This window comes from Deinococcus fonticola (genome assembly GCF_004634215.1).
GTDB lineage: Bacteria > Deinococcota > Deinococci > Deinococcales > Deinococcaceae > Deinococcus > Deinococcus fonticola.
The window spans coordinates 55998-111891 of sequence record NZ_SMMH01000003.1 but is presented as its reverse complement, the minus strand read 5'-3'; the positions used below and the strand labels follow the sequence as shown (position 1 = coordinate 111891).

Sequence of the window (55894 nt, the reverse complement as noted above, 5' to 3'; positions counted from 1 at the left end):
TCGGCGCGTTTTTGCAGGGCCTCTACCGACTCGGTGCGGTTCAGCAGCGCCTGAAGGGGCTGGGTGGGGCTCAATTCCGGGTACGGCCCGGTGATGTCCAGCACCACCCAGGTGGGATGCGACACGCCGTCCGGCAGGTTCAACTTGTCCAGAAAAGGAATATTCATACCCGCTAAAGTACGCGCTTTCCCATGAGGAAGTTCCGTCACGCGGCACGTTTCCTGAACGGCGGGTGTTCGGCGCTGCGGGGGTGAAGCGGCGCGGTACGCTGTGGGCCATGACGGCAAACAACAGCAAAGGCGACCTGATCGCGCGGGCCGTGACCCTGGGCCTGGACACGCCCACCTTCGACGCCGAGGCGTCCGGGCCGCCCCACAACCGCAGTTTTCACGCGGTGGTGCGCATCGGCCACCAGGTGCTGGGGCAGGGTGAGGGCCGCACCAAACGCGAGGCGGAACGCGCCGCCGCCGAGCAGGCGCTCCAGGCGTTGCAGGAGCCATCCGCCTCCGCGCCGTCAGAAACCTCGCCCTCGCCGGCGGCCACCTGGCCCATCTATGCGCCGGTGCTGGCGCAGTCGGTCGAGGCCGCGCTGGAGTTTGCCGAGGAGGACGACACCCTGGAAGACGTGCAGGTGGCAGCGGCGCGGTTTTACCGTGACCTGCTGAGCGACCTCGGCCACAGCCCCGAGTGAGGCGAAGGCCTGGGTTCCGGCCGGCTGGGAGGCTGGCATGAACGGCGTGCTGGCCGTACCGCACTTCGCGGGCGGGCGCTGTTGGCTGGGCGCATGAAAGGCGCGGACGCCGAGCAGCGGGCCGCCGACCACCTGCAAGGCCTGGGCCGCCGCATTCTGGTGCGAAATTACCGCATCCCCGGCGGAGAAATCGACATTGTCAGTCAGGACGGCGCAGGCACGCTGTATTTCACGGAGGTGCGCCAGCGGCGGCAGGCCCGCTTCGGCTCGGCGCTGGAGAGCGTTACGCCGCGCAAACTGGCGCTGATGCAGCGGGCCGCCCTGACGTACCTGGTGCGCGAACGGGGCCGCGACGACCTGCCGTGCCGCCTGGAGGTGCTGACCATCGACGGCCTGGCCGGGCAGGGCGCCCTGAACATCGTTCCCATCGACTTCTAATGCCTGTCACATTTGACTTAGACGTGTGCGTGAGTACGATGACATCGACATGAAACCCGGCCTGATGTTCCTCACGCTGCTGACTGCCCATCTAGGTAGCGCCAGTCTCGGCAGCGCCACTGCCCAGCAATCCGTGCCGGCAGGCACCCCCCTTCTGGTGCAGATGCCGCAAACGCAGGCGCCCCCCGCAGTGACCTTCGTGCTGGCCTACCCGCTGCTGGCCATGCCGGAAACGTCGTCCATGCCCTCGCGCGTCAGAATGACCCTCTCGCGGCCCGCCGACACGCTGGAAATCACCGGGCAACCCAGAGGAATGTTCGTCAGCATCACGCAGGACACCATCACGGTGGAGACGAAGGGCGTGCCGGTCGGCCAGTACCCCCTGCGCGTCAAGGGCCGCTGGGGCAACGAGGTGAAGGCGGTGGAACTGCTGGTGTCGGTGTACGCCATGAACGGCACCGTCGCTCCCATTACCGGCCCCGCCGCGCCCGGGCCGAGCGTCCCTGGCGCGCCCACGCCGGCCACCAACCCGGTCAGACCGCCAGCGGCGGCTTCCCCTAACCAGGCCCAGGCTGCGCCGCTGCCCAGTGTTCCCCCGATTCCGGTGGAGACGGCCGCCACACCTGCTGCCCCAGCGGCCCAGGTGTCCAGTTCTCCCGTCGCCAGCCCGACTCCCGCACCCGTCACGCCGCCGGAGCTGAGCCCCAGTCGGCCCACGCCGACCACCGTCGCGCCTGCCCTGACGCCCCTGCCCGCCCCCGCGCCAGCCTTCACGCCTGCGCCCAGCGCCGCGCAGCCAGTCCCTTCACAGGCGGCTCCCGTCACCGCAGCCCCCAGTGTGCCGTCCTCCAGTGGGCTGAGCGCACCTGCCAACGACGCCATTCCTTACCAGGCCGCGCCTGCCCGCCCCGCCAGCCCTGCCGCAACCAACTCCGCCGCCAGTATCTCGGCCGCCCAGCCCACCGAACGCTTTACTGTGTGGGGCGGCATGGGCACCGAGCGCGGCGTGCTGGGCGGCCTGAACCTGGCCTTCAGTTCCCGTGTGGGTCAATTCAGCGCTTTCCAGGCGTCTGTGCGCGGCACCGCCGAACTGTACCCCAACACCGGGGCCTCGGGGCTGGGCCTGCCGGTACTGGGCGCGGATCTGCTGCTGAGCCGCTCCGGCAGCCGCCTGTACTACGGCCCTTCCACCGCCCTGGCCTTCGGCAACGGCAACAGCTGGGCCATCGGGGGCCTGCTGGGGTACACCAGTGCCCTGAACAGCACCCTGGGCTACTACGTGGAAGGCCGCGCCCGCTACGCGCACCTGGGCGGGCAGAACACCTTCTCGCCCGGCTTCAGAATGGGGGTCACCTACAAACTCGGGCGCTAAAGGCATCTAAGTAACCCTGACTCTGCCGCCTGGCCCCGCGGCTACCCTGGGGAGATGACCGGCCCCTTCCGATTGTCGGACAAGTCCCGCAGCCTGAAACCGTCCGCGACGGTGGCGGTGGCTTCACGCGCCCTGGAGTTGCAGCGCCAGGGCCTCGACATCATTTCTATGAGCGTTGGCGAGCCGGACTTCGGCACGCCCGCGCACATCAAGGAAGCGGGCATGCGGGCCATCCGGGACGGCCGGACCAAGTACACGCCGGTCAGCGGCCTGCCTGAACTGCGCGAGGCGATCAGCGAGAAATTCCGGCGCGAGAACGGGCTGACCTACGCGCCGGACAGCGTGACTGTGACCAGCGGTGGCAAACAGGCCCTGTTCAACGCCTTCTTTGCTCTCTTGAACCCTGGCGATGAAGTCCTGATTCCCGCGCCGTACTGGGTCAGTTACCCGGAGATGGTGGCCCTGACCGGCGCGGTGCCGGTGCCGGTACCCACCACGCCGGAAAGCGGCTTCATGCTGGACATGGACGTGCTGGCTTCCAGAGTGACCCCGCGTACCCGCATGATCGTCCTGAACAGCCCCGGTAACCCCACGGGGGCCGTGTTTACCCCGGAAATCCTGCAAGCCGTGGCGGAGCTGGCGCAGCGGCACGACCTCATGATCGTCACCGACGAGATGTACGAGCACCTGGTGTACGACGCGGCGCAGGTCAGCATCGGCACATTCGCGCCCGAGCACACCCTGACCGTCAACGGGGCCAGCAAGGCCTACGCCATGACCGGCTGGCGCATCGGGTACGCGGGTGGGCCAAAGAGTGTCATTGCCGCCATGAACGCCCTGCAAAGCCAGAGCACCAGCAACGCCAGCAGCATCAGCCAGCACGCCGCCCTGGCCGCCCTCGTGCAGCACCAGGAAACCAGCCAGTTCATCGACATGGCCCGCCGCGCCTACCGCCAGCGCCGCGACACCATCGTGCGCGGCCTCAATGACATGGGGCTAAAAACTCCCACTCCGCAGGGGGCCTTCTACGTCATGGCCGACACCACCCCCATCCACCACAACGAGCTGGAAGCCGCCCGCATCATCCTCGACGATGCCCAGGTCGCCGTCGTTCCCGGCACCGACTTCGCCGCGCCGGAGCAAGTGCGCCTCAGCTACGCCACCAGCATGGAAAACATTCAGGAAGTGCTGAGCAGGTTAAGGAAATTACTGACGACGCTTTGACTGATACAGCCAGATAGCCTTATCCAGTTGAGTCGCAGAGCGACCCAGTAAAGAGGCGGTTCGTGCAACAGCATCCCTTACCTGAGCGTACTCGCCTTTTACCCCGGCCTGCGCGGCGAATCTCATCAGGTGAACATCTACGGCGACAGCGTCAAGTGAGCAGAGCAACCAGAGGTAATCGTAAGTTTTTGGGCCTACGCCAGAGATGGCGTAAAGCGTCCCACGTCTGTCTTGATCTTGCAGCCATTGGGCCAATTGCGTTTCTGTTTCGATGCCCTCAGCCCTCAGCAATTCAGCGAGGGCGAGAAGGGTTTTTATTTTCTTTTCGCCTTGCCAGTTGAGGACGTAACCAGGCCCCTTCTCTCGAAGGAGGTTCAGAAATTTCGAGGTTGTGCGAGCATCAGGATACTTTTCCAAAATTTCTTTAATCCTGGGCCTCACGACGTTGTCGTAGTGAATGCCAGCCTGTAAAGCGGCATCCGTTAGGGTGGCTCCCATGTGCGCGTAGGTTTCAGTGTCACGCTCCTGAATTTGGAAATCATCTAAACCAGCGATAAATTCCCTGAGTTTCTCAGCGTTCAGGTTACCTTGGTGTGCTGACATAGGAAGAGTTTAACGGCCTTACTCGTGTCCACGTCGAGCATTAACGTCATTCGGGAACCTTCCTGACTTTGGCCCCGTACACTCGGTGTATGACGAATATGCAACCGGGCAGTGATGGCACTTACTCTCTTCGTGATTTTATTTCTCAGACGGCGGAGCGCGACCAGCCGGGCGAGGTGTTCGAGCTGGAGTCCAGCAAGATGCTGGAAGTGAAGGTGAACGGGCGCATCTGGAGCAAGCTGGGCGCAATGGTGGCGTACAAGGGCCAGTTGGCGTTCAAGCGCGAGGGGACGCTGGAGGGCGGTCTGATGAAGGCCCTGAAGCGTGCGGTGACGCAGGAGATGTCGCCCCTGGCGAAAATCGAGGGGCGCGGCGTGGCCTACCTGGCCGACCAGGGTAAGGAGATTCAGATTCTGCGCCTGGCCGGGGATTCTCTCAACGTGAACGGTAACGACCTGCTGGCCTTCGAGGACAGCGTGCAGTACGACATCACCATGATGCGCCGCATGGCCGGCATGGCCGCCGGGGGGCTCTTCAGCGTGCGCGTGCAGGGGCACGGCCTGGTCGCCATCCTCAGCCACGGCAAACCCCTGACCCTGCGCGTCACGCCGCACGAACCGATTTTTACCGACCCGAACGCCACGATTGCCTGGAGCGGCAACCTGCAACCGCAACTGAGCATGGACACCAGTTTCAAGAGCATGCTGGGGCGCGGCGGCGGCGAGACGTACCAGATGGTCTTTCAGGGCGACGGCTTCGTGGTGGTGCAACCCTACGAGGAGTTCGACGCCGGCATGCTGGGCGGCGACAGCCACAGCAGCGGCGGTATAGGCCGCAGCCTGGGCGACCTGTTCGACTGAGAGAAGTTTGCTGACCTGAGCAACCTGCCTCAGAGACATGCCCCCGCCTTTGCGGGGGTTTTTCGTTGGGACATTTTTTACCGGGTGGGCGCTATGCTGCTGGGCATCGTCAAGTTGAGGTCTGGAGAGTCGGTATGCCCGTCAGGATTCGCATTTACGGTAAAGAAGCCATCTTCACCCAGGGCTGCTGGGTATGTGAGGACGAGTCGTTGCAGGCCATGTTGCAGGCACTGGCCGACCCGCGTGCAGTCACGCCCGAGCAGGAGCACCAGCACGCGCTGTACGCGGCGGGGCGCTACGGCGGGTTGATCGCCCTGCCGCACGGCTGGGAGGCCGCGCCGCTGCCTGCGCCGGAAATTCGTATGGAAGACCTGCTGCCGCCCAAAGAAAAAGGCGGGGGCCTCCTGGGGTTGCTCCGCCGGAAAAAATGAACGTGCCTTTTTAAAGCATTTGACAAAAGAACGCCGTGATTTTGTCCGAGCAGCGCGAGTGAATTGAGACAAGCAGGACGAAGAATGGAGCGCTCTGGGTGGCCTTCCACGGAGCGCTCCATTCGGAGAACTGCTCTAGCGCCCGGTCTGGGGCCTGCTTTTTTTCTTGCCGCCGGTCAGGCCCAGGACGCGCAGCACGAGCACGGCGGGAATGGCCAGTAGGGCGCTCACGGCGTTCCACAGGGTGCCGCGCACGGTGGGGAGGGTGCGGCCCTCGGCGCGGGTGGGCGCGACGGGCAGAACGCGCGGCAGGTTGGGCAGGTCGATGACGCGCCCACGCGAATCTCGCACCGGGCCGCCCGCGGCCGCCGCCGCTTGCTGCTCCTGGCGGCTGGGTTCGGTGCTGATGTTCGCGCCTTTCTGGGCCAGCGCCTGTTTTTTGGCAGTGTTGCCCGCGCCGCCGGCATTTGAGCCGAACTTCTGCGAGTACACCCAGGTGACTTCCGCGCCGAAAAAGAAAATCATGGCGCTGTAGTAGATCCAGGCCAGCAGCGCCACCAGCGTGCCCGCCGCACCGAAGGCACTGCCGGGAGCGGCCCGACCGAAGTAGATGCTGATCAGGATTTGCCCGATAGAGAACAGGATGGCGGTGATGGCCCCGCCCACCATCACTTCGCGCCACTGGAGTTTCACGGCCGGCAGCAACTTGAAAATGGCCGCGAACACGAAGGTCAGCAAAAAAGCCGACAGCGCGAAGGTGCCCAGGCGCACCAGCACGGCCCCCACGCCGATACGGTCGCCGAGCTGGTGGGCCAGCGCCGAGAGCCAGGTGTTCAGCCCCAGGAACACCAGCAGGATCAGCCCGATGCCCAGAATCAGCACGAACGAGATCAGGCGGGTCTTGATGAGGTTTTTCAGCCCCTGCGGCGGCACCGGGTCGGCCCCCCACATCGAGTTCAGGGCGTCCTGAAGCTGCACGAAGAGGCCGGTGGCCCCCATGAACGTGATCACGAACGCCACGATGGTCGCCACGATGGAGCCGCGCCTTATGCCTTCCTGGTTGCTCACGAGTTTACGCAGGAAGTCGGCGGTGTCCTGCCCGATGGACTGCGCCACGCTGCCTTCCGGGCCGAACAGCCGATCGACCACCGTACTGTCCGAGAGGAAGAACCCGGCCACCGCCACCGCGAACAGCAGCAATGGGGCCAGGCTGGACATGGCGTAGTACGACAGCGCGGCGGCCAAGCGGGGGGCTTTGTCCTGCCCGAAGGCCAGGGCGGCCTCCTTGATCAAGGTGAACAGCTCGGCCGGTTTCATTTTCAGTGCGGCGGAAGTCATTACCGGCAGTGTAGGCGCGCCCGGAACGCCAGGAATGAAGGCTGGATTCAGCAAAGCCCCATGCACAAAGCCCTATTCACAAAGTCCTGGGCCGTCCACTCCACACGGGGCCGGGCGTCTCGGGCGGCGGCCAGGGGATGGGCGTGGGCCAGGGCCGCGTGGGGACTTTGGGTTTGGTGTTGTACTTCAGCCGCAGCTCTCGCCTCGCCTGGTTGACAGGGATCGGTGACGGGTCATCGAAGAAAAGCCGACGGGCAGGCGTGCCTCGCCGCGGTGTTCCTCGGCTTGTACTGGCCGCCGACAGCCATAGTGTGTGATGGACGCTTATTCTCTGGGTATGCCCAAGTCTCCGCCGGTGTCCCGTTACTACGATGTGCAGCGCGACGAGCGCGGAGAACGCTTTATCGCCGTGAACGTCAGTGGGCTGTCCCTGCTGCAAAACCCGCTGCTGAACAAGACCACCGCCTTCACGCCCGAGGAGCGCCAGCAACTGGGCCTGGAGGGCCTGATTCCGCCGCATGTCAGCACCTTCGACGACCAGAAGACCCGCACCTACCTGCGTTACCTCAAGTGCGGCACCGACCTGGAGAAACACGAGTACCTGCGCGCCCTGCAAGACCGCAACGAGGTGCTGTTCTACGCGGTGCTGGAAGACCACCTGGAGGAGATGCTGCCCATCATCTACACGCCCACGGTGGGCGAGGCGGTGAAGAGCTACTCCAGCAATTACCGTTACCCGCGCGGCTTCACGGTCAGCGCGCACGACATCGGGCGGGTAGAGGAGATGCTGGAGAACGTGTCCGTCAATGACGTGCGCATGATCGTGGCGACCGATTCAAGCGCCATTCTGGGCATCGGGGATCAGGGGTTCGGGGGCATGGCCATTTCGATCGGCAAACTCTCGCTGTACACGGCGGCGGGCGGCGTGGGGCCGGACAAGACCCTGCCGGTCGAGCTGGATGTGGGCACCAACCGCCAGGACCTCATCGACGATCCGCTGTACCTGGGTCTGCACGAGAAGCGCATGAGTGGCGCGCAGTACGACGAATTTCTGGACGCTTTCGTCGAGGCGGTGGCGTACCGTTACCCCAAGGCCATCATCCAGTGGGAGGACTTCTCGCGCGGCACGGCCTTTCACGTGCTGGAACGCTTTCGTAAAGTTATTCCCAGCTTCAACGACGACATTCAGGGCACCGGGGCCATGGCGCTGGCGGGCTTGATGCGGGCGGCCAGCATCAAAGGCGAACGCCTGGCCGATCAGGTGTTCGTGGTGGTGGGCGCGGGCGCGGCCGGCATCGGCGTGGCGCTGGCCATCCGCCAGGGGCTGGAGCTGGAAGGCCTGTCCTTCGAGGAAGCCGGCGCCCGCGTATTCGTGGTGGACCGATACGGCCTCCTGATGGAAGGGCAAAGTGACCTGGAGGTGCAGCAACTCAGTTTCGTGCGCCGCAAAGCTGACCTGGAGGGCTGGCAGTACGCCGGCGAGTACCCGACCCTGCACGAGGTGATCGTGAACGCCCGCGCCACCGCCCTGCTGGGGTTCACGGGCGTGCCGGGCCTGTTCAAGCAGGCCGACATCGAGGCCATGCTGCGGCACACGCCGCGCCCCATCGTGTTTCCGCTGAGTAACCCCAGCAGTCATGTGGAAGCGCAGCCCGAAGACCTGATCCGCTGGACGGACGGCGGGGCCATCGTGGCCTCAGGCAGTCCCTTTCCAGACATCGAGTACGGCGGAAAACGCTACCCGGTCGGGCAGGGCAACAACGCCTTTATTTTTCCGGGGCTGGGCTTCGGTGCCATCACCGCCCGCGCCCGCGAGATCACCGACGGCATGATCCTGGCCGCCGCCCTGACCCTGGCCGAATTCACGGCGCAGTGTGCGACTCAGGGTGCAGCAACCCAGGGGGCCGACCAGCCGCAGCCAGAGCCGGTGTATCCCCCTATCAGCGAACTGCGTGAACTGAGCGTGCGGATTGCCGTGCGGGTGGTCAGGCAGGCCATTGTCGACGGTGTGTGCGCCGAACGCCGCATGCGCAACCTGACCGATGACCAGCTTGAGGCGGCCATTCGGGCCCGCGCCTGGCTGCCCCAGTACCTGCCGCTGCGTCAGGCCCCCGCCCGCCCCTGAGCACGGGCTCTGCCTACGGAGAAGACACACTGGCCCCCGCCGCGCGAACCTCCGACGGGGCGGCTGCCCGACGGCGTGAAGGCGATCAGCACAACGTTTAACCCAACGGGTCTGGGCGGAAGTCCCCCACTGAAACGGTGTAGTTCCGTTCAGTGGGGGATGGATAGCCCAGCCGCCCGTCAGGGCGGGATGCTCATGCTTATGTCTCTAGCTAAAGCCGCGCCATGTGGTATGCTGGAACAGCAAAAGCCCAGCGGTGCGCTAACACCCTGAGCCGTGGCAATCACCTAGAAGGAGGTGACGCAAATCCAGACTACCACGCACCACAAAGCGTTCAAGTTTCGTCTTTACCCAACGAAGGCGCAAGAACTCGTTTTGAACGAACAACTCAGGCTGTGCCGCAACCTGTACAACTGCGCCCTACAGGAACGCCGGGACGCATACAAGAAAGCGGGTGTAACACGCACTTACTACGATCAGCAGAATCTCTTGCCTGAAATAAAAGAGGCTTTGCCAGAGTACAAAGAGGTCTACTCCCAAGTCCTTCAGGACGTACTCAAGCGGCTGGACAAGGCATTCAAAGCGTTCTTCCGGCGCATCAAGGAAGGCAGTAAGCCCGGATACCCGCGCTTCCAAGGGCATGACCGCTGCGACTCGATTTGCTACCCCCAATCTGGTTTCAGCGTGTCAGACAAGACCGCCTATTTCAGCAAGATTGGGAACATCAAGATCAAGCTGCACAGGCCACTGGAAGGCAAAATCAAGACCGCTACGATCATTCGGGACTGTGGTGAATGGTACGTCAGCTATGTGTGCGAGGTGGAAGCACAGCCCCTTCCCACAACGGGGAATGCTGTGGGGGTGGACGTGGGAACAACATGGTTCTATGTCACCTCCGATGGGGAATACGAACCGAACCCGCAGTATCAGAAACGCACCTTGAAAAAGTTGCGCGTAGCACAGCGTTCGGTGTCCCGCAAGCCAAACAAGCGCAGTCGCAGACGCAAGAAAGCAGTGCAGCGGGTAGCGAAGCTACACCGCAAGGTTGCCCGTCAACGGCTGGACTTCCACCACAAAGCCGCAAGGAGACTTGTCCATGAAAATGACGTAATCGCCCATGAAGACCTCAACGTCAGTGGAATGGGACGCGGGAATCTGGCCCGCAGTATCCATGACGTTGGGTGGAGTCAGTTCTTCCAGATACTTGCTTCCAAGGCAGAGTGCGCCGGGAAGAAAGTCATTCGCGTAGACCCCAAATTCACTTCCCAACGGTGTTCCAAGTGTGGACACACCTGTAAGGAAAACCGGGTGTCACAAGCGAAATTCGTGTGCTTGGCGTGCGGGCATAGTGAAAATGCCGATCACAACGCCGCTAAGAACATTCTGGCAAGGGCATTGCCATCAGGGGCCAAGGTAAGCGGTTGCGCTATGCCTTCCCTGAGAAGCCCCGACCATACCGCGTTAGCGGTTGGTCAGGGGTAAGTCACGTTTGGTCAGTGCCTGCGGCGTTCATTTGTGACATAACTGATGATTAGTAGGATCGACCCTGAATGCTGACTGCTGGCTGCGCCTGACCGGGCCAGGCCACGGGGCCGGGGCGCAAGGGCTGGCCGTCTTCTTTACGCTGTTCCATTCAGCTTCCTGATCCCGGTGTTTGCCGGGTATTCCTGCTGCCCGCCCTCTGTCGTCGTCCTTCTGCACGAGCGTGAAACACTTCCCATGACGGAATCCCTGAATACCCTGGACAATCTGGAGCAGTTGCGTGAGCGGGTCAGTTGGTCGATGTCGGCCATTTACCTCACCTATTTCGTGTTCTGGGTGAGCAGCCGCGCCCTCCCACTGGACGCGCGCCTGCTCGACGCCCGCACCTGGCTGGCCGGCCTGGCCGTGCTGGTTCTGGGAACCGTGCTGCTGCCCAGCGACGCGCCCCTGCGCTCCCGCAAGGCCATGCGCGCCGTCGTCCTGGTGGCCGCCCTGGCCCTGATCTTGCTGATGCGCCAGAGTCTGGCCGGTGCGGAGCATCTGGGCGGCGTACTGGTGTGGTGCAATGTCGTGATTCTGCTGGCTTTTCTGGCCTTCAATTCGCTCTCGGGCCTGACGGTGGCCGGGATACTTCTGCTGGCGCTGGTTTCGCTGTTCCTGACCGGGCAGCGCCCCTCGCCGGCAGACATGCAGGTGCTGCTGGCGGGGCTGTTCAGCGCCGTAAGCGTCACCGCGCTGGGTTTTCTGACCATGCGCTTTATCGAGCAGCACCTGATGCTGCACGAGGAGACCACCGACCAGCTGGCCGCCGCCCGCAAGGACGCCCTGACCGGCGTGCTGGGCCGCGCCGCGCTGGAAGAAGAGCTGCGGCGCACCATTCAGCACGCCCGCAAGACCGCCACTCCCCTGAGCGTCATTGTGACCGACATCGACCATTTCAAGCGCGTGAACGACGGGTTCGGACACGGGGCCGGGGACGACGTGCTGCGCTCTTTCGCCAAACGCCTGCGCCGCAACGTGGGCGGCAGTGGCGGCGTGGTGGGCCGCTGGGGCGGCGAGGAATTCGTGGTGGTGCTGCCTGGCCTGGCGCGGCCCGACGCCCTGGTGATGGCCGAGCGCCTGCGCCAGGAGGTCTCCCACGCGCCGGTGGCGAGCCACCAGATCACCGCCAGTTTTGGCGTAGCCTCTTTCCGCAGCGCCGCCGATGACCTGGACACGCTGTTCGGCCGGGCCGACGCGCGCCTGTACGAGGCCAAGAACGCCGGGCGCAACGCCGTGCGCGGTTAACCCTTAAAACCTTCAGGGCGCGGGCCGGAAGGCCGGCAGGGCCGCCGGGTCGTGCTGTTCGGCGTAAGCGCGGGTCAGCAGCGTGAACTCCCGGGGGCCACTGCGCACCAGCAGCACCCCGTTCAGGCGGCCCTGCGTAAACAGCGTGGCATGGCCGCGCGGCGTGTCCACCGGGCGCGGGCCGCTGCCGCGCAGGTCGGTGGGCGTGAAGGTGGGGCGCTCGACAGTCATCTGCCAGGCCAGCGGGCGGGCGTCGCTGTCGTACACCACCCGCACCGCCGAGGCGGGCAGCGGGGGCTTGCTGCGCCACTCGACCGAGCGCATGCCTTTGCCCTCGCGCCGGCGCAGATCGGCCTGCGGGTCGAAGGTGCCGTTGGCGGTAAACAGCACCTGGCCGGTCAGGTCACTGCCGCGCTGCTGGCATCCCACCAGGCCCAAACACAGCAACAGGGGCAGCGAGGCTCGCATGGCCCCCAGCATAGGCCGCGCGCTGCCCGGTGCCGCCTGTTTCCTTCTTTCAAAACCCCGCGCCAGGACGCTTTTCATTCCTTCATCTCCATTTAACCTTGCGTGCTAGAATCCGCCCCGTGTGCTTTCCGGAGTCGGCCCTACCCACCAACACGAACGCCACCCCGCAAGGTGGCGCTGTGACGTGTCTGGGTGGCGCACTCGACTGGACTCGAACCAGTGGCCTTTGGCTCCGGAGGCCAACGCTCTATCCACCTGAGCTACGAGTGCATAGCTCAGGTACGCTAGCACTAACCCCAAAGGAGATCAAGTGAGTCGAAATAAACGTCTTCAGCAGGGCCTGATGGGCCTCCTCGCCGTACTGATGGTGGGCGGCATGGCCTACCAGTTCACCCCGGCCCTCAGTGGCAACGGTGGCGGCCTGTTTGGCCAGAAGCAGCAGGGCACGCCTGCCGTAAAAGTCGGTGACCAGACCGTGACGGCCGAGGAGCTGAACGCTTTCCGGAACAACAATCCGGTGCTGGCCGGCACCCAGACCGGCGTGCTGGGCGACGACTTCAAGTTGTTCACGGTGCGGCAGCTGGTGCAGCAGAAGATGTTCGCGGAAGGCGCCAAGGCCATGCAGGTCAGCCGGGACGAGGTCAACAAGGAAGTCGATCAGGTTCGCAAAGCCAACAACCTGGAAGACAACAAGGCCTGGACGGACGCCTTGCAGTCGCGCGGCCTGACCGATTCCAGTTTCCGTCAGCAGGTGCGCGAATCGCTGGCCATCCGCAAGAAGGTCGAAGAGATTGAAAAAAGCGTACCTGCCGCCACCGACGCCGAACTGCGCACCTACTACGACCTGAACAAGGAGCAGTTCAAGACCGACCCGCAAATCGTGGGGCGTCAGATCGTCGTGGCCGACAAGGCCAAAGCCGAGGCGCTGCTGCGGCAACTGAAGGGCGGCGCGGATTTCGCCAGGCTGGCCAGCGAAAACAGCAGCGAATTCAAGGAGCGCGGCGGCGCACTCGGCCCCATCGAGAACGGCAGCCCCAAACCGGTGGCCTCGGTGGTGCTGCCGGGCGAGGTGGCGGCCGCCGCCTTCGCCCTCACGCAGGGCGGCCTGACCGACGTCGTCGCCAGCGGCGGCAAGTACTACATCGTGAAAGTCGAGAAGTACCTGCCCGCCGCCACCAAGCCCTTCGAGGCGACCAGAACCCAGGTGAAAACCGCCGTCGACCGCCAGAAGAAAGACGCCGCGCTGGAAGCCTGGGCCGACAGCCTGGAAAAAGCCACGAAGGTCGAGTACGTCGACCCGGAATGGAAAGTCACCGATCCCACGGTGGCCAGCCTCGCCGGGCACAACATCCCCTATTCGGACGTGGTCGCGCAGGTCGTGAACAACCAGCAGCTCGCGCAGATGTTCAGCCAGATGCCCCCCGAACAGCTCTCCGACATCATCAACAGCGGCCTGAAACCCCAGGTGGTGCAGCAGCTCCTGCAGGGGTACGCCGCGCCCCTCATCGCCAAGAAGCTGAATCTGAATCTCGTCGGGAACCGCGCGGAAATGGCGCAGGCCCTTTCCGCTTACGGCGCCAAAGATGTCAAGGTGACCGAGGCCGAACTGCAAGCCGCCTACCAGCAGAACCTCGAGCAGTTCAAGACGCCCGCCAGCGCCAGCGTGGACGAAGCCAGCTTCAAAGACCAGGGCCAGGCCCAGGCCTTCCGCGCCGACTGGAACGGCCAGGGCGACTTCACCACCGCCGCCACCAAGGCGGGGGCGACGGTCAGCGAGCGCGGCAGCGTGACGGCTGGCGACGGGAAACTCGACGCCGGGCTGGACAAGGCCGTGCAGGGCGACCAGCTGCGCGCCGCCGGCGAGGGCAGCCTGACGCCCGCCGTGAAAGTCGGCCAGCGTTATTCGGTCGCTTACGTCCGTGACCTGAAAAAAGCCGCCACCAGACCCTACAGCGAAGTCAAGGCGCAACTGGAACAGCAGGTGCTGGGCGACAAACAGAGAACCGCTTCGCTGGCTTTCCTCGACAAGCAGGTCAAGGCGCTGAACCCCACCGACAACCTCAAGAAGATTCTGGACGACCAGGCCAAGCGCGTCGCCGCTGCCGAGAAGGCCGCCGGCACGGCCCCCACCACGCCAGGTACGAACACGCCGGGCACCACCTCCACCCCCGGTGCGGTTCCGACCACGCCTCCGGCCGCCACAGACACCGACAAGTAACCTCAAGCCTTCCAGCAAGCCGGCCCTTTTGACGGGGCCGGCTTTGTTGTGCCTGGTCTGTGGGCCGAAGAGGGGACTGATTTTTCTCCACTCGGCACGCATAAGGCTGGGCACGCTGCGCTGTGAAGACTGGAACAGCCCCCGAATTCACTTCCCGCCTTCCAGCTCTCTCTTTTCTTGCACTCGCTACCGCAACAGACCAGGCGGCCACTTGTTCGGAGTCATCCTACTGCTCGCGTTTCCGGAAGGCCAGCGCCAGCAGGAACACCAGCGTGTTCACCAGCACGATGGTCGCGCCGGGGGCGATGTTCTGGTAGTAACTGAGGTACAGGCCAACGACGCCGCCCAGGGCGCCCAGAGCGGCCGACAGCAGGATCATTTTCCGGAGGCTGCGGGCCAGCAGGCGGGCGGTGGCGCTGGACGTGATTAGCAAGCTGACGCTGAGGGTGGTGCCCACCAGTTGCACGGTCAGCACCACCACCAGCCCGATGATGACCAGCAGCAGGTTGTTCAGTCGCCGCACTGGCAGGCCGATGGCGCGGGCTTCGGTGGGGTCGAAGGAGGCCAGCAGCAACTCCTTCTGAATGGCGGTGAGCAGGCCGCCCACCAGCACCGTGACGCCCAGGGCGCCCCACAGGTCGGCCGCGCTGACGCCCAGCGGGTTGCCGATCAGGAAATTGCTCAAGTCCGTGGTGAAGGTCGGCGCACGCGAGAGCAGCACCACGCCCAGCGCGAACATGCCCACGAACACGATGCCGATGGCGCTGTCCTGCTTCAGGCCGCTGCGGTTGCTGATGGCCCCGATGCCCAGGGCAGTCAGTACGGCGGCCACGAGGGCGCCCACCAGCAGGTTGCCTTTTGTCAGGAACGCCGCCACGATCCCCGGAAATACCGCGTGGCTCATGGCGTCCCCGATATAACTCAGGCCGCGCAGCACCACCCACGCACCCACCAGCGCACACAGCACACTGACCAGCACCACCGCTATCAGGGCGCGGCCAAAGAAATCGAATTGCAGCGGGTCAGTCAGCCACTCCATCAGGCCTCCGCGTGCATGTGGCCCAGGAAACTGCTGCTGAAAGTGGCCTCGATGTTCTGCGGGGTGTACACCTGCTGGGGCGTGCCGTCGGCAATGATGCGGCGGTTCACCAGAACGAGGTGATCGCACCAGCGGCGGGCCTGTTCCAGGTCGTGCGTGACCATGACGACCGCGCGGCCCTTGTCCGCCTGGGCGCGCAGCAGGGCCATGAGTTGCTCCTGCGTGGCGGCGTCTACCCCCGTCATGGGTTCGTCGAGCAGCAGCAGATGCCCCTGGCGGGCCAGCATGCGCGACAGCAGCACGCGCTGGCGTTGCCCCCCCGACAGGGCACCGATGTGGCGGTGTCGCAGCTCGTACACCCCAGTTTCCTTCAGCGCGTCCGTCACGATGTCCCTGTCTTTTTTACCGGGCCACTTCAGCCACCCGAGGCGTCCGGTGCGGCCCATCATGGCGGCGTCCCACACCGTGACCGGAAAGCCCCAGTCCAGCGTCTGCTGCTGCGGCACGTAAGCGATGCACTTCCTGGCATGGTGGCCCTCGCCAAACCTCACGGCATTCTGGTGATCGGGCAGCAGGCCCACCATGGTCTTGAGCAAGGTGCTTTTGCCCGCGCCGTTCGGCCCGATGATCGCGGAGAACGAGCCCTCATCGAACCGCACCGTGGCGTCCATTAACGCCACATGGTTCCCGTACTTCACCGTCAAGTGTTCAACGCCCAGCACCGGGGCAGCTTACTGCACCAGGCCGCGTATTGAAAGTAAATTATCAATAAGGGGAAGGGGGCAGGAGAGAGGGGAAAAAGAACTAGGGCTTTGCCGGGGAAAATAGAATTCCGCCCGTCTTTTCCAAGCGCTACCTGCCAAGGTCTCCCGTCCAGACCCCTGCAACTCCGCCCGGTACAGCCCGCCTTGATGAGCGAACCGTTATCCTGTCCGGGTAGCACGTTTGAGTCAAACCCGTTAAAATTGAACCGAGTACAAGTTATTCCGGCGGGTTTCTGCGGCACTGTCGCTGAGTAGACCCGCAGCTATTCTGGAGGACGCATGAACATCCTGACCCTCGTCCGGCAAGTCCCGGACGCCGAAGCCCGCGTGAAAGTTAGCGCCAACGCCGTCGACCTCGAAGGCACCACCGTCGTCATCGACGGCATGGACGAGTACGGCGTGGAAGAAGCCCTGAGGCTGCGTGAAGGCGGCGCCCCCGTCGAGCAGATCATCGCCCTGGCGGTCGGCCCGCAGCGCAACGAGGACGCCCTGCGCACCGCCCTGGCGATGGGCGTCGACCGCGCCATTCACGTGGAAACCATCGAGAAACTGGACGCCGTGGCCCTCAGCAAGATCGTGGCCCAGGTGGCTCAGGCCGAGAACGCCAGCCTGATTCTGGTGGGCGGGCAGGAGGCCGACTGGGATTCTCAAGCGCTTGGGGCCGCCAGCGCTGAGCGCCTCGGCTGGCCGCAACTCACCTGGACGAACGAACTGAACATCGAGGGTGACGCCCTCACCGGGCGGCACGACGTGGACGAAGGCAACGAGAGCTTCCGCGCCCCCCTCCCCGCCGTGGTCACCACCCAGCAGGGCCTCAACGAACCCCGTTACCCCACCCTGCCCAACATCATGAAAGCCAAGAAGAAGGAACTCCGCAAGGACACCCTGGAGCAGTACGGCGTGCAGGGCAAAGTCCGCACCGTGAACGCCGAGATCCAGACCCGCGCTCGCCTGAACAGGATGATCGACGGGAAAGACCCCCAGGCCGCCGCCGCCGAACTGCTGAACCTGCTGCGCAACGAAGCGAAAGTCATCGCCTGACGCTGGGGACGGTTCCCCCTGTTTCAAAACATTCAGTCAAACCCATTCAGTCAACCCCATTCACGTGGGATGACAATTTTTGAGGTGATCGCATGATTCTTATTGTTGCCGAACACACGGGCGGGAAACTCGCCAAGTCGACGCTGGAAATGGTGTCTGCCGCCCGTGAGAGCGGCCGTGAAGGCCCGGTGACGCTGCTGGTGCTGGGTGCCGATGTGGCGGGCGTGGCGAACGAGGCCGCGCAGTACGCCGAACAGGTGCTGGTGGGCGACCTGCCTGCGCTGGCGCAGTACAACGCCGAAACGTGGGCCGCGGCCACCGCGCAGATCGCCCAGGAAGGCGAGGCCAACCTGGTCATCATCGGCGGCAGCCGCAGCGGGCGCGAGTACGCCCCGCGGGTGGCCGTGAAACTGGACGCGCCTTACCTGGAAGACGTCATCAACCTCAGCGCGAACGGCGCTGCCGTGCAGGCCCAGCGCTACACGTACCTGGCCCGCGTCACCGAAACCGTGGAGGCCGAGGGCAGCGTCGTGGTGGTCACCGCCAAACCTGGTTCCTTCAACCCCGCCGAACCCGCCGCCAGCGCGGGCGAGCAGTACGACATCGAACTGAATCTGCCCGCTGTGCGCGTGGAAATTACCGGCAAGAGCGTCGAGAAGACCAGCCGCGTGGCCCTCACCGAGGCCGACGTGATCGTCACGGGTGGACGCGGCGTGGGCAGCCCCGAGATCTTCTCTGCCCTGGTGGAAGGCCTCGCCGACCAGATCGGCGCGGGCGTCGGCGCGACCCGTGCCGTCGTGGACGCCGGTTGGCGACCCTACGCCGAACAGGTCGGCCAGACTGGCAAAACCGTGCAACCCAAGGCGTACATTGCCCTGGGCGTCAGCGGCGCCGTGCAGCACCTCTCGGGCATGGGCAAAAGCAAGAACATCATCGCCATCAACAAGGACGCCGAAGCGCCCATCTTCAAAGTTGCTGACTACGGCATTGTCGGGGACGTCAACCAGATCGTGCCCGCCCTGATCGAAGCCGCCAAAAACCGCTGAAGCAAGCCGTCAAGGAACTCCTGCCTGCGGGTAGGAGTTTTTCTTTTTGAATCGGTTACGGGCTTGGTTCACCTGGCAGCAGAAGGCGTAACCAGTTCAACCGTTCTTTGACTACGGGCATGTACAGGGTCAAGTTCTCCTCCTCCAGAGACATCAGATAGGCCGTCAGGGAGAACACGTTGACTGTCTTGAATCGATCGTGCTGAATTGGAACGTGAAACCACGGCCCCTGTTCTTCGGTAGGTTGTACCAGCCACCACAAGCACAGAAGGAGAAGGGGCTGAATGCTGGGGTTTGGGAAACCGACAGGTGGTTGCATGGGCTTGAGCACTTTGCCGACCGCCTCCGCCAGAAACTCATTTTTTTCTGAGTTCCAGAGACGTTCCGCCCACTGCTTGCGACCACGTTCGCTCAGTTCGTCCCTGGTGAGGCCCGGTTTCAGGCGTAGGCCGCCAATGGCATTTCCAGCCCACATCTTGATTTCGGTCTGGTAAAGCGTCCCAGCACCATCAGCAATCCAGACATCCAGTCGCTGGCCTTTGGTAGTGCCAGGTGTTACCTTCCAGCTTACGATTTCAGCGTTTTTCCCCTGCCCCTTCAGGTAATGCAGCATCAGAGCCGCTGCCAGTGGTTCGCCGAGGAAGGCCGTCATGGACGAGTGATGTCCGTTCGCTGATTTGTCGCCTTCGTTCATGAACCTAAGCAAAGCGTGGCGGTTGACGGTCAAGGTGTCGCTTTTCATTTCGTGTCGTACCAGTTGGGCCCCACGCCGACTTCCACCGCCAGCGGAACCTTCAGTTGCGCGGCCCCTTCCATGATTTCCCGGGTGACGGCGGCCACGTCGTCGGCGCGGTCGCACGGGGCCTCGATCAGCAGTTCGTCGTGAACCTGAAGCAGCAACCTGGCGCCCAGGTCGTCGAGTTTGCCGTCCAGTTCGATCATGGCCAGCTTAATGATGTCGGCGGCGGTGCCCTGAATGGGCATGTTGTACGCCAGGCGCTCGCCAGCTTCGCGGACGTTGCGGTTGCTGCTGTTCAGTTCAGGGACGTAGCGGCGGCGTCCATACAGGGTTTCTACATACCCTTTGGTGCGCCCGGCACTGAGGGTCTGGTCGATGTACCGGCGGATGCCAGGGTACGTATCGAAGTACGTCTTGATGAACCCCGCCGCTTCCTCGTACGGAATGCCGAGGTCGTTGCTGAGGCGGTGGGCGCTCATGCCGTACAGCACGCCGAAGTTCACGGTCTTGGCGGCGCGGCGCTGCCCGGCGTCCACGGTGGCCTCGTCCAGGCCCAGCACCTGCGCGGCGGTGCGGCGGTGAATATCCGCGCCCTCGTTGAAGGCCTGCTGCATCAGGGGGTCGTCGGCAATGTGGGCCAGCAGTCGCAGTTCAATCTGCGAGTAGTCGGCGCTGATCAGGCAAAAGCCCGCCTCGGCGATGAAGCCCTTGCGGATTTCGCGGCCCAGAGCGCTGCGGATAGGAATGTTCTGAAGGTTGGGGTTGAGGCTCGACAGGCGGCCGGTGGCCACCGCCGTCTGCGCGAAAGTGGTGTGCAGCCGCCCGGTGCGCGGGTTCACCAGGTTCGGTAATGGCTCCAGGTACGTGCCGCGCAGCTTATCCAGTTCGCGGTATTCCAGCAGCAGGGGAATGATGGGATGTTCCTCGCGCAGGGGTTCGAGCGCGGAAACGGCGGTGCTGCGCTGGCCGGTCAGCTTGGTCTTCTTGCTGCTGGCCAGGCCCAGTTTGTCGTACAGCACGGTTTCCAGTTGCTTGGGGCTGCGAATCTGGAATTCCTCGCCCGCGTGCGTGTGAATCTGGCGTTCCAGTTCCGCCAGCGTCACGCCCGCCTGAAGATTCATGGTCTGGATGTACTCGCTGTCCAGTTTCACGCCGCGCACTTCCATGCGCTTGAGCACGGCGGACAGGGGTTTTTCCATGTCGTTGTACAGCTTGCGGCGGGCCGGGTCAAGCAGGCTGGGGAACTCGTTCAGCAGGTGCGCGGTGATGGCGGCGCGGGTGGCCGCGTCGCTGGGCCATTCCATGTCCATGTAACGCTTCACGGTCAGCGGCATGTTCATGTTTGCCGGATCGAGCAGATAAGCCATCAGCAGGGGGTCGTCGCCGGGCTCCAGGTGCAGGCCGCGCACGCTCAGGTGGGCCGCCAGGGCCTTGGCGCCCGCCGCCGTCACGGTGCGCTGGCCCACGAATTCTTCCTCGTTCACGGTACAGGGAAATTCGGCCCGCAGTTTGGCGCGTTTCTTCTCGGCGTCCTTCTGCGCTTTCTCCAGTTCCTTCTGCTGTTTCTTCGTGAGGGGTTCGGTGTCCCCGAACAGGCTCACGGGCGCGGGCGGTTCGGCCTGCTGCCACTCGTCGGGTTCCGTGACGGGCGCAACGCGGGCCACGCCGCCTTTGAAGGTCGCCGCTTCGGTCAGGGCCGCCGTCAGGTCGTCCTCGCGCGACAGCACGTAGCCCCACACCACGTCCTGCGCAGGCGTTTTCCAGGCGGCAATGGTCATGTCGGGTAGCGCGGCCACCCGGCCTGCGCCCTCGGCTTCGGCCTGCTCGTCCAGCACGGAGTCCGGCAGGGCATCGCCCGCATTCTCCGCCGCGTTCAGGGCCGCCACCTGTTTGCGAATGGTGTGCAACTCCAGTTCCAGCAGCAACTCCTGCAGCCGCTCCGGATTGCCCTCGCCGCGCGGCGTTCCCAGTGTCACGTCCAGCGGCAGATCCGTCACCATACACGACAGCTTGTGGCTGAACTCCACGTCCTGCTCACTGTCCAGCAGTTTCTGACGCACGCCGTCGGGCTTCAGCGTCCCCGCTTTCGCGGCCTCGTACATCTTCTCCAGGTTCCCGTACTCCTGAAGCAGTTTCGCCGCCGTTTTCGGCCCGATGCCCTTCGCGCCGGGAATGTTGTCGCTGGCGTCCCCGGTCAGGGCGCGGAAGTCTACCCACTGCTTGACGGTCACGCCGTACTTTTCCAGCACCTCGTCGGGGCCGACCAAGGAGAAATCACTGGCGATCACGCGCACGTGGTCATCCAGGAGCTGGTAAGAGTCGCGGTCACTGGTCACGATCCGCACCTGCATGTTCGTGCCCTCGGCCATGCGCGTCAGGGTGCCGATCACGTCGTCCGCCTCGTAGCCGTTCACCTCCATGCGCGGCAAGCCCAGCGCGTCCACGATTTCCCGGATGCGGTTGATCTGCCCCGACAGGTCGCTCGGCGCGTCGGCCCGGCCCGCCTTGTACCCTTCGAACTGCTCGTGCCGGAAGGTCTTGACCGGCGGGTCGAACACCACGATCACCTGATTGCTGCGCTGCCTGGCCAGTCGCAGGGTCATGCTCAGGAACCCCTGGATGGCGTCGGTGGCCTCGCCCGCACTGTTCGACAGGCGCGGAACGTGCGGCTCACCGCGCCTCAGCGCGAACAGGGAGCGGAAGGCCAGCGCGTGACCGTCGATCAAAACAAGGGTAGTCGGGGCAGCGGACATACCCCAAGTTTACCCGGCATTTCGCTGGGGGCGTAACGGCGGGGTGGAAGAGGGAGAGTGGGAAGATCGCCTGAATTGGCCCACCTCCCCAACCCCTCATCCCAGGGGGAGCGGGCGTTGCACTGGGCAGGAGTCGTCCCAGGTGCTGTTGTGTTTGCTCACCTCGCCCCGTTTCCGGCTCACACCTGTTGTCCCGTGACGCGCAATAAGCCCTGGCGCTGACGCGCCAGACGGCCTTCACGAACCTTGCGGTCAGTCGTGCGGTGGGACGCTTTGAGCGGCAGGTGTTCCTTTTGGGGCTTATCACAGCGGCTTTTTCCACTGATTTTCCACTGACCACTCATCACTTCCTACCCACCCTTTATGCTGTTGGTATGGGATTCCTGTTACGGCTGATCGTGAATGCGGTGGCCCTGTATCTGCTGACACAGGTGTACGGCGGGGTGTCGTTCGCGCCGGGGGCAGATGCCCTGAGCGTGCTGCTGGCGGCGCTGGTCATGGGGATCGTGAATGCCCTGATTCGCCCGGTGCTCATGCTGCTGTCGCTGCCGGTCAACGTCCTGACATTGGGCCTGTTCACGCTGGTGGTCAACGGGGTGGTGCTGTGGCTGGTGGCGTCCGTGACCGCGCTCAACGTGAACGGCTTCGGCGCGGCGATCATCGGGGCGCTGCTCCTGACGGTCATTTCGTGGGTGCTGGACGCCGTGGTGGGCGCTCTGGGGTTGGACGGTCAGCGTGACTGAGCCGCAGGTGTTTACCGATCCCGCAGAGTTGCGGGCCGCGCTGCAAGGCAGGGGCACCGTCGGGTTCGTGCCGACCATGGGGTATCTGCATGACGGTCACGCCACGCTGATGCGCTGGGCGCGGCAATCGTGCGACACGGTGGTGCTCAGCATCTATGTGAACCCGCTGCAATTCGGCCCCAACGAGGACTACGCCAGTTATCCGCGTGACCTGGAGCGGGATCTGAAGGTGGCGCGGAGCGCCGGGGTGGACTTCGTGTTTGCCCCCAGCGACGCGAACATGTACCCGCCAGGCTTCAGCACCCGCGTCAGCGTGAATGGCGTTTCCGACACGCTGGACGGGTTGTCGCGGCCTGGGCATTTCACGGGTGTGGCGACGGTGGTGCTGAAACTCCTGAACCTGGTGCGGCCCGATAAGGTGTTTCTGGGCGAGAAGGACTGGCAGCAGGTGGCCGTGCTGCGCCGCATGATCACCGACCTGAACGTGGCGGTGGAGGTGGTGGGCGTGCCCACCGTGCGCTCGGAGGAGGCCGCGAGCCTGGGCCTGGCGCTGAGCAGCCGCAATAGCTACCTGAACGAGGAGCAGAAAGCGCGGGCCACGGTGCTCTCGCGTGCCCTGCGGGCGGTGCAGGCCGCTTATGCGGCAGGGGAACGCGACACCCAGGCCCTGAAACAGGCCGGCCTGAACGTCCTGAAGACTGAACCGGACGCCCAACTGGATTACCTGACGGTCGTAGACAGCAACTTGCAGGAGACCCCGAGGATTGCGGAGGATCCTTTTAACCGCATTCTGATCGCGGCCCGCATGTTCGGCGTGCGGCTCATCGACAATATGCCCCTGAGCGCGAATAATGGAGCGCACTCATGACCCTGGACGAACTGCTGAACACCATGGTGTCCCGCCGCGCCTCGGACATTCACCTGCAGGCCGGCAGTCCCCCGATGGGCCGCGTGGACGGCCTGCTGGCGCCGTTCGGTTCGGTGCCGCTGAAACCGGCCGACACGGCGGCCCTGGCCCAGAGCATCCTGACGCCCGAGCAGTGGGAGGACTTCGAGTACCGCAACGAACTGGACACTGCGTACAGCGTCGCGGGCCTGGGGCGCTTCCGCTGCAACATCTTCCGGCAGCGCGGCGCAGTCGGCCTGGTGATGCGCGTCCTGATCGACGCCATTCCTACCTTCGAGGCGCTGGGCCTGCCCACCGAGACGCTGACCGACCTGGCCACCCGCAGCCGCGGCCTGGTGCTGGTCACGGGGCCGACCGGTAGCGGGAAAAGCACCACGGTAGCGACCATCATCGATCACCTCAACCGCCACTACCCGTACAACATCATCACCATCGAAGATCCGCTGGAAATCCTGCACAAAAACCGCAGGAGCATCGTGGTGCAGCGTGAAGTGGGCAATGACACCAAGGACTTTCGCACGGCCCTGAAGTACGCCATGCGGCAGGATCCGGACGTCATCATGATCGGTGAGATGCGCGACAAGGAGACCGTCGAGGCTGCCCTGAGCGCCGCCCAGACGGGGCACCTGGTCATCAGCACCCTGCACACGCAGGACGCCATTCGCAGCGTCAACCGCATCATCGATTTCTTCCAGCCGCACGAACGCGAGGAAATCCGTTACCAGCTCTCGGATTCGCTGCTGGGCATCGTCAGCCAGCGCCTGCTGAAACGCGCCGACGGCACCGGCCGCGTGCTGGGCAACGAAGTCCTGCTGAACACGCCCCTGGTGCAGGAATACATCCGCGACGAGACCAAAACGAACCTGATCAAGGACGCCCTCCAGGAAGACAACCTGCGCGGCATGCACACCTTCGATCAGCACCTGGTGGAGCTTTACCGCAACGGGCTGATCAGCATAGACACTGCGCTGGACGCCGCCACCAGCCCGCACGAACTGAAGCTGATGATCACGAAGTCCAGCGCCCTGTACTGAACGGCCCTTGCTGCCCAGCCCGGGACACTTTTTGACAGCATGATGGTGTGGTGACGACCCCTTCAATCTCCGACCGGGTGACCTGGCCAGACGGTTACTCCTGGCGCCTCGCCGCACCGGCCGATGCCGAACTTAGACGCACAGCGTCCAATTCCAGATGATGACGGGAAAGCACCGCCATCCTCTTCCATTTTCCGCAGCGCGTCTTTTCTGCTGCTCACTCGGTTCGGGAAATATCGCCACAAAACAAGCGATATTTCCGCAGTAGGTCTCATTCAGTTCCACCGCGAAGCTATGTTCCTCGACATGGGCGCGGACACGGAGAAGCTGCGCCGGGCACACGCGGGCTCGCTGATCTGGCACAGGCGTTCGCTGGACAACGGCACATACACGGGTTTCCTGGTCGAGCATCGGAACACCGTCATTGCTGGTGCGGGCGTACTGTGGCAGGATCTGCCGCCCAGCGCCCTGTCCGAAGGGCCGGTGCGGGCGTACATCCTGAACGTCTACGTCTCGCCCGAGCACCGTGGGCGCGCCCTGGCCCGGCACCTTGTTGACGTTGCCCTGCAGGAATGCCGCAGGCGCGGCGTCACCGTGGTTACCCTGCACGCTTCCGGGGCCGGGCGCCCCACCTACGCCAGGCTGGGGTTTCAGCCCAGCGAGGAAATGCGCTTTATCCTGACAGCCGATGACCCTTCCTGACGCTTACACCGTGCGCCCCGCTGGCCCGCAGGACGCGGCGGTGATTGCCTTGCACCGGGGGCAGATGTTCGTGGACATGGGCAGCCTGACCCCTGACGGCGCGGCGGCCCAGCAGGACTTGTGGACAGGCTGGCTCGGAAACGCCATAGCTGCCGGCGAGTACGTGGCTTTTCTGGCCCAGCACGCTGATCCGGCTCATCACACCGGGCAGGTGGTGGCGGGCGTGGGCCTGATGTTTCACCCGAAAATTCCCACCCTGCAGGATCCTGCCCTGCACAGGGCGCATGTCCTGAACATGTACGTGGCGCCTGGGCACCGCCGTCAGGGCCTGGCCGAGGCGCTGATGCACGCGGCCTTGCAGGAGGCCCGCCGACGCGGCCTGCGCAGCGTGAACCTGAACGCCGCGCCGATGGGCCGTGGCCTGTATCAGCGCCTGGGTTTCGTCGACTCGACCAGCCCGGAAATGCGCCTCACGCTGCTGGATGGGACGCCGTGACGCTGCACTCCGCCTTCACGCTTCGCCGCCTGGGCCGCGCCGACCTGCCGGACTTCCACCGCGTGATGATGCAGGCGGGCATGGACGCCCGGTCGAGCTGGAACCGCACGACCACCGCCGATCTGGAACGCTCGCTGTTCACGGACGGGGCAGGAGGGTTCGTGGCGGTGGACAGTGGGGGAGAGGTGGTGAGCTGCGTCGGCTTCGGGCCAGATGGTATATATACGCTCATTCTGAATAAACTTGCAGTTTTGCCGGAGGCGCGAGGGTGTGGCCTGGGCCGCCAGCTGGTGGCCGCTGTTGAGGATGAGGCCCGCCAACGGGGGCTCCGCCGCGTTTTGCTGGCGGTCAGCCAGTTCAATCTGGAAGTCGTTCCCTTTTACACGGCCCTGGGGTACGCCGAAACTGATGAGCCGTATGTCCTGGCTTACCCTGGCAGTCCGCCGCCGATGGTTATGGTAAAAGCGGTCGACAGGCCTCCTTTGGCTGCCGTAGCAGAGGAAGATGGCCGCTGAGGTCGTCGCTGCCGGAGCTGAAGGCTCGGTATCCGGGCTATTTACAGAACCGAAAGTTCCGGCTGAATAAGTTTGCGTTTAACTCGCATAGCTTGTAGCATCCACTTCGTCTACCCCGCACGGCGATTGAGGCAAGATGGGGGTGGAGCCAATGATGACGAACAACCACACGAAAAACACCGACAAGAAACTCTGGGGTGGCCGTTTTGCCGAGGCCACCGACGGCCTGGTGGAACTGTTCAACGCCTCGGTGGGTTTCGACCAGCGCCTGTATGAGCAGGACATTCGCGGTTCGCTGGCGCACGTCGCCATGCTGGGCAAGCAGGGCATTCTGACCGCTGAGGAAGTCGGGCAGATTTCGGACGGGCTGAACAGCGTGCTGGCCGACATTCGCGCCGGGAATTTCGAGTGGCGCCTCGACCGCGAGGACGTTCACATGAACGTGGAAGCCGCGCTGCGTGACCGCATCGGCCCGGTGGCCGGCAAACTGCACACTGCCCGCAGCCGCAACGACCAGGTGGCGGTGGATTTCCGGCTGTTCACGAAAGAAGCCGCCCTTGACCTGGCTGGCAAAACCCGCGAACTGCGGCGCGTCATGCTGGCCGAGGCCGAGAAGCACCTGCAGGACGAGGTGCTTCTGCCGGGGTACACCCACCTTCAGGTGGCGCAGCCCATCCTGCTCTCGCACTGGTTCATGGCCTACGTCGCCATGCTGGAACGCGATGAGGGCCGCCTGCGCGACGCCGCTGCGCGTATGGACGAGTCCCCGCTGGGCAGTTCGGCGCTGGCCGGCACGCCCTGGCCGCTCGACCGGCACATGACCGCCGAGGCCCTGGGCTTTGCGCGCCCCACCGCCAACAGCCTGGACGGCGTGGGCAGCCGTGACTTCGCGCTGGAATTCCTCTCGGCCTGCGCCATCCTCGCGGCGCACCTCTCGCGCCTCAGTGAAGAACTGATTCTGTATTCCACCTTCGAGTTCGGCTTTCTGACGCTGCCCGACAGCCACACCACCGGATCTTCTATCATGCCGCAGAAGAAAAACCCAGACGTGAGCGAGTTGAGCCGTGGCAAGGCCGGGCGCGTGTTCGGCAACCTGATGGGCCTGCTGACGGTCGTGAAGGGCACGCCTCTGGCCTACAACAAGGACTTGCAGGAGGACAAGGAAGGCGTGTTCGACAGCTACGACACCCTCAGCATCGTGCTGCGCCTGTACGCCGAGATGATGCCCAAGACCGTCTGGCACGCCGACGTGACCAAAGCGGCTGCTGCACGCGGGTACAGCACCGCGACCGACGTGGCCGACTTCCTGGCCCGCGGTGGCGTTCCCTTCCGCGAGGCGCACGAGGTCGTGGGCGGGCTGGTGGGCCTCGCCAGCCGCAGCGGCCGTCAACTGTGGGAACTGGCCGACGCGGAATTGCAGGGCGCCCACCCCCTCCTGAACGCCCAGGTGGCGCAGGCCCTCACCGTCGAGGAAAGTGTCCGCAGCCGCCAGAGTTACGGCGGCACCGCCCCCGAGCGCGTGCGGGAAGCCATCCGGAACGCCCGCCAGGCGCTGGAGAACTGACGTGAGCAGGGCGGGAAGGTCAGAGATGCGACGACGACACTGATTCCGGCCATTTCAGCCCGTCGCCCCCCACCCCTCAAGGAGTACCACATGACCTTAACTGACCAGCACATCAAAATCCGGCAAGCCCTGCCTACCGATCTCCCGGTGGTGGTCGACCTGCTTGAACGCACTGGCCTGCATACATCGAGCGTCACCCTGGATGAGGGCTGCACGTACTGGATCGCCGACCTGGACGGCCGGCCCGCCGGTTGCATCGGCCTGGAACAGGGCCAAGGCGCCAGCCTGATCCGTTCCACCGCCGTTCTTCCTGCCATGCGTTCGCGTGGATTGGGGCGGGCCCTGGTGCTTTCGGCCCTCACGCACGCTTCGCTGCGCGGCGACCGGATCGTGTACCTGTTCTCCAGCGAGGCCGGCGACTACTGGAAACGCTACGGCTTCGTTCCCGCCAAGGTGGGCGAAATCGAGGCGGCTCTCCCGCATGCTCCGCAGGTCGTCAGTGGCCTGACGAGGGGCTGGATTCAGCAGGAGCAGGTGTGGAAGCACACCCTGTTTCAGCCGCAGGCGCAGCCCCCCCGGGAACCAGCCACATGACCCTGCTCTCGCTGGACTCCATCGCCATTCCGGATGTTCACCCGGACGCGCCGCTGGAGACACGCAAAGCCAAACTGTCGGACATCGAAGCCATTCACGAACTCATCGGCTACTGGGCCAGCCGGGGGCAGATGCTGGTGCGTTCGCGTACCCTGCTGGCCGAGACCATTCGGGATTTTCACCTGGTGCTGGCCGAACCTCACGAGGGGAAACCGGGCGGGCTGGTGGGGGTGTGCGGGCTGCACATGCTCGCGCCGGACATCGCCGAGGTGCGCGGGCTGGCGGTTCACCCCCATATGCAGGGGCGTGGGCTGGGCAAACAGCTCGTCCTGAGTTGCGAGTCCGAGGCCCGCGCCATCGACCTGCCTACCCTGTTCGCGTGGACATATCAGCAGACCTTTTTCGAGCGCTGCGGGTTCACGCGTATCGAGAAAACGAACCTGCACCCGAAAGTCTGGAGCGAGTGCCAGCGCTGCGCCTTCTTCGAGAACTGCAACGAAATTGCCATGCTCAAGGCCCTGACCTGATTGCGCTGACTGAACCGGGTTGTCTGGATGGAACAGGCTCCGAAGTTCATCTGCTTCACCTGGCCTGCGGGCTGAGCCGGCACGCTAAAGCAGTTCTCCGAATTACGCGCTCTATGGAAGGGCACCGCAGAGCGCTCCATTCTTCGTCCTGCTCGTTCAAATTCACTCGCTCTGCTCGGACAAAATCACTGCGTTCTTTTGTCAAATGTTCTAGACTGTTGCCTTGAGGACGGGTAAGCTGCCCGCTTCCACCATGAAACGCGCCCGGCGAGGCGGTATGGAGGTATTCACATGATTCGCAAAGAACGCGCCATTCTGGCCCTGGAAGACGGCACCGTGTACCGGGGGTACGCTTTCGGGCACCGTGGGGAAACGGTGGGCGAGGTGGTGTTCAACACGTCCATGACCGGGTATCAGGAGATTATGACCGACCCCAGTTACAACGGTCAGATCGTGACCATCACTTACCCGCACGTCGGGAATTACGGCGTGGCGATCTACGACATGGAGTCGAACAAGCCGTATGTGCGCGGGTTCATCTCGCGTGAATTCAGCGGTGAGTACAGCAATTACCGCGCCCAGCAGTCGCTGGAGGAGTTCATGCAGCTCCACGGCGTGGTCAGCATTCAGGGCATCGACACCCGCGCCCTGGTGCGCAGGCTCCGCACCGGCGGCGTGGTCAAGGGCGTCATCGCGCACCGCAGTTTTACGCACCCCACCGACCCTTACGGCGAGTTCTCGCCCGAGGAGGAGCAGGTGTACGTGCAGCGCGCGCGTGACCACCAGGACATCGACGGGCACGACATGACCCGCGAAGTCACGACGCCGCTGCCCTACGCCTTCCCGACCCTGCGCCACGGCAAGCGCGTGGTGCTGATGGATTTCGGCATCAAGCACACCATCATCGAGCGGCTCTCGGAAGTGGGCATCGAACCCATCGTGGTGCCGGCGCAGACCACTCCGGCACAGATCATGGCCCTGCAACCGCACGGCCTCTTTCTGAGCAACGGCCCCGGCGACCCCGCCGCCCCCACCTACGCGCACAAGACCGCCTGGGAGATGATGGGCCTGCTGCCCACCTTCGGAATTTGCCTGGGGCACCAGATCCTGGGCCTGGCGGCGGGCGGCACCACCTTCAAGATGAAGTTCGGTCACCGCGGCGGCAACCAGCCCGTGAAGAACCTGCTGACGGGCACGGTGGAGATCACTTCACAGAACCACGGCTACGCGGTGGACATCGACAGCATCCCAGGCGGGGCCTTCATTCCCACCCATGTCAACCTCAACGACGGCACGCTGGAGGGCATGGCCCACAGCCGCTACCCGGTGTTCTCGGTGCAGTACCACCCCGAAGCGTCCCCCGGCCCGCACGACAGCCGTTATCTGTTCGAGCGCTTCATCCAGGAGATCGACGCCTTCGACGGCGGAAGCGGCACGCCCGTCCTGAAAGCCATGCCGGGTCTGAAGGGCGTTTAAGCCCCCGCAGGTCGGTAAAATTCACCTTTGTTCCGCTAGGGGTCGCCTCGTGAGGGTGGCCCCTGCCGTTGCAGGACGGCGCACCAGCCGGGCGGTATCCTGAGGGGCGTGTACCCGTCCCTCGTGAAGCCGCTGCTGTTTCGTCTCGACGCCGAAAAGGCCCACCACCTGACCCTGCGCGGCTTAGAAGTAGTCTCGCAGGTCGCTGGGCTGGAGCGACTCCGGTCGTTCACGTCCCCGGATTGCCGCGCCCTGGAGCAGACGTTGTGGGCTCAGACTTTTGCGTCACCGGTCGGCCTGGCGGCGGGCCTGGACAAGAACGGCGTGGCGGTTCCGGCTTTCAGCGCCCTGGGCTTCGGGTTTCTGGAGGTCGGCACGGTCACGCCGCTGCCGCAGCCCGGCAACGATCGCCCGCGCCTGTTCCGCCTGCCGGAAGACCAGGCCCTGATCAACCGCATGGGCTTCAACAACGGGGGCGCGGCGGCCCTGCATGCCCGCCTGAACGCCCTGAAGGCCCGGCCAGTGCCGGTGTGGGTGAACATTGGCCGCAACAAGGTCACGCCCAACGAGGACGCCGTGCAGGATTACCTGCGCTGCGTACGCGCCTTGCAGGCTGTCGCGGACGCCTTCGTGGTCAACGTCAGCAGCCCCAACACGCCCGGTCTGCGCGCGCTTCAGGCGGCCGATGACCTGAGGGCACTGGTGCGGGCAGTGGTGCAGGAGGTCGAGGAGGGCCGCGTACAGACCCTGACGCGCCCCCCGGTGCTGGTCAAGCTGGCCCCGGACCTGCATCCCGCCGACTTCGAGGCGAGCTTGCAGGCGGTGCAGGACGCCGGAGCGGCGGGCGTGATCGTGGCCAACACCACCCTGTCGCGCGAAGGTCTACGCAGCGCCGCCAGAGACGAGGCCGGCGGTCTGAGCGGCCGGCCCCTCACGCAGCGCAGCACCGAACTCGTGCGCACGGCTTACCGTCAGCTGCGCGGCACCCTGCCCATCGTCGGGGTGGGCGGTATCTTCACCGCCGAGGACGCCTACGTCAAACTCCGCGCCGGGGCCAACCTGGTTGAGGTGTACAGCGCCCTGATCTACCAGGGGCCCGGCCTGGTGGCCCGGATCAACCGCGACCTGAACACCCTGCTGGAGCGCGACGGGGTGCGGAACATCACTGAGATCGTCGGCGTGGACGCCTGAAGCCCACCTTTGAAGCCCCCGTTTAACGGGGGGTCGCGCCGTCCAGGTAAATGCTCAGCAGGGCCTGGGCGGTGCTGCGGGCGTCCGGCATGGCGGGGCCGTTCACCAGCGGAAAGGTCAGGGCCAGGAAGGTGCGGGCGTGCGCGGCGGGCGGCAGGTCGGCCCGCAATTCTCCGCGCTGGGCGGCGGCGGTCATCAGGGCGATCAGGCCGCCCATCCACACCCGGCGGTACTCGGACTCGAAGGCGGCGCGGCGGTCCGGCGAGACGTGCCGTAATTCGCTAGCGAGTTGCAGGCCCACACGCTGCTCGGGCGCCGTGTCCAGCAGTTCAGCCACCAGCGTACCGAGCTGTGCCCGGATGCCCTGCTGGGCCTGCGCGTGCTCGATCAGGCGGCTCAGTGAAGACAACGCCCCCTCCAGCAGCGCCAGGAACAGCGCTTCTTTGTCCGCGAAGTGGTGGTACAGGGCGGGCTTCGTGACGCCCACGGCCTCGGCCACCTCGCGCATGCTCACGCCGTGATACCCGCTGGCGACGAACAGCCGGGCGGCCTCCGTCTGAATTCTGTTGCGGGTGCTGTCGTGAGAGGAGTAAGGCGAGTTCGGGGACACGGTCACCCGCGCATCATACCGTGCGGGCCGCGTATTCGTTCTGGGCGGGCCGTCTGCGCCTTTCTTCTCTGCTTTTCTGGGCACCTTGTCTGTGCTCCGTATTTCGGCTCCGTGAGGATACTGACGCGCGCCTTGAGCTTCGCCTGGCTGACAGAACGCTGACAATCGGGTGACTTTCGCCTGACAGAACGCCAGCAAACTGCCAGACGTATGAAAAAGACCCTGCTGGGCCTCAGTGCCCTCTTAACGATCAGCACCGCCGCCGCCCAGAGCACCCTGACCGGCGCGGGCGCCAGCTTTCCCTACCCGCTGTACAGCAAGATGTTCGCCGAGTATAAAACTTCTGCCGGCGTGGCCGTGAACTACCAGTCGGTGGGCAGCGGCGCGGGCCAGAAACAGATCACCGAGCGCACCGTGGACTTCGCCGGCAGTGACAACCCCATGAGCGACGAGGCCATGAAGGCCGCGCCCGCCAAGCTGCTGCACATCCCCACCGCCATCGGCGCAGTCGTTCCTGCCTACAACCTGCCCGGCGTGACCGGAGCTCTGAAATTCGACGGCCCCACCCTGGCGAACATCTACCTGGGCAAAATCAAAACCTGGAACGATCCCGCCATTGCCAAGCTGAACCCCGGCATGACCATTCCCCCCCTGCCCATCACCGTGGCCCGCCGCAGTGACGGCAGCGGCACCACCTACGTCTGGAGCGACTACCTCAGCAAAGTCAGCAGCGAGTGGAAGAACAAGGTCGGCACCGGCAACTCCCTGAGCTGGCCCGTGGGCACCGGCGCCAAAGGCAACGACGGCGTGGCCGGCATCGTGAAAAGCACCCCCGGCTCGATCGGCTACGTGGAACTGGTGTACGCCAAGCAGAACAAACTGACCTTCGGCAGCGTGAAAAACCGCGCTGGCAAGTTCATCACCGCCGACAACGGCCCCGCCAGCCTGGCCGCCAACGGTGTGGTGATTCCCGCCGACACCCGCGTCAGCCTGACCAACAGCGCCAACGCCGACGCTTACCCCATCGCCAGCTTCACCTACGTGATCTTCTACCAGGATCAGAAGTACGGCTCCCGCACCGAAGCGCAGGCCCAGGCCCTCAAGAAACTCCTGAACTGGATGGTCACCAGCGGCCAGCAGTACAACGAACCCCTGGACTACGCCAAGCTGCCTGCCGGCGCTCAGAAGAAGGCCCAGAGCATCATCAACAGCATGACCTTCGGCGGCAAGAAACTGTAACCTCCGAACTTCCACGAAAGCGGCCTCCAACCGGGGGCTGCTTTTTGATTTTGTGCCGGATGCAGGTGCCTATGGTGACGGGGGCAGCGAGTGAAAAGAATGATGGATGGGTGGCGTTGGCGCCTGACTCGGCCTCTGGATGCCCTGACCTGGGTTGGTGTCAGTGACTTGCCGGACGACCAGCCCTGGGACGGCCTGAGGCTGGGCGTGATGTGGCGGTGGCGCTGCGCTTTCCTGCTCAAGGCCTGGCCGCCGTGCTGGGCGTCATGACCTTGCTGGCGGGTGCTGGCGCGGCACACCCGCGGAAGGAGGGGCCTTGGGCGTGTCCCGCGCCCCTGACGTTCCGATGACGTTTTTCCGTTGAACTGTTCATGGCCCGGAGGGGCAACCTGACTATGATTACACCCATCAAGCCACCGCCCAGCCGGAAACGCCTGACCAGCGCCAGTGACCGCGTGTTCGAGATCGTCATTCTCCTGCTCGCGTCCATCATCGTGCTGGTGTTCCTCATGAGCATCTATCAGCTGGGCAAGGAATCGCTGCCCGCGCTGAGGGAATTCGGGTGGAACTTTTTCACCAGCCGCGTGTGGAACCCGGTCACCAGGGAATTCGGCGCAGCATCCATGATCGCCGGCACGCTCGTGACCAGCCTGATCGCCCTGGCCATCAGCGTGCCGCTCGCCATTGCCAGTGCGCTGTACGTCAGCGAGTACGCCCCCAAATGGCTGGCCAACCCCGTCTCGTACCTCATCGAACTGCTGGCCGCCGTGCCCAGCGTCGTGTACGGCCTGTGGGCCCTGTTCGTCATTGCGCCCGTGCTGGGCAAATGGCAGACCAGCTTTTTCACCGACCCCGACAATATGGCCGCCCTGACGCGCTGCAACGAACTGTGGCAAAGCGGCCACACCAGCCTCCAGTGCTTCTTCGTGCCCAGTGCCGCCGCTGGCCGCGGGCTGGCGCTGGCGATCATCATCCTGACGGTCATGATTCTGCCGTACACCGCCTCGGTGGCGCGTGACGTGATCCGTCTGGTGCCGCAGGACCAGCGCGAAGCCATGTACGCTCTGGGCGCGACCAAATGGGAAGTCGTTTCCCGCGCCATCCTGCCTTACGCCCGTGCGGGCATCATGGGCGGCGTGATCCTGGCGCTGGGCCGCGCGCTGGGAGAAACGCTGGCCGTAGCGATGGTCATCGGCGACAGCCAGGACATCCTGAAAAGCATCTGGGGCAACGCCTCCACCATGGCCAGCGTCATCGCCAACCAGTTCGGCGACGCGCAGGAAAGCCTGCACCGCTCCAGCGTCGTGACGCTTGGCCTCAGCCTGTTCTTCCTGAGCGTCGTCGTGAACTACGTCGCCCGAATCATCATCGCCCGCCTCACGCCCAAAGGGATTCAGTGATGAGCCGAACTTCGCTCCATTTCCAGTCTGCCGGAAAGGCACCGTCTGCCCGTCCATTCCGCGAAGCTCGTCTTCGTTCCCACCCGCATCCGCTCGGAATTCAAGGGGTTGAAAACCTCTCTCATTCGGAAGGTCTATGAGCGCCGTGACCCGAACCATGACCCATACCGCCACCAGCACGCAACTTTCCCCGACCCGCAAAGCCAGGAACCTGCTGATGGGCGCCCTGATTACCCTCGCCACGCTGGTGGTCGTCGCGCCCCTGATCCTGATCTTCTTCTACCTGCTGAAAGAAGGCATCGGGGCCATGAACGCCGACTTCTTCACCAAAGTCCCCGCCCCCGAAGGCGAAAAGGGCGGCGGAATGCTGAACGCCATCCTGGGCAGCCTGGAAATGCTGGCGCTGGCCTCCGTGATCGGTGTGGTGGTGGGCGTGGCCGGCGGGATTTTCCTCTCCGAGTACCCGCGTCACCCGCTGATGCCCACCATTCGCATGATCAGCGACGTGCTGGCCGGTATTCCCGCCATCGTCATGGGCCTGGTCGCCTACGGCCTGGTGGTGCTGAAATTCGGCTTCTCCGGCCTGGCCGGCGCCCTGGCCTTGGGCTTCCTGATGATTCCCATCGTGGTGCGCACCAGCGAGGAAGTGCTGAAACTCGTTCCGCAGACCGTGCGTGAAGCCGGCCTGGCGCTGGGCCTGCCCAAATGGCTGGTTACCCTCAGGATCGTTCTTCCCGCCGCCGCCGGGGGCATCATCACCGGGATCATGCTGGCCCTGGCCCGCGTGGCCGGGGAAGCCGCCCCGCTGCTGTTCACTGCCTTCGGCAACAGCCTCGTGAACACCAACCCCCTGAAACCCATGAGCGCCCTGCCCCTCGAAATTTACCGCGGAGCCACCAGCGCCTACGACGAAAACCAGCGCATGGCCAAAGCCGGCGCCCTGCTGCTGATCCTGATGATCTTCGCCACCAGCTTGCTGGCCCGGCGCTTCAGCCGCCGCAAATAAGTGGCGGGCGGGAAAACATCCGCCTGAGCATTTGCCCTCGCCTGAGCTTTCATTCTCTCCTCACTACTGACACTCCGAAGGAGTCCCCACCCATGACCCAGTCTCCCATCGTCACCCCGCAACCTGCCGTTGTTCCCGCAGCGAACGTGCTGCTGTCGGCCCAGAACGTGAACATCTTCTACGGTGAGAACCGCGCCGTGAAGGACGTGAACCTGAACTTCGTGCGCGGCACCGTCAACGCCCTGATTGGCCCCAGCGGCTGCGGAAAAACCACTTTCCTGCGGGCCATCAACCGCATGCACGACCTGACGCCGGGCGCACGCGTGACCGGGCAGATTCTGCTGGACGGCGAGGACATCTACAGCGCTGGCGTCGATCCGGTGAACATGCGCCGCCGTGTGGGCATGGTGTTCCAGAAGCCCAACCCGTTTCCGACCATGAGCGTGTTCGACAACGTGGTCAGCGGCCTGAAACTGGCCGGCATACGCGACAAGAACAGGCTCATGGAAGTGTGCGAACGTTCCCTGCGCGGCGCGGCCCTGTGGGAAGAGGTGAAAGACCGCCTGCACACGCCCGCCACCGGCCTGTCGGGCGGGCAGCAGCAGCGCCTGTGCATTGCCCGCGCGCTCGCCGTGGAACCCGAAATCCTGCTGATGGACGAACCCACCAGCGCCCTCGACCCCGCCAGCACCGCCAAGATCGAGGACCTGATGACCGACCTGAAGAAGGTCACCACCATCGTCATCGTGACGCACAACATGCACCAGGCTGCCCGCGTCAGCGACACCACCAGCTTTTTCCTGGTCGGCGACATGGTCGAGCACGGCCCCACCGAACAGATCTTCCAGGCCCCCAGGGACGAGCGTACCGAAGCCTACGTGACCGGGCGATTCGGTTAAGAGGGTTGTTCGTCGGTTAGAGGCAAAGCGGTTTCAAGGCTCCCCGTTATTCACGGGGAGTTTTTCTTTGTCCGATGAGCCCGGCCCACTCGCCGCGAAACGCCCTGCCTTCACCGTTCCATAAGGTTGCCTGAAGCCGTGTTCCTGCGCCAGTTGACGGAAAGATCACATGGGGGGGCCATACTGAAGCGCGTGAACAGGAGCGGACGATGCTTAACTTGACGGGAAGCGCCCTGATCCGGGCGCGGTTCCTGCGGATGCTGAGCATCATTCTGGACGAACTGCACGCCATTCGCGAGGCCAACACCCGCGCCGAGTTTGCCGGACTCTCGGCGCGCACCGAGTTGCTGGAACACGAGACCAACGCCCTGGACATCGAACTGGAGGACGCCTGCCTGGCCGCCTTCGCGCGGGGCCTGCCCGAGTACGAACTGACCTTCCACCTGATGGTGTTCCGCAGCCTGTCCAATCTGGAGCGCGTCGGGGATTACGCCTTCAAGGTCGCCCGTGACCTGGAGACCTTTGCGCCCAGCACGCGCAGCGCCACCCTGCAAGACGCCCTGCCGCTGATCGAGCTGCTTTCGCAGATGGTCGAGCACCTGGCTTTTGCGTTCAGTGAGCTGGACGCCGCCGCCGCCCGCGAGGTCATGCGCATGGATTTCGAGCAGGTGGACGCCCTGTACGAGCAGATGAACCGAGCCAGCCTGACGCGCCTGGTCGAGCACCCCGAGGACAGCGAGATGGCCCTGACCGCCAACCGTATGGCCCGCCACCTGGAGCGCCTCGGCGACCACCTGGTGAACGTCGCCGAGCGCGTGGAGACCCTGGTGTCCGGCAATCACCCGGCTGCCCGCGCCGGGTAAGCGCCTGCCCGCGCAGACAGGGTGAAGGTGTGACTGCGGGTTATGCCGTTTGCCGAACCACCAGGCTGGGCGTGAACTTCTTGGCGCGGGGCGCCCCCTTGAAACCGGCCAGGCGGTTGAGCAGCAGCCCGGCGGCTTCATAGCCCATGCTTTCCACCGGCTGGTGCAGGGTGGTCAGGCCGCGCGCCTCGGCCCAGGGCTGGTCGTCGAAGCCGATGATGCTGACGTCCCGACCGGGAGTCAGGCCGCGGGCCAGCACCTCGTCCAGCAGCGACGCGGCAATCAGGTCGGCGGAGGCGAACACCGTGCAGGGAAAGGGGGTGCGTTCCAGCAGCCCGGCGGCGACGGTGCGGGCGGCGTAGGCGTCGAAACTGGTGGTCAGTTCTATCTCCACCTGGCGCCCGGCGGCGCTCACGGCGCTGTGAAACCCCCTGCGCCGGTCCTCGAACACACGCGTGGTGAACAGTTGATCGAGTTCGGTTTCCACCCACATGGCGTGAATGGGGCCCTCCAGCCGGGCGGCGTACTCGCCGGCCAGTTGTCCGCCCGCGACGTTGTCCATGTAGGCGCAGTCCACCCCCTCGCCGTAAGCGTCGACCAGCACGGCCGGTTGGTTCAGTTTCAGGCGGTGCTCGTTGAACAGTTGCGTGAGGTTGTACGTGGCCATCACCAGCCCGTCCGCCTGATACGCCAGGGTGTGCGACCCCAGGTAGCGTTCCAGCCGCGATTGATCCATCAGCGGAAAAATGGCCACGTCGTAGCGCGCTTCCTGAAAGGCCTGCTCCAGGCCGTTGAGCAGGCGCACGTAGAATTCCGTGGTCATGACCGGCAGCAGCACGCTGATGGTGTAGCTTTTGCCCCCGGCGATGCGGCGGGCGTGCGGGTTGGGCGTGTAGTCGAGCTGAGCCATGGCTTTCAGCACGGTGTCGCGGGTGCCTTCCTTGACGGCCGTGTGGTTGTTCAGCACGCGCGAAACGGTGCCGACGCCAACGCCGGCCAGGCGGGCCACATCCTGAATGGTGGGTTTACGCATTTGCGCCCCACAGCATACCCCGCCGGCATGGAACGGGTTCCAAAATTTGTCCCCTTCTCCACGACAGACCGCCCGCGACCGCCACGGACGCCGGCAGCACTGAAGGCGGCCTGCTCTGTCGGTCACGTGCGCGGGGACAAACGGGCCGCGCAGGCCCCCTAGAATCGCGTGACCTGGCCTTCCCACGTGGAAGTGTTCTTTCACCCCCGTCTAGGAGGTTCCACCGATATGTCTCATCCCTTCCGAGTCACTGTTTTTACCGCTCTGCTGGCCGGCATGGCGCTCGGCGCCCAGCACGCCGGGCACCCCACCCCCGCACCCGTCGCCAAAGCGGGCGCCGCGTTGCCGCTGGTAGCGCTGAACCCCACCATTGTGGCCGTGCCGCCCGGCATTCAGGAAACGGCCGCCTACCTGAGCTTGAAAAACACCAGCCACAAAGCGGTCAAACTCGTGGCGGTTCGGGCTGACGTCGCCGGGCACAGCATGTTCATGAAGACCGTGACCGGGCAGAACATGATGGGGATGCAGCCCGTTCCCGGCTTCGTGGTGCCGGCCGGCGGCACGCTGAGCATGAAGAACGACGGCAACCACATCATGCTGATGAAGCTGAAGCGTCCCCTGAAGGTGGGCGAGGTGCTGCCCATCGTTTTGCAGGCGTCCGACGGGCGCATTGTCACTGTCCGGGCCAACGTCCGGAAACCATGACGCCTCAGGTGCAGGAACTTCAGCCCGTCGCAGCGGGGCGGCCGTGGTACGTGTCGGCCATCCTGGCAGTGTGCCTCGTGACGCTGGTGCTGTCGGGGGCGTGGCTTTTTACGCGGGCGAAAAGCCCGTACCCCTTTTTTGGCACGGCCTACGACAACACGCCGACCGCCACGGCCTTCAGCGGCACCGACGATCTGGGCAAGCCCTTTACTTTCCAGCCCGGCAGCGGTCAGGTCACCACCATTTTTTTCGGGTTCACCAACTGCCCGAACATCTGCCCGCTGACGCTCTCTTACCTCAGCAAGGTTCGGGCGCAGCTCACGCCCGAACAGCAGGCCCGGTGGCAGACCCTGTTCGTCAGCGTCGACCCGCCGCGCGACACCGTGAAACGCATGCACGAGTACGTGACTTACTTCGGCGACGGTAAGGGCGTCATTGTTCCTGAACCGCAACTGAGCGCAGCCGCCCGCGCCTACGGCGTCGGCTACCAGAAAGTAGACGTGAAGGGCTTGAGCGACTACCAGATCAACCACTCCACCGGCACCTACCTGATCGACGCCACCGGGCACCTGCGGGCCATCTGGGATTACAGCCAGATGCCGCAGGTCGAGCGCCTGAAAGGGGACCTGCTGTACGTCATGGAGCACCCGGTTCGATGAGTGCCCCCGCGAACGTTTCCAGTGTCGCGTCCGGTGGCGTCGACCTGAACCCCAGCCTGGGCGACCTGCTGGCCTTCCAGGCCGACTGGCCCATGCTGCTGGCGCTGCTGAGCACGGCGGCGCTGTACGGCTGGCAGTACGCCAGAAATCGCCGGACATTGCGCTGGCCGGCCTGGAAGGTCGCACTGTTCACGCTGGCGCTGCTGCTGTGGTTCCTGACCACACAAAGCCGCAGCAGCGCCCTGACCGGGCAGAGCATGGCCCTCTACATGGGCCGGCTGATGGTGCTGGCCGAAGTGATTCCCCCCCTGCTGCTCCTGGGCCTGCCGGGCGGCATCACCCTGAACCGCCGCAGCGCCGGCGGACGCCTGCTGAGCGTGCTGCTTGACCCCTGGGTGGCGCTGGCGGTGTGGGCCGCCGTGATCATCTTCTGGAACGTGCCCGCCGGATTCAACGCCAGCGTCGTGACCAACAGCGCCACGCAACTGCTGCCGTGGCTGTACCTGCTCAGCAGCCTGATGGTGTGGGGCGTCGTGCTGCGGCCTTTGCCCAGCGTGCAGCCGGGCGATGTCGGTTCACGCGGGTGGTTCGGGCTGCTGGCCGCGCTGCCCATGATGGCGGTGGCCGCTGTGTGGCTGTACTCCCCCAGAGTCCTGTACACGCCGTACGTGAGCGCCCTGTGCCTGTGGAACCTCTCGCCGCTGCAAAACCAGCAGTGGAGCGGCTGGATCATGATGATCGCCGGACTGCCCGGCATGGCCCTGGCCTTCAGCCAACTGATCCTGTGGCTCATTAAACTGGCTGACGGAGACGCCATGCCCAAACCTCCCAGCCCACGCTTATAAGCCAGGGCTGTTGAGGGTTGCCGTGGTCAAACTGGTTCGTCTGTCCTGTCTGTGCCGTGCGCTTCGCGCAGTTTGCGCCATCTTTCAGCCACACGCGCTTCCCAGCCTTCACCAGTAGGGGAGTACAGGCCCAGGTCAACGCCGTCCGGCAGGTAATCCTGCGCGAAACTGCCCTCGGGGTCGTCGAAGTAGTAGGCGTAGCCTTTCCCGTACCCCTGCTGGCGCATCAGGGCGGTGGGGGCGTTGCGCAGATGCAGCGGAACGGGCAGCATTTCACCCTCGCGCACGGCGCTCAGGGCATTTTTCCACGCCACATACACGCTGTTGCTTTTGGGGGCCAGGGCAAGATAAACCACCGCCTGCGCCAGCGCCAGGTCACCTTCGGGACTGCCCAGGAATTCCACGGTGTCGCGCGCGGCAACGCACAGCCGCAGGGCCTGCGGGTCGGCCAGGCCGATGTCCTCGGCGGCCATGCGCACCACGCGCCGGGCCACGTAGAGGGGATCGGCCCCGCCCTCGACCATGCGGGCCAGCCAGTACAGGGCCCCGTCCACATGGCTGCCGCGCACGGACTTGTGCAGCGCGGAGATCAGGTTGTAGAAGTCCTCGCCGTTCTTGTCCATGGCCGGCAGGTGCTTTCCGAACGCTTCGGTCATCACCTCGGGCGTGACCACATCGGCCAGGGTGCACGCGATTTCCAGGGTGCCCAGCGCCCGCCGCGCGTCGCCCTCGGCCAGCCGGGAGAGCAAAGCAAGCGCGTCGTCCTGCACCTGCACGCCCTTCAGGCCGCGTTCGTCGCTCAGGGCACGGTTCAGCAGTTGCCGCACCTCGTCCTGACTGAGGGATTCCAGCACCAGCGTGCGGGCGCGGCTGCGCAGGGCGGGATTGACCTCGAAACTAGGGTTCTCGGTGGTCGCGCCGATCAGCGTCAGCAGGCCGGACTCCACGTGCGGCAAAAGGGCGTCCTGCTGGGCCTTGTTGAAGCGGTGAATCTCATCCAGAAAGAGGATGGTGCGCATGCCGCGCCCGCGCAGTCTCTCGGCCTCCGTCACGGCTTCACGCACGTCCTTCACGCCCGCCGACACGGCCGAAAGCGCAATGAAGTGCGCCCCGACCTCCCCGGCAATCAGCCGGGCCAGCGTGGTTTTGCCGACCCCCGGCGGCCCCCACAGGATCAGGCTGCCCAGCCGACCGGACGCCAGCATGCGCGTCAGGGGTTTGCCCGGCCCCAGCAGGTGTGTCTGGCCCACCACTTCCGCCACGGTGCGCGGGCGGAGACGTTCAGCGAGGGGAGCGGGTGGGTCGAACAGCGTCGTCACGCGCAAAGTTTACGGTTCCAGAAGGCCAAAAACCGCAAAGACACGCACAATGAGGGGCATGGATGACGCTTTTGCCCATCAGGTCGAACTGATTCACTTTCCTACTGGCGTGCAGGTCAGCCGCCACCCGCTCGGCGCGGACTTCCTGCTGCGCGCCGAAGGGAAGGGCACAGGCGCCGAACTCCTGCTGACCCAGGGAGCCATGAAGATGTACGGCGAAGGCCCCAGCACCAGCATGGCCCTGACCGTCCTGAAAGAAGCGGCCCAGCGGGGGTTGCCCCCACGGGCCGCCGACGGCACCTTTGAACGGTTGGTCTTTCCGGGCGACTGAGATTTTGGCCGCGAGATTGCAGCCTTACTGTGCGGTGTAAGCCAGGCTGACGGAATCGTTCTTCTTCAGGGTGATGGTCTGCGCGGCGGGCGTCTTGAAGCCGCTCACGTCCAGGCCGCTCACCGTGTACACGTGATCCTCCACCAGATTGGGAATGGTGGCCGTGCCCGTTACGGCCTGCTGAAAGACCGTCTGCTTGGTGGTGGTGTCGGTGACTGTCACCGTGGCGGTAGGTACGCCGGACACGTTGACCGTCAGCGTGTAGTTCATGGGCGCGAAGTTCGTCGAGCAGGCCGTCAGCGAGAGACCCAGAGCAGCAACCGACAGGATTTTCTTCATGACCCGTATTGTGACGCTTTTTCGCGACAGAACAAAGGGAGGGCAGAGGGGAGGCACTCATCTCGAATGTCTCCCCTCTAAAAAGTGGTTTCCCGGCGGGCCGCCTTATTCCTTGACGCCCCCGGCCACCGCTCCACCGACGAAGAAGCGCTGGAAGCTGTAGAACAGCAGCACGATGGGCAGCGCCCCCAGCGTGGCGGCGGCCGCGAAAATGCCCCACGACACGCTGCGGTCCGAGGTGAACGAAATCAGCATCAGGCCCACTGTCCACTTTTCCACGCCGGTCAGCAGCACGCTGGACAGGATGTACTCGGCGTAGGTAGCGATGAACTGGTTCAGGAAGATGAACACCAGGATGCCGCCCGACAGCGGCAGAATGACGCGCAGGAAGGTCTGCCAGCGGGTCGCACCGTCCACCAGGGCAGCTTCCTCCAGCGAGAGGGGCAGGGATTCCACGTAGCCCTTGTAAATCCAGGTGTTGAAGGCGATCGCCCCGCCCGAGTACGCCAGCACCAACCCGATCAGGCTGTTGCTGAGGCCCAGTTGCACCATCAGGCCATAAATGGCGACCAGCGCCAGCACCACCGGGAACATCTGAATGAAAATAAAGAACAGCAGCGTCTGGAAGCGCCCGGGAAAGCGCAGGCGGGCAATGGCGTACCCGGCGGTGGTGGACAGCAGAATGCCCAGCAGCCCGGTCGCACCGGACACCAGCAGGGTATTGCGCACCGACAGCAGGAATTTGCTGTTGTTGTCCCCACCGGTGAACTGCGCCGGGGTAATGAACACCACCAGCAGGGCCAGCAGGACAATGACCAGGCGGCCCAGCCAGGTGTTCAGCCTGTCCATCGCTGCACTTTCGCGCCCGTACCTGCGCAGCAGCGCGACGAGGCCCAGGGCGGCCAGGCCCGCGCCGGACAGCGTGGCGGCCAGCACCTGCCAGCCAGGAATGACGACGCCCGCGAACAGCTTCTGGAAGTTCTCGTAACTCAGGGCGTCCAGTTTGGGCAGCAGCCCGGCGCGGTACAGGAAGTTGCTGCTTTGCGGATCGGGCGACAGGAACAGGCTGTTGACGGGGTTGAAGGCCGCCACCAGCATGTAAAACAGCGGGTATACCGCGATGAGAACCACCAGCATCAGGAACAGGTGCGTCAGCTGGTCGCCCAGCACCTCCAGATAACGGATGCGGCGCCCGGTGCGGGCCTGGCCCCACTTCTGTCCGATCAGGCTGGTCAGCGCCAGCACACCGCTGGCCGCCAGCAGGAACAGCAGGAACCTCTTCCAGCCGCCCTCGATAAACAGGATGAGAGCGCCCTTAGAGCGGCCTTCCAGGCTCTTGACCATCGACGTGCCCAGCCAGATGATGCCCAGCACAAGGGCCGCCGTAACCAGCCACGGCAGCGCCTTACGCAGCGGGCCGGGTTCACGGTACACGTAGGGCGTGGCGTCGCCGGGGTCGCCGTCCTGCGCGGGGAGGTTGGGTTGCGGGTTGGCGGGCACGGTCATTTGCGGGCCTCCTCGAATACACCGGCCGCCTTGAAGTTCACCACACTGATGGCCAGCGTCAGGAAGAAGATGATCAGGGCGATGGCGCTCGCCAGGGCGAAGTTCTGGCCGCCGCTGCTGGCGAAGGCGGTGTTGTAGCCCCACGACAGCAGGATGTCGGTGGCCCCGGCGGTGCTGACCTGCCCTTCCACTGGCGGTTTGCCCTGCGTAAGCAGGTAGATGATGCCAAAGTTGTTGAAGTTGAAGGCGAAGGTGGACAGCAGAATGGGCGTAAAACTGCTGCGCAGCAGTGGCAGCGTGATGCTGGTGATCTGCTGCCAGCGGCTCGCTCCGTCGATGCTGGCGGCCTCGTACAGGTCGTCGTTGATGGTCGCCAGGGCGCTGATGGTGGCGGTCATCATGTACGGAAAACCCAGCCACAGGTTCACCAGAATGACCGCGATTTTCGCCCAGAGCGGATCATTCAGCCACGGAATGGCGATGATGCCCAGCAGACCCATGGTCTTGTTCACGATGCCGTACTGCTGGTCGAAGAGGGCTTTCCACATCTGAATGCTGATGATGGACGGCACCGCCCATGGCAAAATCAGCAGCGTGCGGTAGATGGTGCGGCCCTTGAGGCGTTTGTTGTACAGCAGAATGCCCAGGGTCAGCCCCGCCAGGGCGTTCAAGACCACGGTGCTGAAGGCAAAAATAACCGTCCACAGAAACACGGGCCAGAGCGCCTCGGTGGCCTTGCCGAAAATCTCCTGAAAGTTCTGGAGGCCGATGTACTGGTAACGGTTCACGCGCGTCACCTGGGTCACCGGCAGGCTCGCCGGTACGGGCTGCGCCAACGTCACGGCGTTGCCGGCCACGCTGGCGATCTGCGCCTTGAACGGTACCGACGCTTCCTCGTCGTACAGCACGATGGTGTCCCCGGCGCAGGTGGTCGCCTGGCACTTCAGGTAACTGGCCAGGCCGCCCTCTTCCGGGATTTCTTGCAGGGTCACGACCCTCCGCGCCGAATCCAGCGTCGCTTCGGCCCGCACACCCGAGTCCGGCATGCCGCTGTTCTGGGCGCTGTAGTTGGTAAAGGCGTAATTCACGGTCAGGACGACGGGAAGGATCGTGAACGCCCCCAGGAAGACCAGCGCGGGCAGCAGGTAGTACCAGTTGCTGATCCACGGAAACAGCCGCGCAGTAAACGGCGTCATCACCGCGAGCAATCCCAGGACGTATACCAGAATCATGTACGGCGGCGCTTTGGGGAAAGCGCCGGCCGTCAGCACGCTCAGCTGCCAGCCCACCAGCACGGCCAGGGCCAGCATGACCCCCAGAATCACGATGGCCAGCAGAAAACCGGAGGTGCCTTCGGGTGGAACGGTAGAACGCAGTGAACGGGCGGTCAGGGTCATGTCAGGGCCACAGCTCCTTGCGGGTCGGGAAAAGGGGATTGTTTACAGGCCACAATGTTACCTCCTGGGAAACGACGGCTGAAAGCCCGAAAAGCATTTGCTGAACATTATGAATTGTGCCCAGGGCACTCAAAAAGAAGCAGACGGAACCGCGGGGTTCCATCTGCCTCCTTCTGCTGCGCCTGTCACTGGGCTGGGTCAGCCCTTACTTGATGTTGCCGTTGATTTCCTGCACGGCCTTGTCCAGAATCTGCGAGTAGTTCTGGCCGGACTTCTGCACGCTCTGGGCGATGGCGTTGCTCCACGGGCCCCAGACGGCGCCCATCTGAGCAACATTGGGCATGGGCGTCCCGGCGCTGATGCTCTTGCCGAAGCCGGCAACCACCGGGTCGGCCTTCAGTCTGGTGCGGGCCGCCAGGCTCACGGGGATACGCCCACCGGCCTTGTTGAAGGCGATCTGCGCGTCGGCGCTGCTCATCTGCTTGGCAAAGGCAGCGGAGGCGGCTTTGTTCTTGCTGTAGGCGCTCATCAGGGTGCCCTGCACGCCCACGAAGGGGCTCCACTTGCCGGTGGCGCCGGGAGGGGTGGGGAACTGCATGATACCGTAGTCGATCTTGGCTTTCTTGATGTCGGCCATATCCCAGGGGCCAGTCAGGAACATCGCCAGGCGACCATCGGTGAAGGCGTTCTTGGCCGAGCCGCCGTCCACACCCTCGGGCACCAGGTTGTACTTGTAACGCAGGTCGTTCAGGAAAGCGCTGGCCTTGTCGGCGCCAGTGTTGGAGAGGCCCACGTCCTTGACGTTCAGGGTGCCGCCGTTGTTCTTGAACACGTAGCCGCCGTAAGCGCTGATGATGCCGTAGTTCATGTAGGCGTTGCCCAGGTCGGCCAGGTAACCGAACTTGCCGTTACCGGTGTTGGCCTGCGCCACTTTCAGGAATTCATTCCAGGTGGTGGGCGCCTTGCTGACCAGTTTCTTGTTGTAGACCACGGCCACAGCTTCCGCGAACATGGGAATGCCCAGCAGTTTGCCCTGGTAGGTGAAGGCGTTCACGGCGGTCTTATCCAGGTCGGTACGGCTGGTAACGTACTTGTCCATGGGTTCCACGACGCCGGCAGAGGCCAGCTGGCCCAGGCGATCCTGCGGCAGGGTGACCACCAGGTCAGGCCCCTGGCCCTTGGGGGCGCTCTGAATCAGCTTGTCGGGAATCGTGTCGAAGGGCACGCTGACCACGGTGACCTTGTTGCCAGTCTTCTTCTCGAACTGCGCAGCCTGCTGCTTGAGCCAGTCGAGTTCGGCGGTGCCGAAATGCGTCCACACCGTGATGTTGGCGGCACTGGCCTGCGAGACGAGGGCAAGGGAAAGAGCGAGGAAAGCTTTTTTCATGACACTCCTTGGCGGGGCGGCTGTGAACCGCTTCCACATACTGGGATTTCAACTGACCACGGGTTGGTGGTCGCAGGGAAAAGGTCAACAGGTGCGTTCAAGTTCAATGAGTCTTGGGGGCTCGTGCCCGAGTATAAGAGTTTCATGACGGCCTGACAACGCCCTGAACTTACCTTCCTGTTCACGTTTGCGTCAGGTAAATTATCTTTTTCTGAACCGCGTTCAGAGGGTTTCCCCTTCTCTAAGCGATGAGTGAATTTCGCCTCAAAAATCGCTTAATCAACTTGTCTTACCGATCGGTAAGCTGGGTGCGATATAGTGGAGCCATGATGGCCAATGCTGCCCCCCCCCAAGCTCCAGCCAGTACCAAACTGATTCTCTTTTTCACCATCCTGATCGCCATGCTGGGCCTCAGCGTCCTGTTTCCCATCATCGCTCCGCTGGCCCGCCAGTTGGGCCTCAGCGAAACGCAGGCCGGCTGGTTCTCGACCGCCTACAGCCTGATGCAGTTCATCTTCAGCCCCATCTGGGGCAGCCGCAGCGAGAAACTGGGCCGCAAGCCCATCCTAATTATGGGCCTGGTCGGCTTCTCGCTCAGCTTCGGACTGTTCGGTCTGTTCGCGCACCTGGGCCTAAGTGGTGTCCTCGGCGGCAGCGCCCTGTTCGCCCTGCTGGTGATTGCCCGTCTGATTGGCGGGATGCTCTCCAGCGCCACGCTGCCCACTGCCCAGGCCATGATGGCCGACCTGACCGACCAGAACAACCGTGCCGCCGCCATGGGCCTGATCGGTGCGGCCTTCGGGCTGGGCGTGGTATTTGGCCCCGGTATCGGCGCCCTGCTCAGCACCATCAGCCTGACCGCTCCCATCTACTTCAGCGCCGGCCTGGGCCTGGTCACCGCGCTGGTCGCGTATTTTGTCCTGCCGGAAACCAGACGCGCCGACCACCAGCCCGCGCAGCCCGGCGATCGCCGCGCCCTGCTGGGCCGGGGGGCCATTCCCCTCTTCCTGGCCGTCAGTGCCCTGACCACTCTGGCCAGCGTCGGCATGGAACAGACCATCGGCTTTTACGTGCAGGACACCCTGCAACTCACCCCCGCGCAGACCGCCAGAACCGTGGGCGGCATGCTCGCCATCTTCGGCGTGGTCGCCGCCGCCGTGCAGGGCGGCGCCATCCGGCCCCTGAGCAAGAAAATCAACCCCCCGGCCCTGATCACAGCCGGCCTGATCGTCATGGGTCTGGGCATGTTCCTGCTGCCGCACACCAGCACCTACTGGCCCATTACCACTGCCCTGGCCGTGATCGGCGTCGGCAGCGCCATCCTGAGCCCCAGCCTCAGCGCCGCCCTGAGCCTCAGTGTTCCCGGCAACCAGCAGGGCACCGTCGCGGGCCTGAACAGCAGCGCCCTGGCGCTGGGCCGCATGACCGGCCCCCTCATCGGTACGGCCCTGTACCAGAAAGTCAGCCACGGGTCGCCGTACCTGTTCAGCGCCGGCGTGCTGGCCCTGCTGCTGGTCTGGACGCTACTGGCCCGGCCCAAAGTCAATGTTCACGCCGAGACGGCGCAGCACGCGTAAGGGAGAAGCAATTCCTCTCTGGTCACACTCAAAAAACACGCCCGCCAGATTGACTGGCGGGCGTTGCTTTTATCGGGTGGCTCAGGCTTTGGGGGTCGCGGCGTTGCTCACGCTGGCCTTGCGGCGATCCTTCCATTCCTCGAAGTAAACGACCAGCGGCGCGACGATGTAGATGCTGCTGTAGGTGCCGACCAGAATCCCGATCAGCAGGATCAGGCTGAAGTCGCGCAGTACCGGGCCGCCGAACACCAGCAGGCTGACCAGCGGCAGCATGGTGCTGACCGACGTCATGACCGTGCGCGAAAGCGTCTGGTTGATGGACGTGTTCACGATCTCGCGGTACGACCTGCCGCGCATCTCCCTGAGGTTCTCGCGGATTCGGTCCGACACGATGATCGAATCGTTCAGCGAGTACCCGATCAGGGTCAGCAGCGCCGCCACCGACGCAATGGTGAACTCCAGGCCCAGCAGGCTGAACAGGCCCATGGCGATCGCCACGTCGTGAATGGCCGCGATGATGCTGCCCAGACCCATGATGAAATCGAAGCGGAACCCCACGTACACCAGGATCAGCCCCAGGCCCAGCAGCACGGCCTTGATGGTCTTGTCGGTCAGTTCCTTTCCGACGGCAGGGCCGACCGTTTCGGTGGCCAGCACCTCGCCTTTCACCTTGGCGATGGCCTGCGTGACCTGATTCGCTTCTGCCGCCGTCAACTCGGGGGCCTTCACGGTGAACTGCGTTCCCGCCTGCCCCGCCACCAGATCCTGCTGAATGGCCGCGTTGTTGGCCGTGATTTTACTGACACCCGCACCTGCCACCGCCGAGCGAATCTGCTCGGTTCCCGTGCCCGCCGGGGCACGCACGGTCATGGTGGTGCCGCTGGTGAAGTCCACGCCGTAATTCAGGCCCTTCGCCGCCAGGATGCCCGCCCCGGCCAGCGCCAGCAGCACCGAGGTCGTCGTCACGATGGGCGACGCCTTGATGAAATCGAACGCCGTGTGCTTGATGCGCTGCGGCGCAGTCATGTTCGGCTTGCGCTGCGCCAGCCACTCCATGAACCACTTGGCGAACACCAGGTTGGAGAAGGTACTGGCGATCACGCCGATGATCAGGGTCACCGCGAAGCCCTTCACCGGGCCGGTCGAGTAGTTGTAGAGCGCCAGCGCCGACAGCAGGTGAGAAGCGTTCACGTCCAGAATGGCCGCCGTGGAGTGCTGATAGCCGGCGTTGATGGAGTTGCGGATGCCCTTGCCCTTCTGCAACTCCTCCTTGATGCGCTCGAACGAGATCACGTTTCCGTCGACCGCCGCCCCGATGGTCAGCACCAGGCCCGCGATGCCCGGTAGGGTCAGGGTCGCGCCGAAACCGCCCAGCATGCCCAGAATCACGACGCCGGAGAACAGCAGGCCCAGCGCGCCCACCAGACCGAACCAGAAGCCGTAGTACAGGAAGAGCATCACGAACACCAGCAGGATGCCCACCACTGCCGCGATCGCGCCGCTGCGAATGGCGTCTGCCCCCAGCGTCGGCCCGATGGCCCGCTCGGCTTCGGTCTTGATCTTGATGGGCAGGGCGCCCGATTTGAGCACCAGCGCCAGCTGGCTGGCCTCGGCACTGTCGAAATTCCCGCTGATCTGACCGCCGCCGTACAGCGCCGCCTGAATGGTCGCCACCGACTTGATCTGGTCATCGAGCACCACCGCCATGCTCTTGCCGATGTTCGCCCGCGTGAAGTCCCCGAACTTCTTCGAGCCTTCACCCGTCGTTTTGAACGACACCACCCAGCGTCCGGTCTGCGGATCGGTGCCTGCCGAAGCGTCCGAAATCACTTCCCCGGTTGCCTGCACCGGCCCCAGGTCAGTCACCTTGTATCCCAGTGAAGTCGGGTTTTTCGTCGCCTCCGCCTGGTCGGGTTTGGCAGTCGGAGGCACGATCCGGAACTCCAGTTTGGCGGTGCGCTGAATGATCTCGCGGGCCTGCTGCTGCACGGCCGGCGTCGCCCCCGGAATTTCCACCACCACGCGCTTGCCGCCCGATACCGTCACTGTGGGCTCGGCCACGCCCAGCGCGTTGATGCGGTTCTCGATGACCGTCTTCACGCGGTCGAGTTCATCGCGCGTGGCGTTGCCCTTCTCGGGCGCCAGCTCGATCCGCAGGCCGCCCTTGAGGTCCAGGCCCAGCGTCATGAACTGAAACTTGTCGTTCCACAAACTCAGCGGCGTCTCCTGGTGCTGCCAGGGTCGCCAGATAAACGCCAGGCTGGCCAGCAAGGTGATCAAGAGCAGCAGCGCCGTCCACGGACTTCTGCCCTGCGCAGGTGGCGGCGCCGGCCGCTTGGACATGTGCCGATTGCTCTGCGTCCCCTTCGGACGCTGTTTATTTCCGTAAGTCACGAATAGTTACTCCTCAATAAAATGAAAGCGAAAAGCCAGGAAGCATAACGGTTAAAGACCAGCTAGCCGCCGTCCGTCTGCCAGCGGCCCCACCAGCTCAACTCCAGGGGAGGCGCCACGAAGTCCCACACGCCCGCCAGCGCCAGGAATTCACCCGGCAGGCTGGGCAAACGGAAGGGCTCCGCCGCCGTCCCTGTTAGCAGCGGCACCGGCGCATTCGGTTGCGGCAAAGGCCGCCACTCTGGCAAAGCCGGCGCGACCGGGGCCGCCGTCAACCGTGGCTGAGGCTCCGGCTGGTGCGGCTGCGCGCTCAGCAGCACGGCCAGCACAGACAGGAAAGTCAGCGCCCCGGGCCACGCCAGCAAACGTGCCCGCCAGGCAAAAGGAAGTTGACGCCAGCCCTTCAAAGCGACTGAGCATATCAAAAGCGTGGTGAGAAGAAACGCGAGGAGTGGGGGAGAGGGGCGGTTGAGTGGCGTGCTTCCCCTACCCCCCCAGCCCCCCTATCCCCACCGGGGACAGGGGGGAATGTCGCTGCGCTCGGCAGGTGGATGCGGTTTGCGGAGGCTGGCTTTGAGACGGGGCTTAAAGCAAGAGGGCTTTGTGTGCGGAATGTGCGGGGACGGTTCCTATGGCCCGTGCGCTGCGCGCCCGACGGCCTCGGTCTGATTGAACACTTGCGTTTCCTGGTAGGGAAGGGCCGTGCCCGCGCGCTGCTCACTGGCGCTGCGCCACTTGCCATTCAGGACGCCGTTCTTGATTGGTGTGGTATCCCCGGCGAAACAATCGTTGCCTGGGTCACGGTTGCTTGCCGTTTTCTCACTCAAAAGCCATACACTACCCACTGACTTATGAATCCGGTTTTCTTGAATATAGGGGGCTTTACGATTGCCTGGTACGGCCTGCTGATCATGCTGGGCGTGGTGGCGGGCATTTACGTGGGCACGAATTACGCGCGGCGGCGTGGGCTGAACGTCGACCTGTTCGAGCGCATGATCATGTGGATGCTGTTCTGGGGCATCGTGGGGGCGCGGATCGTGTTCGTGGCGACTTCGTGGCACATGTTCGCGGATATTCCCTTCCCGCGGGTGTTGTTCGACATCATCAACCTGCGGGCGGGGGGAATCAGCATTCACGGCGGCTTGATCGGCGGGGTGCTGGTGCTGCTGTACTTCGCGCGGAAGTACAGGATCAACTTCTACGAGTACGCCGACCTGGCGGTGCCGGGCGTGGCGTTCGGCATCATCGGCGGGCGGCTGGGGAACATCATGAACGGCACCGACACGGTGGGGCGCGTCACCGGCTGGCCCATCGGCTTCCGCTGGCCCGACAGTGCGCGGGCCTTCCATAACGGCATGTGCGTGAAAGACCCGCGCCCGGACATGGACCTGTCGCAGTACTGCCAGAACATCAACGGGCAGATGGTCATGACCGCGCCCGTCCACTTCACGCAGTTGTACGGCGTGATTATCGGCATCATCCTGAGCATAGCCGCCTTCTACTGGCTCAGGTCACGCAAGCCCGGCTGGGCCTTCTGGCAGTTCTGGCTGTGGTACTCCATCCTGCGGGCCGGGTGGGAGGAAACCTTCCGCCTCAACCCGCTGACCGTCAACTCCTACCTGAGTCAGGGGCTGGATAAGCCCGGCATCGGCCTGTGGACGGACACACAGGTGTTCAGCGTACCGCTGATTCTGGTCAGTATTTACATGCTGTGGCGCATTCGCCAGCGGCCCGACACGACGGTGGAAGTGCCCGTGGTGAAGACGGGGGACGTGAAAACCACCTGAGGTTGGTGCTGCGGGGGCCGGACGCGCAATCGTGTCCGGCCCCATTTGTTTTCTCCGTGGTGCGTTAAACTGGCGCGTTATGGTGCGTGTTCCCTCTCCCCGGCAACGGGTGAAACCTGAAGTCATGAGTCCCGTGGGGGGCTTTCCCCAGTTGAAAGCCGCCGTGGAAGCTGGGGCGGACGCCGTGTTCTTCGGTGTGAATCCGCTCCAGGGTGACCGCCGGGCCGACGGCACGGGCGCCGGCTTTCACGCCCGCGCGAAGGTGGGCTTCGAGGCCGAGGCATTGCCGGACATCATGCGTGACCTGCACGGGCGCGGGGTTATGGCGTTCGTGACCTTCAACGTGCTGGTGTTCGACCGCGAACTGCGCGACGCCGAACGGCAACTCATTCACCTGGCCGAGTCCGGCGTGGACGCCCTCATCGTGCAGGATCTGGGCGTGGCCAAACTGGCCCGCGAAATCTGCCCTGACCTCCCCATTCACGGCAGCACTCAGATGAGCATCACCAGCGCCGAGGGAGCGGAACTGGCCCGCCGTTTCGGCGCCAGCCGCGTGGTGCTGGGCCGCGAACTGAGTTTGCAGGACATCGGGCGCATTGCCCGGGCCACCGACATGGAACTGGAAACCTTCGTTCACGGCGCCCTGTGCGTCAGCTACAGCGGCCAGTGCTTCTCCAGCGAGGCGTGGGGCGGGCGCAGCGCCAACCGGGGCCAGTGCGCCCAGGCCTGCCGCCTCCCCTACGAGATGATCGTGGACGGCGAATACCGCGACCTGGGCGACGCCCGTTACCTGCTGTCTCCTGGTGACCTGTACGCGCTTCATCAGGTGCCGGAACTGGTGCGTATCGGGGTGGACTGCCTGAAAATCGAGGGGCGTTACAAGGACGCCGAATTCGTGGCCCTGACCACCGCCGCGTACCGCAAGGCCGTGGACGAAGCGTGGGCCGACCTACCCCTCAGCGTCACCAGGCAGGAAGAACAGGATCTGGAACAGGTGTACTCGCGTGGGCTGGGGCCGCACTTCATGGCCGGCACGAACCACCAGACCGTCGTGCGCGGCCGTGCCCCCCGGCACCGCGGCGTGCGCGTCGGCACGGTCACTGGCCTGACCGAGCGCGGCGTGCTCGTCAGCCTGACCGAAAACGTGAAACCCGGCGACGGGCTGGTGTTCGACCCCGCCAACTGGCGCAAGCCGCAGGGCAAAGAAGAAGGCGGCTTCGTTTATCAGGTCAATGATGCGCCGGGCGGCAGCCGGCAGGCTGAAAGTCAGGTGGAACTTCGCTTCGGACGGGGCGCCATCGATCCCTCGCGCATTCGGGTGGGTGATCCGGTGTGGCGCACGCAAGACCCGTCCCTGAACGCACGGGTCAAGCCGCTGCTGGACGCCGCCGATCCTGTGTACACGCGCCCGGTGTCGGCCCATTTCGTGGGGCATGTGGGGCAGGTACCCACCCTGACCCTGACCGACGAGCAGGGGAGAAGCGTGACCGTCAGCGCCGAAACGCCCCTCTCGGAAGCGAGAAACCGTGCCCTGGACGAGGCGACCCTGACCGAGCAACTGGGCAAACTGGGCGGCACCGGGTTTCACCTCGCTGAACTGACGGCGGATCTGCGGGGAGCGGCGTTCCTGCCGGTTTCTGCCCTGAACGCCCTGCGCCGCGAGGCCGCCGACCAGCTCACGGAAGTGCGCCGGCAACTCCCGGAACGCCGCGCCGCGCCGCACCTTCAGCATTCACTGGCCGCCGTGGCACCATCCCACGACCTCCATTCCATGGTTCACGAGCCAAAACTCCACGTCCTTGTTCGCACGCCCGAGCAACTGGACGCCGCGCTTGAGCAGCGCCCGGACAGCATCACGCTGGACTACCTGGAGTTATACGGCCTGAAGCCCAGCGTGGAACGCGTGAAAGCGGCGGGCATTCCCGTGCGGGTCGCCAGTCCGCGCATTCTGAAACCCACCGAGCAGAACCTTCAGAAATTCCTCCTGAGTCTGGAGGCCGGAATTCTGGTGCGCTCCGGCGGTCTGCTGGAGGGGCTGCAGGGCGTGAACGGCCCGCAACTGATCGGGGACTTCTCGCTGAATACCGCGAATGTCCTGACGGCGCGGGGCCTGCTGGACATGGGCCTTACGCGCCTCACGCCGACGCACGACCTGAACGCGCAACAGATCGCGGAACTGGCCGGGCTGGTGGGGCCGGAGCGGCTGGAGGTCATCGCCTACCAGCACCTGCCCGTGTTTCACACCGAGCATTGCGTGTTCTGCCGTTTCCTGTCGGAGGGCACGGATTACACCAACTGCGGTCACCCGTGCGAGTCTCACCGTGTGGCCCTGCGCGACGAGAAGGGCGTTTCTCATCCGGTCATGGCGGACGTGGGCTGCCGCAACACGGTGTTCGAGGGCCGCCCCCAGGTGGCCGGGACGCACCTTCAGGACTGGCTGGGCGCGGGCCTGCGGGACTTCCGCCTGGAGTTCGTTCACGAGACGCCGGAGCAGGTGCGGGAGGTAATTCAGACGCACCGGGCCTTCCTGAACGGCGAGATCAGCGGCGTGCAACTGGAAGCGCGTCTGGCCCAGGTGACCGATCAGGGCGTGACCGAGGGCAGTTTATTTGTGCCGGACGGTTTTGATGTGCTGCCGCCGCTGCCCATGCTGTAAAGCTTGACCAGAATCGAGGCGGGCTTTCTGGCCGGACAGATACAGACTGGTACAGCCGATTTCCCGCGCAGGCCAGCCGAGGACTCGTAAAGCAGTTTGCCGTGCGGGTGGCGGTACTTGCCCGGCACACGAGCGCGGCGCGAAAAACTGTTCTAAGGCTGTTGCCCTTTTTGCATGGCTCCAATAATGGCGTCCAGGCCGACGTCCAGGCCGCCTCTGGGGCCGCTTTTGCCGAAAGTTCCGGCCGCTTCCAGGCTGGCGAAACCGTGCAGGA

At 64.4% G+C, this 55894-nt stretch carries 54 protein-coding genes and 1 tRNA gene (2 of these 55 only partly in view); 35 read left to right on the top strand and 20 right to left on the bottom strand.

Annotated features, from left to right (window positions below; all coding sequences use genetic code 11):
• Window positions 1–167, bottom strand: partial view of a signal peptide peptidase SppA gene (gene sppA / locus E5Z01_RS02880; RefSeq protein WP_135227994.1) — the 5' portion only. 1435 nt of this gene lie to the left of the window's left edge; only the first 167 of its 1602 coding nucleotides appear in the window; the start codon lies at window positions 165–167; the stop codon falls past the left edge of the window.
• 110 nt (window positions 168–277) lie between these two features.
• Here sppA and E5Z01_RS02875 point away from each other — a divergent pair, with 110 nt between their 5' ends.
• The 4 genes from E5Z01_RS02875 (at window position 278) to E5Z01_RS02860 (ending at window position 3725) form a co-directional block, all read left to right on the top strand.
• Window positions 278–691 (top strand): putative dsRNA-binding protein, encoded by a 414-nt coding sequence (locus tag E5Z01_RS02875; RefSeq protein WP_135227993.1) that lies wholly within the window; start codon window positions 278–280, stop codon window positions 689–691.
• Between the two features lie 93 nt (window positions 692–784).
• Window positions 785–1129 carry a YraN family protein gene (locus E5Z01_RS02870; RefSeq protein ID WP_135227992.1) on the top strand — a complete coding sequence of 115 codons (345 nt, stop codon included), beginning with the start codon at window positions 785–787 and terminating at the stop codon, window positions 1127–1129.
• A gap of 25 nt (window positions 1130–1154) precedes the next feature.
• Window positions 1155–2501, top strand: a complete 1347-nt coding sequence (locus E5Z01_RS02865; RefSeq protein WP_135227991.1) for a hypothetical protein — start codon at window positions 1155–1157, stop codon at window positions 2499–2501.
• Window positions 2502–2555: 54 nt separating this feature from the next.
• The gene (locus tag E5Z01_RS02860; protein WP_135227990.1) at window positions 2556–3725 is read left to right on the top strand and encodes a pyridoxal phosphate-dependent aminotransferase; all 1170 of its coding nucleotides are present in this window, start codon (window positions 2556–2558) and stop codon (window positions 3723–3725) included.
• Here E5Z01_RS02860 and E5Z01_RS02855 read toward each other — a convergent pair.
• Window positions 3708–4328, bottom strand: coding sequence for an HhH-GDP family DNA glycosylase (locus tag E5Z01_RS02855; protein WP_135227989.1), 621 nt, complete (start codon window positions 4326–4328; stop codon window positions 3708–3710). The genes E5Z01_RS02860 and E5Z01_RS02855 overlap by 18 nt on opposite strands.
• 89 nt (window positions 4329–4417) lie before the next feature.
• Between E5Z01_RS02855 and E5Z01_RS02850 the strand changes: the two genes are divergently transcribed.
• Together E5Z01_RS02850 and E5Z01_RS02845 are read left to right on the top strand one after the other, a co-directional pair.
• On the top strand, window positions 4418–5188 hold the full coding sequence (locus E5Z01_RS02850; RefSeq protein ID WP_135227988.1) for an AIM24 family protein: 771 nt from the start codon (window positions 4418–4420) through the stop codon (window positions 5186–5188).
• Window positions 5189–5322: 134 nt separating this feature from the next.
• On the top strand, window positions 5323–5619 hold the full coding sequence (locus E5Z01_RS02845) for a hypothetical protein (RefSeq protein ID WP_135227987.1): 297 nt from the start codon (window positions 5323–5325) through the stop codon (window positions 5617–5619).
• A gap of 135 nt (window positions 5620–5754) precedes the next feature.
• On the opposite strand, the gene E5Z01_RS02840 is transcribed toward E5Z01_RS02845, so the two are convergent.
• The gene (locus tag E5Z01_RS02840) at window positions 5755–6957 is read right to left on the bottom strand and encodes a YihY/virulence factor BrkB family protein (RefSeq protein ID WP_240738153.1); all 1203 of its coding nucleotides are present in this window, start codon (window positions 6955–6957) and stop codon (window positions 5755–5757) included.
• Between the two features lie 337 nt (window positions 6958–7294).
• Here E5Z01_RS02840 and E5Z01_RS02835 point away from each other — a divergent pair, with 337 nt between their 5' ends.
• The 3 genes from E5Z01_RS02835 to E5Z01_RS02825 all read left to right on the top strand — a co-directional run bounded on the left by E5Z01_RS02835 (window position 7295) and on the right by E5Z01_RS02825 (window position 11851).
• A complete protein-coding gene (locus tag E5Z01_RS02835) occupies window positions 7295–9082 on the top strand; it encodes an NAD-dependent malic enzyme (RefSeq protein WP_135227986.1) in 1788 nt (595 codons plus the stop codon).
• 297 nt (window positions 9083–9379) lie between these two features.
• On the top strand, window positions 9380–10564 hold the full coding sequence (locus E5Z01_RS02830; protein ID WP_240738152.1) for an RNA-guided endonuclease InsQ/TnpB family protein: 1185 nt from the start codon (window positions 9380–9382) through the stop codon (window positions 10562–10564).
• A 237-nt stretch (window positions 10565–10801) separates the two neighbouring features.
• A complete protein-coding gene (locus E5Z01_RS02825; protein WP_240738151.1) occupies window positions 10802–11851 on the top strand; it encodes a GGDEF domain-containing protein in 1050 nt (349 codons plus the stop codon).
• A gap of 12 nt (window positions 11852–11863) precedes the next feature.
• Here the strand turns inward: E5Z01_RS02825 and E5Z01_RS02820 are convergent, their stop codons facing one another.
• Window positions 11864–12319, bottom strand: a complete 456-nt coding sequence (locus tag E5Z01_RS02820) for a hypothetical protein (RefSeq protein WP_135227985.1) — start codon at window positions 12317–12319, stop codon at window positions 11864–11866.
• 193 nt (window positions 12320–12512) lie between these two features.
• A tRNA-Arg gene (locus tag E5Z01_RS02815) sits at window positions 12513–12589 on the bottom strand.
• A gap of 40 nt (window positions 12590–12629) precedes the next feature.
• Here E5Z01_RS02815 and E5Z01_RS02810 point away from each other — a divergent pair.
• The gene (locus tag E5Z01_RS02810; RefSeq protein ID WP_240738150.1) at window positions 12630–14537 is read left to right on the top strand and encodes a peptidylprolyl isomerase; all 1908 of its coding nucleotides are present in this window, start codon (window positions 12630–12632) and stop codon (window positions 14535–14537) included.
• 226 nt (window positions 14538–14763) lie between these two features.
• On the opposite strand, the gene E5Z01_RS02805 is transcribed toward E5Z01_RS02810, so the two are convergent.
• Entirely contained in the window at window positions 14764–15576 is an 813-nt protein-coding gene (locus E5Z01_RS02805; RefSeq protein WP_135227984.1) for a metal ABC transporter permease, read from the bottom strand.
• Complete coding sequence (locus tag E5Z01_RS02800; RefSeq protein ID WP_119762663.1) at window positions 15576–16298, bottom strand: metal ABC transporter ATP-binding protein; 723 nt, start codon at window positions 16296–16298, stop codon at window positions 15576–15578. Before E5Z01_RS02800 ends, E5Z01_RS02805 begins: the two co-directional genes overlap by 1 nt.
• 321 nt (window positions 16299–16619) lie before the next feature.
• Here E5Z01_RS02800 and E5Z01_RS02795 point away from each other — a divergent pair, with 321 nt between their 5' ends.
• Together E5Z01_RS02795 and E5Z01_RS02790 are read left to right on the top strand one after the other, a co-directional pair.
• A complete protein-coding gene (locus E5Z01_RS02795) occupies window positions 16620–17381 on the top strand; it encodes an electron transfer flavoprotein subunit beta/FixA family protein (RefSeq protein ID WP_119762661.1) in 762 nt (253 codons plus the stop codon).
• A gap of 92 nt (window positions 17382–17473) precedes the next feature.
• The gene (locus E5Z01_RS02790; protein WP_135227983.1) at window positions 17474–18427 is read left to right on the top strand and encodes an electron transfer flavoprotein subunit alpha/FixB family protein; all 954 of its coding nucleotides are present in this window, start codon (window positions 17474–17476) and stop codon (window positions 18425–18427) included.
• Between the two features lie 55 nt (window positions 18428–18482).
• Here E5Z01_RS02790 and E5Z01_RS02785 read toward each other — a convergent pair whose 3' ends face one another.
• Entirely contained in the window at window positions 18483–19121 is a 639-nt protein-coding gene (locus E5Z01_RS02785) for a hypothetical protein (protein ID WP_135227982.1), read from the bottom strand.
• A gap of 44 nt (window positions 19122–19165) precedes the next feature.
• On the bottom strand, window positions 19166–21919 hold the full coding sequence (polA, locus tag E5Z01_RS02780) for a DNA polymerase I (RefSeq protein ID WP_135227981.1): 2754 nt from the start codon (window positions 21917–21919) through the stop codon (window positions 19166–19168).
• A gap of 374 nt (window positions 21920–22293) precedes the next feature.
• On the opposite strand from polA, the gene E5Z01_RS02775 reads away from it, so the two are divergent.
• The 11 genes from E5Z01_RS02775 (at window position 22294) to E5Z01_RS02720 (ending at window position 31668) form a co-directional block, all read left to right on the top strand.
• Entirely contained in the window at window positions 22294–22662 is a 369-nt protein-coding gene (locus tag E5Z01_RS02775) for a phage holin family protein (RefSeq protein ID WP_135227980.1), read from the top strand.
• Window positions 22655–23530, top strand: coding sequence for a pantoate--beta-alanine ligase (gene panC / locus E5Z01_RS02770; protein ID WP_135227979.1), 876 nt, complete (start codon window positions 22655–22657; stop codon window positions 23528–23530). The genes E5Z01_RS02775 and panC overlap by 8 nt, the downstream gene beginning before the upstream one ends.
• Window positions 23527–24603 carry a type IV pilus twitching motility protein PilT gene (locus tag E5Z01_RS02765; RefSeq protein ID WP_135227978.1) on the top strand — a complete coding sequence of 359 codons (1077 nt, stop codon included), beginning with the start codon at window positions 23527–23529 and terminating at the stop codon, window positions 24601–24603. Before panC ends, E5Z01_RS02765 begins: the two co-directional genes overlap by 4 nt.
• 306 nt (window positions 24604–24909) lie before the next feature.
• A complete protein-coding gene (locus tag E5Z01_RS02760; RefSeq protein ID WP_240738149.1) occupies window positions 24910–25305 on the top strand; it encodes a GNAT family N-acetyltransferase in 396 nt (131 codons plus the stop codon).
• Window positions 25292–25801 carry a GNAT family N-acetyltransferase gene (locus E5Z01_RS02755; protein ID WP_135227976.1) on the top strand — a complete coding sequence of 170 codons (510 nt, stop codon included), beginning with the start codon at window positions 25292–25294 and terminating at the stop codon, window positions 25799–25801. Before E5Z01_RS02760 ends, E5Z01_RS02755 begins: the two co-directional genes overlap by 14 nt.
• Complete coding sequence (locus E5Z01_RS02750; protein ID WP_240738148.1) at window positions 25798–26316, top strand: GNAT family N-acetyltransferase; 519 nt, start codon at window positions 25798–25800, stop codon at window positions 26314–26316. The genes E5Z01_RS02755 and E5Z01_RS02750 overlap by 4 nt, the downstream gene beginning before the upstream one ends.
• Before the next feature lie 154 nt (window positions 26317–26470).
• Window positions 26471–27880, top strand: a complete 1410-nt coding sequence (gene argH / locus E5Z01_RS02745) for an argininosuccinate lyase (RefSeq protein WP_135227975.1) — start codon at window positions 26471–26473, stop codon at window positions 27878–27880.
• Between the two features lie 90 nt (window positions 27881–27970).
• A complete protein-coding gene (locus tag E5Z01_RS02740) occupies window positions 27971–28474 on the top strand; it encodes a GNAT family N-acetyltransferase (RefSeq protein ID WP_135227974.1) in 504 nt (167 codons plus the stop codon).
• The gene (locus E5Z01_RS02735; RefSeq protein ID WP_135227973.1) at window positions 28471–29001 is read left to right on the top strand and encodes an N-acetyltransferase; all 531 of its coding nucleotides are present in this window, start codon (window positions 28471–28473) and stop codon (window positions 28999–29001) included. Before E5Z01_RS02740 ends, E5Z01_RS02735 begins: the two co-directional genes overlap by 4 nt.
• Before the next feature lie 291 nt (window positions 29002–29292).
• Window positions 29293–30477 carry a glutamine-hydrolyzing carbamoyl-phosphate synthase small subunit gene (gene carA / locus E5Z01_RS02725; protein ID WP_135227972.1) on the top strand — a complete coding sequence of 395 codons (1185 nt, stop codon included), beginning with the start codon at window positions 29293–29295 and terminating at the stop codon, window positions 30475–30477.
• Between the two features lie 108 nt (window positions 30478–30585).
• On the top strand, window positions 30586–31668 hold the full coding sequence (locus E5Z01_RS02720) for a quinone-dependent dihydroorotate dehydrogenase (RefSeq protein WP_135227971.1): 1083 nt from the start codon (window positions 30586–30588) through the stop codon (window positions 31666–31668).
• A 22-nt stretch (window positions 31669–31690) separates the two neighbouring features.
• Here the strand turns inward: E5Z01_RS02720 and E5Z01_RS02715 are convergent, their stop codons facing one another.
• Window positions 31691–32284: a TetR/AcrR family transcriptional regulator gene (locus tag E5Z01_RS02715; RefSeq protein WP_135227970.1), complete on the bottom strand. Its 594-nt coding sequence runs from the start codon at window positions 32282–32284 to the stop codon at window positions 31691–31693.
• A gap of 204 nt (window positions 32285–32488) precedes the next feature.
• Here E5Z01_RS02715 and pstS point away from each other — a divergent pair, with 204 nt between their 5' ends.
• From pstS to E5Z01_RS02690, 5 genes are all read left to right on the top strand, one after another.
• Window positions 32489–33517, top strand: coding sequence for a phosphate ABC transporter substrate-binding protein PstS (pstS, locus tag E5Z01_RS02710; protein ID WP_167757740.1), 1029 nt, complete (start codon window positions 32489–32491; stop codon window positions 33515–33517).
• A gap of 395 nt (window positions 33518–33912) precedes the next feature.
• Window positions 33913–34917 carry a phosphate ABC transporter permease subunit PstC gene (gene pstC / locus E5Z01_RS02705; protein WP_167757739.1) on the top strand — a complete coding sequence of 335 codons (1005 nt, stop codon included), beginning with the start codon at window positions 33913–33915 and terminating at the stop codon, window positions 34915–34917.
• A 136-nt stretch (window positions 34918–35053) separates the two neighbouring features.
• A complete protein-coding gene (gene pstA / locus E5Z01_RS02700; RefSeq protein ID WP_167757738.1) occupies window positions 35054–35923 on the top strand; it encodes a phosphate ABC transporter permease PstA in 870 nt (289 codons plus the stop codon).
• A 92-nt stretch (window positions 35924–36015) separates the two neighbouring features.
• Window positions 36016–36822: a phosphate ABC transporter ATP-binding protein PstB gene (gene pstB / locus E5Z01_RS02695; RefSeq protein WP_135227967.1), complete on the top strand. Its 807-nt coding sequence runs from the start codon at window positions 36016–36018 to the stop codon at window positions 36820–36822.
• A gap of 209 nt (window positions 36823–37031) precedes the next feature.
• The gene (locus E5Z01_RS02690; protein WP_240738147.1) at window positions 37032–37685 is read left to right on the top strand and encodes a phosphate signaling complex PhoU family protein; all 654 of its coding nucleotides are present in this window, start codon (window positions 37032–37034) and stop codon (window positions 37683–37685) included.
• A 40-nt stretch (window positions 37686–37725) separates the two neighbouring features.
• Here the strand turns inward: E5Z01_RS02690 and E5Z01_RS02685 are convergent, their stop codons facing one another.
• Window positions 37726–38718, bottom strand: coding sequence for a LacI family DNA-binding transcriptional regulator (locus tag E5Z01_RS02685; RefSeq protein ID WP_135227966.1), 993 nt, complete (start codon window positions 38716–38718; stop codon window positions 37726–37728).
• Between the two features lie 168 nt (window positions 38719–38886).
• Between E5Z01_RS02685 and E5Z01_RS02680 the strand changes: the two genes are divergently transcribed.
• Genes E5Z01_RS02680 through E5Z01_RS02670 form a run of 3 tightly spaced genes read left to right on the top strand, consistent with a single transcriptional unit; the run spans window position 38887 to window position 40927 of the window.
• Complete coding sequence (locus tag E5Z01_RS02680; RefSeq protein ID WP_135227965.1) at window positions 38887–39423, top strand: copper chaperone PCu(A)C; 537 nt, start codon at window positions 38887–38889, stop codon at window positions 39421–39423.
• Window positions 39420–40082, top strand: coding sequence for an SCO family protein (locus E5Z01_RS02675; protein ID WP_135227964.1), 663 nt, complete (start codon window positions 39420–39422; stop codon window positions 40080–40082). The genes E5Z01_RS02680 and E5Z01_RS02675 overlap by 4 nt, the downstream gene beginning before the upstream one ends.
• Window positions 40079–40927 (top strand): cytochrome c oxidase assembly protein, encoded by an 849-nt coding sequence (locus E5Z01_RS02670; protein ID WP_167757737.1) that lies wholly within the window; start codon window positions 40079–40081, stop codon window positions 40925–40927. The genes E5Z01_RS02675 and E5Z01_RS02670 overlap by 4 nt, the downstream gene beginning before the upstream one ends.
• Window positions 40928–40953: 26 nt before the next feature.
• Here E5Z01_RS02670 and E5Z01_RS02665 read toward each other — a convergent pair whose 3' ends face one another.
• On the bottom strand, window positions 40954–42246 hold the full coding sequence (locus tag E5Z01_RS02665) for a replication-associated recombination protein A (RefSeq protein ID WP_135227963.1): 1293 nt from the start codon (window positions 42244–42246) through the stop codon (window positions 40954–40956).
• 58 nt (window positions 42247–42304) lie between these two features.
• On the opposite strand from E5Z01_RS02665, the gene E5Z01_RS02660 reads away from it, so the two are divergent.
• Entirely contained in the window at window positions 42305–42577 is a 273-nt protein-coding gene (locus tag E5Z01_RS02660; RefSeq protein ID WP_240738146.1) for a hypothetical protein, read from the top strand.
• Between the two features lie 24 nt (window positions 42578–42601).
• On the opposite strand, the gene E5Z01_RS02655 is transcribed toward E5Z01_RS02660, so the two are convergent.
• From E5Z01_RS02655 to E5Z01_RS02640, 4 genes are all read right to left on the bottom strand, one after another.
• A complete protein-coding gene (locus E5Z01_RS02655) occupies window positions 42602–42916 on the bottom strand; it encodes a hypothetical protein (protein ID WP_135227961.1) in 315 nt (104 codons plus the stop codon).
• Window positions 42917–43021: 105 nt separating this feature from the next.
• On the bottom strand, window positions 43022–44422 hold the full coding sequence (locus E5Z01_RS02650; RefSeq protein ID WP_135227960.1) for a sugar ABC transporter permease: 1401 nt from the start codon (window positions 44420–44422) through the stop codon (window positions 43022–43024).
• Window positions 44419–45819, bottom strand: a complete 1401-nt coding sequence (locus E5Z01_RS02645; RefSeq protein WP_135227959.1) for an ABC transporter permease subunit — start codon at window positions 45817–45819, stop codon at window positions 44419–44421. The genes E5Z01_RS02650 and E5Z01_RS02645 overlap by 4 nt, the downstream gene beginning before the upstream one ends.
• A gap of 205 nt (window positions 45820–46024) precedes the next feature.
• Window positions 46025–47206: a sugar ABC transporter substrate-binding protein gene (locus E5Z01_RS02640; RefSeq protein WP_135227958.1), complete on the bottom strand. Its 1182-nt coding sequence runs from the start codon at window positions 47204–47206 to the stop codon at window positions 46025–46027.
• Window positions 47207–47532: 326 nt separating this feature from the next.
• Between E5Z01_RS02640 and E5Z01_RS02635 the strand changes: the two genes are divergently transcribed.
• A complete protein-coding gene (locus E5Z01_RS02635; protein ID WP_420810826.1) occupies window positions 47533–48783 on the top strand; it encodes an MFS transporter in 1251 nt (416 codons plus the stop codon).
• An 81-nt stretch (window positions 48784–48864) separates the two neighbouring features.
• Here E5Z01_RS02635 and secD read toward each other — a convergent pair whose 3' ends face one another.
• The 3 genes from secD to E5Z01_RS02620 all read right to left on the bottom strand — a co-directional run bounded on the left by secD (window position 48865) and on the right by E5Z01_RS02620 (window position 52004).
• Window positions 48865–51177, bottom strand: a complete 2313-nt coding sequence (gene secD / locus E5Z01_RS02630; RefSeq protein ID WP_135227957.1) for a protein translocase subunit SecD — start codon at window positions 51175–51177, stop codon at window positions 48865–48867.
• 62 nt (window positions 51178–51239) lie between these two features.
• The gene (locus E5Z01_RS02625) at window positions 51240–51584 is read right to left on the bottom strand and encodes a hypothetical protein (protein WP_135227956.1); all 345 of its coding nucleotides are present in this window, start codon (window positions 51582–51584) and stop codon (window positions 51240–51242) included.
• A 222-nt stretch (window positions 51585–51806) separates the two neighbouring features.
• The gene (locus E5Z01_RS02620; protein WP_135227955.1) at window positions 51807–52004 is read right to left on the bottom strand and encodes a hypothetical protein; all 198 of its coding nucleotides are present in this window, start codon (window positions 52002–52004) and stop codon (window positions 51807–51809) included.
• 24 nt (window positions 52005–52028) lie between these two features.
• Between E5Z01_RS02620 and E5Z01_RS02615 the strand changes: the two genes are divergently transcribed.
• A complete protein-coding gene (locus E5Z01_RS02615; RefSeq protein ID WP_135227954.1) occupies window positions 52029–52964 on the top strand; it encodes a prolipoprotein diacylglyceryl transferase in 936 nt (311 codons plus the stop codon).
• Between the two features lie 79 nt (window positions 52965–53043).
• The gene (locus tag E5Z01_RS02610) at window positions 53044–55620 is read left to right on the top strand and encodes a U32 family peptidase (protein ID WP_420810825.1); all 2577 of its coding nucleotides are present in this window, start codon (window positions 53044–53046) and stop codon (window positions 55618–55620) included.
• A gap of 152 nt (window positions 55621–55772) precedes the next feature.
• Here the strand turns inward: E5Z01_RS02610 and E5Z01_RS02605 are convergent, their stop codons facing one another.
• On the bottom strand, window positions 55773–55894 hold the end of the coding sequence (locus E5Z01_RS02605; protein ID WP_240738145.1) for a TetR/AcrR family transcriptional regulator. It continues 451 nt past the right edge of the window; only the last 122 of its 573 coding nucleotides appear in the window; its start codon lies off the right edge, out of view — the gene reads right to left on this strand; the stop codon is at window positions 55773–55775.

Excerpts from the sequence above, each read along its gene's own strand:
- E5Z01_RS02875 (WP_135227993.1), top strand. The coding sequence starts at position 278 with ATGACGGCAAACAACAGCAAAGGCGACCTGATCGCGCGGGCCGTGACC.
- E5Z01_RS02870 (WP_135227992.1), top strand. The coding sequence starts at position 785 with ATGAAAGGCGCGGACGCCGAGCAGCGGGCCGCCGACCACCTGCAAGGC.
- E5Z01_RS02860 (WP_135227990.1), top strand. The coding sequence starts at position 2,556 with ATGACCGGCCCCTTCCGATTGTCGGACAAGTCCCGCAGCCTGAAACCG.
- E5Z01_RS02855 (WP_135227989.1), bottom strand. The coding sequence starts at position 4,328 with ATGTCAGCACACCAAGGTAACCTGAACGCTGAGAAACTCAGGGAATTT.
- E5Z01_RS02850 (WP_135227988.1), top strand. The coding sequence starts at position 4,418 with ATGACGAATATGCAACCGGGCAGTGATGGCACTTACTCTCTTCGTGAT.
- E5Z01_RS02845 (WP_135227987.1), top strand. The coding sequence starts at position 5,323 with ATGCCCGTCAGGATTCGCATTTACGGTAAAGAAGCCATCTTCACCCAG.
- E5Z01_RS02840 (WP_240738153.1), bottom strand. The coding sequence starts at position 6,957 with ATGACTTCCGCCGCACTGAAAATGAAACCGGCCGAGCTGTTCACCTTG.
- E5Z01_RS02835 (WP_135227986.1), top strand. The coding sequence starts at position 7,295 with ATGCCCAAGTCTCCGCCGGTGTCCCGTTACTACGATGTGCAGCGCGAC.
- E5Z01_RS02825 (WP_240738151.1), top strand. The coding sequence starts at position 10,802 with ATGACGGAATCCCTGAATACCCTGGACAATCTGGAGCAGTTGCGTGAG.
- E5Z01_RS02820 (WP_135227985.1), bottom strand. The coding sequence starts at position 12,319 with ATGCGAGCCTCGCTGCCCCTGTTGCTGTGTTTGGGCCTGGTGGGATGC.
- E5Z01_RS02805 (WP_135227984.1), bottom strand. The coding sequence starts at position 15,576 with ATGGAGTGGCTGACTGACCCGCTGCAATTCGATTTCTTTGGCCGCGCC.
- E5Z01_RS02795 (WP_119762661.1), top strand. The coding sequence starts at position 16,620 with ATGAACATCCTGACCCTCGTCCGGCAAGTCCCGGACGCCGAAGCCCGC.
- E5Z01_RS02790 (WP_135227983.1), top strand. The coding sequence starts at position 17,474 with ATGATTCTTATTGTTGCCGAACACACGGGCGGGAAACTCGCCAAGTCG.
- E5Z01_RS02785 (WP_135227982.1), bottom strand. The coding sequence starts at position 19,121 with ATGAACGAAGGCGACAAATCAGCGAACGGACATCACTCGTCCATGACG.
- polA (WP_135227981.1), bottom strand. The coding sequence starts at position 21,919 with ATGTCCGCTGCCCCGACTACCCTTGTTTTGATCGACGGTCACGCGCTG.
- E5Z01_RS02775 (WP_135227980.1), top strand. The coding sequence starts at position 22,294 with ATGGGATTCCTGTTACGGCTGATCGTGAATGCGGTGGCCCTGTATCTG.
- E5Z01_RS02765 (WP_135227978.1), top strand. The coding sequence starts at position 23,527 with ATGACCCTGGACGAACTGCTGAACACCATGGTGTCCCGCCGCGCCTCG.
- E5Z01_RS02760 (WP_240738149.1), top strand. The coding sequence starts at position 24,910 with ATGGGCGCGGACACGGAGAAGCTGCGCCGGGCACACGCGGGCTCGCTG.
- E5Z01_RS02755 (WP_135227976.1), top strand. The coding sequence starts at position 25,292 with ATGACCCTTCCTGACGCTTACACCGTGCGCCCCGCTGGCCCGCAGGAC.
- argH (WP_135227975.1), top strand. The coding sequence starts at position 26,471 with ATGACGAACAACCACACGAAAAACACCGACAAGAAACTCTGGGGTGGC.
- E5Z01_RS02740 (WP_135227974.1), top strand. The coding sequence starts at position 27,971 with ATGACCTTAACTGACCAGCACATCAAAATCCGGCAAGCCCTGCCTACC.
- E5Z01_RS02735 (WP_135227973.1), top strand. The coding sequence starts at position 28,471 with ATGACCCTGCTCTCGCTGGACTCCATCGCCATTCCGGATGTTCACCCG.
- carA (WP_135227972.1), top strand. The coding sequence starts at position 29,293 with ATGATTCGCAAAGAACGCGCCATTCTGGCCCTGGAAGACGGCACCGTG.
- pstS (WP_167757740.1), top strand. The coding sequence starts at position 32,489 with ATGAAAAAGACCCTGCTGGGCCTCAGTGCCCTCTTAACGATCAGCACC.
- pstC (WP_167757739.1), top strand. The coding sequence starts at position 33,913 with ATGATTACACCCATCAAGCCACCGCCCAGCCGGAAACGCCTGACCAGC.
- pstA (WP_167757738.1), top strand. The coding sequence starts at position 35,054 with ATGAGCGCCGTGACCCGAACCATGACCCATACCGCCACCAGCACGCAA.
- pstB (WP_135227967.1), top strand. The coding sequence starts at position 36,016 with ATGACCCAGTCTCCCATCGTCACCCCGCAACCTGCCGTTGTTCCCGCA.
- E5Z01_RS02690 (WP_240738147.1), top strand. The coding sequence starts at position 37,032 with ATGCTTAACTTGACGGGAAGCGCCCTGATCCGGGCGCGGTTCCTGCGG.
- E5Z01_RS02685 (WP_135227966.1), bottom strand. The coding sequence starts at position 38,718 with ATGCGTAAACCCACCATTCAGGATGTGGCCCGCCTGGCCGGCGTTGGC.
- E5Z01_RS02675 (WP_135227964.1), top strand. The coding sequence starts at position 39,420 with ATGACGCCTCAGGTGCAGGAACTTCAGCCCGTCGCAGCGGGGCGGCCG.
- E5Z01_RS02670 (WP_167757737.1), top strand. The coding sequence starts at position 40,079 with ATGAGTGCCCCCGCGAACGTTTCCAGTGTCGCGTCCGGTGGCGTCGAC.
- E5Z01_RS02660 (WP_240738146.1), top strand. The coding sequence starts at position 42,305 with ATGGATGACGCTTTTGCCCATCAGGTCGAACTGATTCACTTTCCTACT.
- E5Z01_RS02655 (WP_135227961.1), bottom strand. The coding sequence starts at position 42,916 with ATGAAGAAAATCCTGTCGGTTGCTGCTCTGGGTCTCTCGCTGACGGCC.
- E5Z01_RS02650 (WP_135227960.1), bottom strand. The coding sequence starts at position 44,422 with ATGACCGTGCCCGCCAACCCGCAACCCAACCTCCCCGCGCAGGACGGC.
- E5Z01_RS02645 (WP_135227959.1), bottom strand. The coding sequence starts at position 45,819 with ATGACCCTGACCGCCCGTTCACTGCGTTCTACCGTTCCACCCGAAGGC.
- E5Z01_RS02640 (WP_135227958.1), bottom strand. The coding sequence starts at position 47,206 with ATGAAAAAAGCTTTCCTCGCTCTTTCCCTTGCCCTCGTCTCGCAGGCC.
- E5Z01_RS02635 (WP_420810826.1), top strand. The coding sequence starts at position 47,533 with ATGATGGCCAATGCTGCCCCCCCCCAAGCTCCAGCCAGTACCAAACTG.
- E5Z01_RS02615 (WP_135227954.1), top strand. The coding sequence starts at position 52,029 with ATGAATCCGGTTTTCTTGAATATAGGGGGCTTTACGATTGCCTGGTAC.
- E5Z01_RS02610 (WP_420810825.1), top strand. The coding sequence starts at position 53,044 with ATGGTGCGTGTTCCCTCTCCCCGGCAACGGGTGAAACCTGAAGTCATG.